The following is a 57671-nucleotide window of genomic DNA, read 5'->3' on the forward strand; positions in this document are numbered from 1 at the left end:
AGAAAACTTTATTAATTAAAAATAAATCTATAATAAATGGAAAAGTGGAGTCTAAGTTTTTTTCTTTAATATTATCAAAATGTACTTCGAACATAATAGGCTTTTTTTATTAAAAGATTTATTCTTCTTCGAAAAAATCATTATCAAGTTCTTTAACTTCATATGTAGTTTTAACCTGAATTCCTACATTATATTGATGCATTAAATCAACGAGTTTAGAACCATCAATTAATATAATAGTATGATGTGCCTCACGAGCTTTTTTAATAGCAGAATCATCAAAAGTAGAAGTAGTTATAAAAACTCCTTTTCTTGTATCTCCACTCATAGCTCCTATAAAATTTCTAATATCTTTCTCTCTAACTTTTGCCTCATCATATCTTTTTGCCTGAGTATAGATTTTTTCTAAACCTAATTTGTCTTCATTTATAATTCCATCTATTCCACCATCATTAGATTTTTTAGTTTCTATAAAGTCACCATATCCCATATTTTTTAATAATATTAAAATTACTTTTTCAAAATAATAGGGATTAATTTCTTTCAATTTGTCTAATAAATTTGTTTTTACTTCTTGTTCGATTGATTTAAAACCAGAATCTATCAAATCTTGTGGAGAAGCATCATCTTTTATCTTTTCTAAATCAATTTTTAGATTCTCTTTTTTAATAGAATTTCGATAATTTATAAAATCAATATCATTTTGTAATTCCTTAAGTGATAAGCTTTGTATTTTTAGTCTTTTTTTACCTTTTTCGGTTATTTGTACAATTCCACGTTTTGGATAAGAAACAAACTTTCCCATTTTTAAATATGATTTTCCCCATAAAATTCTATCTAATAATACATTTGCTCCAGAACTTGTTTTTTGTTCTAGTAATTCTTCAGAAAGATTAGAATAATATTTATCACGAACTTTAAATGCTAGTTCGCTACTTTTTAAAGATTTTTCTTTATTTAAAATATTTAATACAGGGATAAAAGTTTCATGATATTTAGGTAATTCCATCTTTTATGAAGTTTTTTTAAAATAAATAATACAGATACGAGCTTATATTTTATTAATTTGGGGATTTATTCTTTGTTTTTCTTCAATATTATGTGTAATTAATATTGAATTTTTGACTACAAAATAATTGAGATTCTAAAATATAAAAATCAAAAAAACTATTTATATCTCTTAAAATCGATTATAATAGTTTAAATTAAAATTAATAATAATTTTCATTCTATATAAAATGAAAGATTATTAATTAGCAAAAGAAAATAATTAATTTTATAAAAAATTACGGGAATCCGAAATGATTGAATTTTAAAGCTTATCTAAAATCAAACCTTTAATTATTTCAATAATATTTTCACTAGCTCTTTTATTCAAAAATTCTGTATTTAATTGTCTGCTAAAGAAACTACTTATCCAAATTACATTATATTCATGTTCTTTAGCTACATTTAATACATTATGAACAGTTTCTCCTTTTGATCTAGAAGCACAGATAATTATATCACAACCTTTTTTTTCATTTTGTATTTTTTCATTTGCTAATTCACTAAGTGTTTTTAATCCTCTACTTTTAGGATCACCCTCACTTTCAAAACCAATTACAATATTATCAATTTTTATTACTTTATAAATATCGTTAGAATCTTTAAATTTTTCTTTTATTAGTTTAGCCTGAGGAAATTCTATAAATAAATTTTTAAAAACTTTTTTTATTGTTTCAGACTTTCCTTCATTAGCTCTTCCATAGATTGTTATAATTGTTCTTTTCATTAGAATTTTGTTTAGTAGGTTATAATAACCGAATATATGAAAATGTTAAATAGAAAATATTATGGGTGTAAGTTTTTTGAACAATTAGCTAAAGTCATAGATTATAATCTGTTAATAATTTATATTTTTTCCAAAAACAACCAATGAAGAGATACTAGGATAATACTAAAAGTCCACTTTTGTCCACTTTTGGCTGTGTTTGTCTAAATTTGTTCAGTTTTGTCCAAAAATGAATATTGATGGAATGTTGATTTATCTCATATAAAAAGAATGTTTTAAATTTGAAGTTTAATTTCTCATTTATAAAATGTGAATCTTAATAATCCATGCTAAAACATTTTTAAGATGATTCAATTAGAAGAAATAACATCTTTTCCTAAATTTTCAAATCAACTAGAAAATAAACTATTATATTCTAATCATTCTGAAGATATATCAATTTCATATCAATCAACTTATACAATAAAATATGTTATTGATGGATTAAAAAGTTATAATTGGAATCATTGCGATATAGAAGTCAAAAAAAATCAATATTTAATTTTAAATGATGATAATTTAATTACGACGGAAGCAAAAAAAGGAACTAAAGGAATATCTTTATTTCTATCTTCTAAGTTAATTAATGAAATATTTCATTTTAATTCTAAAGAGAATAATTCAATTAAATTTCTTGAGATACTTCAAAAAAGTTCAAATCAAAATATTAATATCTTGCTTAAAGAGATTGCATATTTATATGAAAACAATCAAATATTTTTGATGGAACAAATAGATGATTTATTTATTAAAATCTCTGAATTAATAGTCCAAGAACAAATTTCTATTGACACTAATTTTGCTAATTTAAAAATAGTAAAACACGATACTAAGAGAGAATTATATAAATTAATCATGGATGCAAAAGAGTATTTAAATGACAACTTTAGAGAAAAAATAACTCTTGATATAATTAGTAGAGATATTGGAATTAGTAAATATTATTTACATAGATTATTTAGAGAAATTAATAAAAATACTCCTCTTGATTACTTAACAACAATTCGTTTAGAGCATGCGAAAAATAGACTAAAATCTACAAAAGAAACTATTTTTGAAGTTGCTGTAAATTGTGGTTTTGATAATACAGCATATTTTTCAAATTCATTTAAAAGATATATTGGATACTCGCCAAGTGAATTTCGAAAGTTATTTTAAAATCAGCAAGATTTTACAAAACAAGATTTTTAAATCGAACTATTTTTGGTCATATAAATTATAAAAATGATTACAAAAATAGCGCATATTACAGATTTACATCTTGATGAAGATTTTCCATTTAAAGATAAAATAACAGTAAGAAAAAGGTTGGATTATATTTTAAATGATATCAAAAAGAATAATATTAAACAAATTGTTTGTACTGGAGATATTGGGGAAGGAGAAGGAATTTCTTACTTTTTTAACGAGATGAAAAATATTGATTTTTCTATTACTTTAGGGAATCATGATAAATTTTTAGAAATTTCTAAATACTATAAAAAAGGATTAAATTATCATTCGAAAAAAATATATAGGAGTCAAAATCATAGAAGTTTTAAATTTATTTATTTAGATTCTTCTTCTGGAGCTATTGATGAAAAACAACTTATTTGGTTGAAAGAAGAACTTAAATCAGACAAACCAATTATTATTTTTATTCATCACCCAATTATCAAATTAGATTTAAAAGTAGATGAAATAGGAAAATTAATAAATCGTGATAGACTTATTGAGATTTTAACAGATGTGAAAAATGAAATCATCATTTATTGCGGTCATTATCATCTAGAAAATACTTCATTTCATAAAAACTTAAAACAATTTATCACACCTGCGGTTGCTTTTCAAATAAAAAAAGATTTGAATAAAATTGAAATAGATAAAACAATTTCTGGATATAGAATAATTCAGATTGAAAATACAAATCTTACTTCCGAAATTAATCTACTTGACTATGCAGACTAAAAAACAATCATTAATAGAAAGTTTAGTAAATGTATCTGTAGGATTTTTAATTACAATAATTTCACTAAATCTTATATTTCCTTTTTTGGGAATTGAAAATCATATAGGGAAAAATACTTTATTAACAATCTACCTAACAGTATTAAGTATCTTAAGAAATTATATCTTGAGAAGGTATTTTAATAAAAGACAATGTGAAATTTAGATTATTGAGTGTTTATAAAAAATTTTCCATAAACAAAAAGTTGATGTCTGTTTTATTGTTTTTATAAAGTGAATATTTTAGATTTGTGATTCTAATGCTATGAATACCTTATAAATAAAGTTATGAAAAGAGTTGTGAAATAATTGATTTTAGTTTTTTATAAAATTGAATTAGAATAAAAATAAGAGGTATAGAACAATTCGGAAAAAAGAAAACATTTTAAATCATGAAAAAAATTGCATTTCTACTTTTATTAATGATATTTTTTAATTGTAAGAAAAAATCGGATAATATAATTTTAAATGAAAATATTAAATTAAAACTTATAGAATATATAAATGAAAATCCAATTAAAAAAGATTTTCCATATAAAGTGTCAAAATCGATTTATCAAATTTATATTGATAGAATAAATTTAGATACAATTATAGCCTTTAAATTAACTCCACATTTGGATTTATTTAGCATAATTGAATATCAAACAAAAACTGATACTTCTACAGTGTTTTCACAAGTGAGAAATACAAGATTTTTTTATATGGAAAAATATCCTATAGTTTTATTAGATGCAAAAGATTATAGTAAATTTATATTAAATCATAATAAAGCTAAAAAAGAAGTTCCTGATGAATTTAAATTTAAAAATTATAAATATATAATTCATTTAAGAAGTGATACAAAATTTTATAAACTCACTAAAGATAAGTTAAAAGAAATAGATATTTCAAATTACGTTGATACAATAGTAAAAAATGATAATAAAACTTTTATAAAATAAATATCTGTGAATAATTTAAATGAGAGTTAAACAATTGAAAATTATGTTAGAATTATAATAATAACTAATATGATTTTCTTTATAAAGCAATATGATATTTTAAAAATCAATTGTAAAAACTTTAGAATAATCTTCAGAAAGAAAAACTTTTATTTACAATAAATATCTTAAAATATTTTACAAAAGTAAATTGAATAATTATATTAGCTATTAAATTTTAATAATTTATATTAATATAGTTAAAAGATTGCTTATATGATTAATTTAGTAACTGGAGAATTTGTATTGCATGAAGAAGATATTTTTTACGATGGCCCAATTCCTTTTCGTTGGACGCGAAATATATTTTCCTTTGTAGAGAGGGAAGACACTTACCACAAACATTGGCATTTTAATTACGATCAATATGTGGAGATAGATGAAGCATTAGATAGTTTTTTCTGGCAAAATGATAATGGAAATATTCTAGAAATGCCTTATTTGAGTCTTGGTGACGAGGCTGTTTTAAATGAAGATAAAATTATTTATCGCCATACTAAAGATGGTATTGAAATAGAAGATTACAATGCGAATTTAACTTATCACTACAAGGAAAAAGTAAGTTTATTTTCTTCAACAACTAGACGTCGATTTTTGCTAAGTAAAATCTCACGTTTGCGTTTTGAAATTGTTTTTTCTTATAATCGAGAAGGGAAATTAGAAAAGATAATCGATAGTACGCAGCGAGAATTTTTTGTGACTTATTATGCCAACGGATTGCTAAAATCTGTATTTACTTTTAATCATTATTACAATAAAGAAAAAGATCTTGTTCGCTATAAATATTCAGAAGACAAAAAGCTTTTAAAAGCAATTGATTCTATCGGGCAAGAAACGCAATACGGATATGATGGTGCTTTATTAATTGAAAAAATAAATGCCAATGGCGCAAAACAATTTTGGAAATATGAAGAAAAATCAGAAGATCCAAAATGTATTGAGCGAGGATATGATACAAAAATTTTAAACGAAAAATTCACTTTTGCAAAAGGAAAAACGATTGTAACGGATGCTTTAGGCGCGAAAACTGTGCATACAATTTCAGGTGGTCAGATTATTCAAACGACAGATGCTTTAGGGAATTCAGAATCGTGGGAATTTAACATTGATAATGAAATTATTCGTTATACCGATAAGATGGGATTACATACTTATTATGGGTATGACGACTATGGAAATCAAACTTCGATTCGCTTGCCAAATGGGGCAACAAGTCAGTTTATTTATGAGAATAATCGTTTGACAATGGCTAAAAATCCGAATGATGCAGTTTGGATTTGGGAATATGATGAGAGAGGCTTATTGACTTCTAAAATTGGACCAGATGGAGATGTAAGTAATTTTAAATATAAGGATGATTTATTGATTAAAATTGTGGAATCCAACGGCTCAGAGATTGATTTATCTTATGATAAAAGAGGTCGTGTGGAGAAAATGACGATGGAAAATGGTCGAGAAGTTGCATGGAAATACAATAAAAATGGACAAGTAGAGCAGGTTGCAGGTAGTAAGATAAAATCCTTTTTTCAGTATGATGATTTAGGACGTGTAAAAACTGTAGACACTGAGGATGGAAATCATGTAGATTTTGAATATGATGCGATGGATAATATTGTCAAAGCAAAAGATAAATATCATGATGTTGCATTTTCTTATAGTCCAACAGGAAGAATGCTTAGTCGCTCGGAAAATAATACAGAGATTCAATTTTTATATGATAAAAATGATCAATTACTTTCGATTACAAATGAACATAAAAACATTTATCACTTTAAAAGAGATGAATTAGGGAATTTGATTGAAGAAAGTGGATATGATGGATTAAAACGAGAATATCGCCGAAATGCAGGAGGAAATGTGGAAAAAGTGATTACTCCTGATCATAAAATTACAAATTATAGTTATGATACTTTAGGAAATATCAGCAAGATAATTCATGATGATAAGAGTGAGGAATTATTCACTTATGACAAAAATGGATTACTTATAGAAGCGGCAAATATTCATGGAAATGTTCGTTTGGAGCGAGATGCATTAGGTCGCGTTTTAAAGGAATATCAAAATGATATTTGTATTGAAAGTACCTATGACAGGCAAGGTCAGCGAACAAATATTACTTCGAGTTTGGGAGCAAATATTGAAGTTACGCGTGACAAACAAGGAGATATTGTTCATACAAGTGCTACTCAGCAAGAAAGCAAATGGGAGGTTGGATATTTAAGAAATGAATTAGGATTAGAATTAGAGAGAACTCTACCAGGAGGATTACGCTCACAGTGGTTGTATGATAGTTCAGGACGTCCGAAAAGACATAGTGTGAGTGTTCATGAGAAAATGTCTATCAAAAAATCGTATCACTGGGATGTCAATAATCGATTGACAGCGATAATTGATGAATTGCAAAACAAAGAAGTTTTATTTCATCATGATGCATTTGGGAATTTGGCTTATGGAACTTATGATAGATTTAAACAAATTTATAAGCTACCAGATGAAGTTGGTAATTTGTTTAAAACTCCAGAAAAGAAAGATCGAAAATATGGAGAAGCAGGGCAGCTTTTAAAAGATGAGAAATTCAAGTATAAATATGATGCGATAGGGAATTTAATAGAGAAATCGAATCTATTTGAGAAATGGAAATATCATTGGAATCAGAAAGGAATGCTTGGAGAAGTTGTTCGTCCTGATGGAGCAAAAGTTAGTTTTACATACGATGCTTTAGGAAGAAGATTGACCAAAACTTTTGGAGAAGAAACTACATATTTTGTTTGGAATGGAGATGTTCCGATTCATCAATGGACTTGTAAAACAGAGGAAACTACAAGGAGTATTAATGAAAATGGAGAATTACAACAAGAGATTCCAAAAGATTTGATTACTTGGGTTTTTGAGGAAGGAACATTTGTACCGATTGCGAAGCTTCAAAATGAGCAAAGTTATTCGATTATCACAGATTACTTAGGAACACCGACTGCTGCTTACGATAAAAACGGTCAAAAAGTATGGTCATGTGAATTGGATATTTATGGAAAAGTTCGAAGTATTGAAGGGAAACGTTCTTTTATTCCATTTCGATATCAAGGACAATATCATGATCATGAAACAGGCTTGTATTACAATCGTTTTCGCTATTATTGTACAGATATAGGAACGTTTATTTCTCAGGATCCGATTGGGCTTGCTGGAGGAATGCCGAATATGTATTCTTATGTTTCGGATGTTGGGGCTTATTTAGATCCTTTGGGGTTATTTGAAACATTAACAATTGTTAGAGTGTTTACTGAAAATTCTCAAACAGGTGTACATTATTATGCATATTTTACGAATTCTAAAGGAAAATCAATGTTTACTCATTTATCAGGTGATGATTTAGGAACTAAAATTGTAACAAAGGAGAATACAATGGTTAACTTAGATGAGATAGCAGATGAAAATAAAAGAGTAATTAGAGTTAATAAAAAAGGTAAAAACAAGAAGAAAATGATTGAAAATGCTATAAAATCTATAGTAGAAAGTGGACAGTTTAATCAAAAAGTTTGGGATATGGATGCAGGAATTGATTGTTTTAGATACTTACAAAGATTAATTGAAAAAATTAATCCAAGTGTTCATGTTCATGGAGATGATTTTTATAATAGATTTGATAAATTGCCTAATCAATGTAAATGATGGAGAATGTCATAAAGAGAATAGAAGAAGAATTTAATACAAAAATTATAAAATCTAAAACATTTCATCCATTTAAAAATACATTTGATACAGATGTAAAAGGAAATATAATAGCATTAGAATTAAGAGAAATTACTATTAAAGATTTTGAATTAATTGCTCAGGTATTAAATTCTCTTGAATTTTTATCCTTAATAGATTGTGAAATAAAAAGCTTGAAATCAATAGGAGATTTTAAACAGCTTAAAAAATTATTTATTCATAATTGGGATGAATTAGATTTAAAAATAAAGGATTTAGAAAAATTAATTCAATTAAAAGAATTAAAATTATGTGGTTTAGAGATTGATGATAAAAATGATTTTGAATACATTAAGAAATTAAAAAACTTAGAATATTTAAATCTAAGTTTTAATTATGAACTTTCAACTTTTAAAGGTTTAGAATCTTTAAAAAAGTTAAAAACTTTAATATTGAGTTGTTGTGATATAGAAAGTTTTGAAGATGTAAATATTATGGAAAACTTACATTACTTAAATTTGGATGGAACTCCATATTATGAAAAATCCAAAATTAGAAACTTTGATAAATTTCCAAATCTTGAAAAACTTATTTTATCAGACTGTTCTATTGAAAAAATAAATGGTTTTAGAAATCTCCGAAATCTGAAGGAATTAAATTTAAGTTCTAATGATATTCTGAAAATAGAAAATTTAGAGAATTTTGAAAATCTCGAAATATTAAATTTGACTAGTAATGAAATATCTAAGATAGAAGGTTTAGAAAAATTAAAGAATTTAAAAATACTGAGAATAGAGAGTAATAATCTAACTAAGATTGAAGGCTTAGAATCTTTAGAAAATTTAGAAACTTTAATTTTGAATGATAATAAAATTTCAAAAATTGAAGGATTAAACCAATTAAAGAAATTAAAAACTTTAGAATTACAAGAAAATGAAATATCTAAGATAGAAGGTTTAGAAGAATTGAATAAATTGGAATATTTAGATTTATCAAAAAATAAATTATCAAAAGTAGAAGGCTTAGATTCTTTAGTAGATTTAGAATATTTGAATTTATCTGAAAACAAATTTTCTAAAGTAGAAGGTTTAAAGAATTTAAAAAATCTTAAAAAATTATATTTAATAGGTTTTAATACTAATGATTTTAGTGAGATTAAAAACTTGAAAAAGTTAGAGTTTTTAAATATTGGAGGAAATCAAATAAAAGATTTTAAAGATATTCCTTTTGATAATTTAAAAACATTATTTCTTATAGATAATTCAATAAATGAAGTTTCAGATGAAATGTTAGGACTTGAAAAGCTTATTTTAACTAGAAATAATATAAAACATATAGATATAAATTGGCTAGAAAAGATAAAAGGAAATTGTACAATTTATCTAATAGGAAATCCAATCAAAAAAATAGATGGAAAAATTCCTGATAATGTGAAAATAGTTTTTTAAGAAATAAAAATATAAAAGCTCCAATGTTAATTGGAGCTTTTTGTTATTAAAAATAAATCGTAAAATCTTTAGAATAATCTTCTGGAAGATAAGCTCCAATATTTCTTAAATAATTATCTAAAGTTTTTATAGTTGCAAGTAGTCTCTTAATTGTGATTTCAATTTATTTTAGAATGTGAAATTTTTATCCATCTATATTAATGTTTGTGTAAAGACTAAGTTTGATGAAATAATAAATAACATTTTGAAGAGTGAATTTTTAAAAAATCTTAATACAATAATCATGGCAATAAACTACTGTATTAAGAAAACTAAATTGAACCAACTAACCAAAAAAGATTTCAAAGTGATAACAGATTTTCTTCTGGAAAGAGGACTCATAAATATTGTATGTTAAAATAATACTTTTTTATAAATAAATCTCTTTTATTTATAAAAAACTCCTTGTATTAATAAGAAAATGCGTTTATCTCACTAAATAAAGCAATTAAAAATTGTGAGAAGTATTTATATTGATACAAGAAGTTATTTAAAAATATTTATTTAAAGATTTTATCTATAAACTTTGAATTTAATAATCTAGCAACTGCCATATAGTTTGGTTTAAAAATTATTTGATCGCCAATAGAATATTTTTTCTCACCTTTTTTAGTTCTATTAGAACCTAAATCTACCACTAGCATATCAGAAGTAACACCAACAAATTTAATGTTAGAATCAAGTGCTTCAACATTTTCTTTATCAACATCTAAATGACCAAAATCTAAAATAGCTTTTACAGTAGTTTCACCAATATTTTTTTTATTGATATTAGCTGTATGTCCAATATTTGCATCACTAATAATTCCATCTGGAACCATTTTTTTCTCTTCAAGTTCTATGATATTTGCTCTAAATTCAAAACAATCTGTAGATAAATTTCTAAATTGTTCGTTATTTAATGGACTTATTCCAAAAAAAGCAGCTTCTCCAATTCTGAAATGATTAATATCTTTTGGAATTCCATTTTTTTCTAGTAGTGGAAGTGTTATAGAAGTACCACCAGAAATATATTTTAATTCTTTTTCAAATTTAGCGGATATAAGTTCTTTGTATAAAGTAAGCTGTAAAAGTTTATCATAATTTGGTTCTACACCATACATACACCCCAAATTTGAACCAAGTCCAATAACTTCAATGTTAGATAATTCAAAGACTTTTTCATAAAAGCCCATAATATCTGATCGCTTTACACCTTCTCTCAATTCACCAAGTTCTATCATTATGATAATTTGATGAATTTTATTCGATTTTTTTGCAGCTTCATTTAAAGCTTGAATTGTTCCAAAAGAACTATTTAATGAAATATCAGCATATTGAACAATTTCATTCGCATAAACCTTCGCTGGAGGTTTAATATAAATCGTTCTCATTTTTGGATTAACAGTTTTTAAATTTTTAAGACTTGTTAACCTAGAATCACCAATAGAATTTACTTTTTCAATAACTTCGTCCGTCAAAATTTTCTTTAAGAATTCTATATCCCCAGAAAATACTTTTGTTATCAAGCTCCATTCTATATTTCGCTCAGAAAAAAAATCACCTAATAGTTTAATATTATCTTTAATTTTCTGAGTTTGAATAATTAATTCAGCCATAATTATTTTTTTAACCTCATTTCAAGGTAGGGGTTGGTAAAACCAACTTTTTCATATAAAAATCTTGCGGGGTTTGATGCTTCCACATGAAGAGCAATATCTCCTTTAGTATTTTGAATTACTTCATTCATTATTTTTTTACCAAGTCCTTGTCCTCGATAGTTTTGGTGAGTCGCGATATAAACTAAAATATTTTCAGGAATATATCCTCCCATTCCAGTTTTGTTTATTACAACAGCACCTAGAATATTTTCGTCATTTCTTAAAATTAATGTATACCCTCCAAAAGATTCAAATTCTTTTAATGAATAATCTATTGCTTTTCGAATGTCATTTTTAGGATCACCATATTCCTCAAGGTTTTTAAATAGAAAGTCAATAATTTCTTCTTTTTGAGTATTACTTGGTTTGTTTGAATTGTCGAAAATTTTTGTTTCAATCATAAATTTATGTTTGTTTTTAAAATCTATTCAATATTGAATAAAAAAACTCCTTAATTCAAAAGCTTAATACTAAAAAGTAAATATTTTTTTGAATTAAGAAGTTTGAAGAATTAATTTTAAATTAATTCGTTAGCATAATAAGATGTTATTATGGAATATAATAAATATATAAACAAAGGTAAACTTAATAATTGGTTTATAAAAATCGACCAATTTTATATAAGTTAAATATTAACCAATTTTTTAAAAATAAAGCAATTAAAAAAAATAGATTTAAATGGAAATACACATATAAATGATATTAATAATATTTGTTCTCTAAATTCACTCAAAGTTTTATATTAGATCGTTCAGGTGCTATTGAAAATAAAATTAAAAGATTCTTATTACATTTCTCTTACTTTATAAATATCCTTAAAAAAGAAAGTATAGATTTTTAAAAAAAGTTATTTCATAGAAGCTATAAAATATTAAGGCATTTTATATTTCTCAAAGTCATATTTTGTCAATTTAAAATACTTAGAATTTTCAATTCCTTCACAAGTATCATACTTCCAAAAACTCATTTCTAGTTTTTCTAAAACTTTAATGGAAGCAAGGTTTTCTGTTGCAACTCTACCTATAATTTCCTTTAATTTTAAAGTTTCAAAACCGTATTTTAAAGTTGCCTTGGCAGCTTCTGTTGCAAAACCTTTATTCCAATATTTTTTAAAAAATCTAAATCCAATATCTGTATAATTTTCTTCATTTAATTTTAAACCACACCAGCCGATAAATTCATTATTTTCTTTTAAAATTACTGCCCAACGCCCATATCCATTTTTTAAATATTTTATAATTTTTTAAGTAATTTTCTGCTTCTTCTAAATCTTTAAAGGGAATATCACCTGTATATTTTAAAACTTCTAAATCTTCATTTAAATGAAACATTTTTTCTGCATCAGAAATGGCAAATTCTCTTAAAAATAATCGATTGGTTTCTAATATTTTTTTCATAAAATTAAACTTAAATCATTGTAAAAATAATACCCAAAAAGAAAAGAAATCATGCTTTCTCAAATAAAATTTCTCCAGTTTTATTATTAAAAACCATTTGTTGTACTGTAATTCCCATTTGTACATCAGGATTTTTCAATATAGAAATACAATCTTCTAGATTTTCAGGAGATTTTTGATTTAATAATTCATTTGTTTTGTTATATCTTCCACATGAAGTTTCTTGTAATAAATTATGCGATAAATTCGTGTTTTCTAACTTTTTATAATCGTTTGTTACAATAATGTGATTTTCTTCAGGTTTTCGAATTTCTGCTCTTTTTGGAGTTCGTTCAATTACAATTTTTTCTTCTGAATTTGTTCCTGAAAGAAGTAATAAGCAATCACAAATGATTGTTGTATTTCTCAATAATTCTTCCGCTTCAGAAAAAGAATTACAATTTGTAAGAACATCTCGAAGTAGAAATGTAATTGGTTTTGCAATTTCTGGAGAATCCTTACTTAAAACTGCATTTAATGTTATAGAAAATCGGTTAGCTTTAATTCCAGATAAAACTCCAATAAATCCAACCCAACCAATAGATTTGAATATAGTTTCTCCATTTTTTTGAAACTCAAAAACTCTAGAATGTTTACTTAATAAATCATTTTCTGTATGCCAGTCTAAATTTCTAGCATGAAAAACTGTATCATTATTTTCCACAGCAAAAGCAGTACAACCAAAATAAAACTTTAAAATATCATAATATAAGTTTGCAATTAAAATTTCATTTTCTGTGAATTTTGTAAAACTTGCAATTGAAGAGATTTCTTCTAAATACTCTGAAGAAATAATAGTTTTTTTATAAGAATCAATTTCATCAAATAAAAATTCAGCTCCAGTAAAATCAGCTAAATAACATTCGATTAAATCTTCAATTTCTTGTTTGTATTTTTCTAGAAATAACCATCTTTCATTTGCTGGTAAATCTAGATTTATTATTAAATTTTCTTTTTCCATTTTTTTAATTAAATATCCATTCCAATTTGTTTTGCAATTGCTTCTTCATTTTCAAATTTTAAAACACGCTCAATAGGAACATTTGGATTTTGTTTTTGTAGACTTTCTTTTTTAACGAATTCTGTAATATCATAAATTGAAACAATCCATTCTTCATTGAATTTTTTTAAAATTTCTCCTTTTAAACCTAGCTGAATTGCTTTTCTTTCTAACTTCTCTCCAGTAGGTGAGTGGTCAGGATCCCATTGTAAGCGAACAGTTGAATTTAATAATTTTTCTTTCCAATTTTCTTGTGTTCCAAATATTTTTTCATCATAACTTGATTTTACAGCTTGTAAAAGAATTTCCTCAAAACCTTTTCGTTTCACTTTCAAGGCTAGTATTCGCTCTTGATTAGGTTTGTTAGCCCATCCAGAACGATACATCATCCACATAAAATTAGGCTTAATCCAAGTCATTCTCGAAAAGGAATAATGATTCCCTCCAAACTTTTGATTGGCTACAGCATAATTTGCAATTTTTTTATTGAAAGCTTGATAAACAGTGATAGATTCTTTATCAAACTCTCCAATGATATATTTTCCTTTTTTTGGTAAAATGTTTTGTTGTACTTGATATTTTTCAATTTTCATATTTAATTTTTTTAATAATTGAAAGTACTTTTTCTAAAGCTTCAGTACTGGTTTCTCTGGTTTCATATCCATTAGGATAATCGTTTAAAAAATAAGAATATTCACTTTCAGAAATATTTATGTCAATTATAGGTTGATTAAAATAACTTACTCTATTTATAAAATGTCCAGGAATAAAAGTAGATCCAGAAGTTCCGATAACAAATAACATTGAAGAATTATCAGCAATTTCTGTGACTGTGTGAAATTTATAATATTTTTCATTATAAGTTTCATCAAACCAAAGTACATGAGGTCTTAAATATTCTCCACATTTTGGACATTCTAACAATTTTTCTTCATCTAAAGAAATAGTACTTTCACGTGTTTTATCTTCCATTTTAGGAAAAGAATAAAGTGTGTCAGAACATTCATCTCCACAACGAGCATAATCTAAATCACCATGAACTAAATAAGTTCTTTTTGTTGAATTTCCTGCTTTTTTATGTAAACTATCTACATTTTGCGAAACCAAAGCAAACTGATTACCAAGTAAATCTTCAATTTCTTTTAAAATTAAATGTCCACGATTCGGTTCAGCTTTTCTACAAATAGTTTTACGAAATAAAAACCATTTCCAAACTTCAATCGCATTTAAATTAAACATTCGGAAAGTTCCGATTTCTGGTCCTTTGTAGTTTTCTGAACCAATTTTCCAATAGCCTTCTTTTCCTCTAAAAGTTGGAATTCCACTTTCAACACTTAAACCTGCTCCGACTAAAAACGTAATGTATTTTCCTGAAAGAATTGCTTTTTCAAGTTCTTTTTCAAATTTTTTCCAATTCATTTTATTTTTTTGCTAAAATAAAAAAAAGAGATCACAATTTATGTGATCTCTTTAGCATTTCATAAAAAAATAATATAACGAATCTTGTCTTATAACATTTTCAGTGTGTCTTTAAAAACTTCCGTGTAACACTTAGGATTGTCAATAACTCCAACTCCTGAAATTACTTTTACACGAATATTTTTTTGAATAGATTTTTGTGCGAAATCTTCAAGAATTTCAATAATGTCATGATCCAAATAAACTGTATTTCTAACATCTAATTCTAACGAAGAATTTTCAGGAACTCTATCTAATTCTTTTAAAATTGCACCTTTATTGAAGAAAGTTACTTCTTCTGCTAAAGTCATTTTCATTACGTTATCACTAACATTTTCTTCATGTAAAAAATGTGAGTTTTGGTAAGATTTTAAAAGAACAACTAAAACTCCAACAGCTAATCCTAATCCAATTCCGATTAATAAATCAGCAAATACGATACCTCCAACTGTTACAGCGAATGGTAAAGATTGTTTCCAACCTAATTTATACATGGTAACAAATAAAGCAGGTTTTGCTAATTTATATCCTACAATTAATAATACTGCGGCTAATACAGAAAGAGGAATTTTATTTAATAATGTTGGAATAATTACAACAGAAATTAATAAGAAGAATCCGTGCATGATAGCTGACATTTTACTTCTACCTCCAGATTGGATGTTTGCAGATGAACGAACGATTACCTGTGTAATAGGTAAACCTCCAATTAATCCTGAAATCATATTTCCAGCTCCTTGCGCAAATAACTCTCTATTTGTTGGTGTTACATTTTTATGAGGATCTAATTTATCCGTAGCTTCTACACATAAAAGTGTTTCTAAACTCGCCACTAATGCCATTGTAAAGGCAACTAACCAAATTTCTGAATTTCCAATTGCAGCAAAATTTGGGAAACTAAATTGTCCAATAAATGAATCAAAACTATCTGGAACTGGAACTTCTACTAATTGATTTGCTGCGATTCCAATAGAAGAACCATCTGTGAAAGTAAAGAATAAAATACCTAACACAACAGCAACAATTGGTCCTTGAATAACTGTAAATATTTTACCTTTTTTAGATAAAACACTACTCCATAAAAGTAAAATTGCAAGACCAACTACACCAATTATAACAGAACCCATTTGAATTCCTTCACCAATAGAAGCAAATTCACCATAAGTTTTATAACCAAAGAAGATAGGAATTTGTTTTTTGATAATGATAATACCAATACCAGTTAACATTCCTTTTATCACAGAAGACGGGAAGTAATATCCAATGACACCCGCTTTTAATATCGCAAATAAAATTTGAATTGCTCCAGCAAGAACTACTGCAACCAAGAAGTTTTCAAAACTTCCTAAAGATACAATTGCAGAAAGAACAATAGCTGCAAGTCCAGCTGCTGGACCACTAACTCCAATTTTAGAACCACTTATAGCTCCAACTACAATACCACCAATAATTCCAGAGATTAACCCAGAGAAAAGTGGAGCACCACTAGCCAAAGCAATCCCTAAACACAAAGGTAGGGCAACGAAGAATACTACAATACTTGCAGGTAAATCGCTTTTAAAAGTTGAAAAGATGTTCCTCATATTCTAAAAAAATTTATTTTTCCGAGCAAATATAATAGAAAAAAAACAAAAACAATAGTATTACTATTATTGATTTATGTAAAACTTTTATTTTGTGGCGTTTTACTACAAAATTTTAATTCAAAATTACATTGTCAGAGTGCGTATTTATTGAGGTTGTAAATTATTTAGAAGTAGTTTATTTAAATTCATTAAAATTAATTTTAACAAAAAAATAACAGTCTGATTGTCTGAAAGTGAAGGCTTTTTAAAGAAAAATTTAAAAAATTGGCATAAAAATATATTTCTAATGGAAAATTATAATTAAAAAAAAGCGATGATTGAAAAAAGTGTAAAAGAACTGTTTGAATAAAATTAAAAATAGATTAAAAAATAATTAGTCACCATAAAAATTATATCAATGAATGAACAAATTTTGGAATGAAAAAGAAATTTAATTTAAATAAGAGAATTATTTTAAAAAATGAGGTATGTTTTTAATTGCTAATAATTTATATTTTGTTAAGAAAATATTTTATTTCTTTTGCAATTTGGTGATTATACTGAATAATTAATAGTATCCTTCTTTAAAAGATATAGTTCATTTAAAAATTTAAGAACTAAATTGTTTTTTAATAGAAATAGAAATCGTTTTTTTGTAAATTAGAATTTATTTAACACCAAATTTACAGCTAGAATATGAAATGGGAAAATGCTTTATTGGAATATAAATTATATTTAAAATTAGAAAGAGGTTTATCAAAAAACTCAATTGAAAGTTATGAAAATGATTTATCAAAACTGATTTCTTATATCAATGATAATGAAATTGAAAAAACGCCAATAAATATAGAAGCTGAAACCATTACTACTTTTATTCATGAAATTTCTGAAATTATCAACCCAAGATCACAAGCAAGAATGCTTTCTGCATTTCGAAGTTTTTTTGAGTTTTTAATTTATGAAGAATATCGCTCTAATAATCCAACAGATACCATAGATACGCCGAAAATTGGAAGAAAATTACCAGATACACTTTCAATTGAGGAAATCGATGCAATCATACAAGCGATTGATTTATCACATCCACAAGGAGAACGAAATTTAGTGATAATTGAACTTTTATATAGTTGTGGTTTACGTGTAAGTGAATTGATTACATTGCGTTTATCTGATTTGTTTTTTGAGGAAGGATTTATCCGAGTTGTTGGAAAAGGAGATAAGCAACGTTTTATTCCAATAAATGAAGGAACACAACATTTGATTTTAGAGTATATCAAAAATTCTCGTTCAAAAATTAAAATCAATGATGCTTTTTCAGATACTTTATTTTTAAATAGAAGAGGAAAACAATTGACGAGAAATATGATTTTTATAATCATTAAAGATGCTGCAAAAGCTGCTGGAGTTACGAAGAAAATTAGTCCGCATACTTTCCGTCATTCATTTGCGACACATCTTTTAGAAGGTGGAGCAGATTTGCGTTCAATTCAACAACTTTTAGGACATGAAAGTATTACTACAACAGAAATTTATATGCATTTAGATCAGAAATTCTTGAAAAATGTATTAACAAAATTTCATCCAAGAAGTACTGAGGAAGTGTAGAAACAACATTTTTACCTATTTTATTTTTATCGTATTCACTATTTATTTTTTTAAATTAATAGTAAATATTATTTAATTTTAGCAAAAACCAAATTAAAATATGAATACGATTACAACTGCACAACAATATGTTGATGTTTATAATAAAAGTGTAAAATCTCCTGAAGTGTTTTGGGCAGAAATTGCAGAAGATTTTTATTGGCATCAAAAATGGGATACTGTATTAGAATGGGATTTTCGTAAGCCAGAAATAAAATGGTTTCAAGGAGGGAAATTAAATATCTCAGAAAACTGTTTGGATAGACAATTAGAAAAAAATGCAGATAAAATTGCTTTTTATTGGGAACCAAACAATCCTTTTGAAGAAAGTCGAACACTTACTTACAAAGAACTACATGAAGAAGTTTGTAAATTTTCAAATGTTTTAAAGAAAAATAACATTAAAAAAGGAGATAAAGTTTGTATTTATATGCCAATGCTTCCAGAATTAGCAATTGCAATGTTAGCTTGTGCTAGAATTGGAGCTGTTCATTCCATAGTTTTTGCCGGATTCTCTTCGGAAGCTTTAGCTACAAGAATTAACGATGCAAGTTGTAAAATGTTGATTACAGCAGACGGAAGTTATAGAGGTACAAAGAAAATAGAATTAAAAGAAATTTGTGATGTCGCTTTAGATAAATGTGAAACAATTGATACGATGATTGTATTTAATCGAACTTCTGAAGAAACAAAAATGCAAAATGGAAGAGATGTTTGGTGGCATGAAGAAATGCAAAATATTTCTTCTGATTGTCCTGCAGAATCAATGGATGCTGAAGATATGTTATTTATTCTTTATACATCTGGTTCTACAGGAAAACCAAAAGGAATGGTGCATACAACGGCTGGATATATGATTTATACAAATTATACATTCCGAAATGTTTTTCAATATAAACCAGAAGATATTTATTGGTGTACAGCAGATATTGGTTGGATTACAGGACACTCTTATATTGTGTACGGACCTTTATCAAATGGAGCAACTTCTGTAATGTTTGAAGGAATTCCATCTTTTCCAGATTATGGAAGATTTTGGCAAATTGTGGAAAAATATAAAGTAAATCAATTTTATACAGCACCTACAGCAATTCGTTCCCTTGCAAAGCAACCTGTTTCTTTTATTAATAATCATGATATTTCTTCTTTAAAAGTTTTAGGAACTGTTGGAGAACCAATTAATGAAGAGGCTTGGCATTGGTATGATGAAAACGTTGGAAAAGGAAAATGTCCGATTGTAGATACTTGGTGGCAAACAGAAACAGGAGGAATGATGATTAGTTCTTTGGCTGGAGTTACTTCACAAAAACCAACATATGCAACATTGCCTTTACCTGGAGTACAACCTGTTTTAATTGATGAAAAAGGAAAAGAAATTCACGAAAATCCAGCAGAAGGAAAATTAGCAATAAAATTTCCATGGCCTTCTATAGCAAGAACGATTTATGGAAATCATGAAAGGTATAAAAAAGTATATTTTTCAGCTTATGAGAACTATTATTTTACTGGTGATGGAGCTTATAGAGATGAAAATGGAAATTACAGAATTACAGGACGAGTTGATGATGTAATAATTGTTTCTGGACATAATCTTGGTACTGCACCAATAGAAAATGCGATTAACGAACATAAATTTGTGGTAGAAAGTGCAATTGTTGGGTATCCACATGATATAAAAGGAACAGCGATGTATGCTTTTGTAACGCTTTATGATAAAGAAAATAAAAGTGAAGAATTAAAGAAAGAAATAAATAAAATGATTGCTGAAAAAATTGGAGCAATTGCAAAATGTGATAAAATTCAATTTGTTCGAAGTTTGCCAAAAACAAGATCAGGAAAAATTATGCGTCGTATTTTACGAAAAATTGCATGTAATGAAATGAGCAATCTTGGAGATGTTTCTACATTATTGAATCCAGATGTAGTGGAAGAAATCATTGAAAATAGAATTTAGACTATTTATTTATAAAATAAGACTAAAGAAAGCATTTAATTTATAAAACAACACTAAGAGAACAGAATAAAGCTTAGAAAATACAAGGAAAAATCTATTTTTGGATTTAAGTTAATTTAAGGTTTTAAACAGCTTAGCTGAGGATTTTCAGTTTAATGTTTAGTATTGATTTATTAAAAGTTTTTTTGAAAAAGACCAAATTTTCGCAATTGGTCTTTTTTTTATGGAATTTAAAGAAATTGAATTAATTTTGCTTTCTTTCAAAAATGATGAAATAAGGAAATGAGTTATATTTCAAACAAAACCCTAAACGATTTAGAATTTTCAACTGTTTTAGAACAAATAGCTGAATTTACCCAAACAGATTTGGGAAAAGCTGCTGTTGCTGAAATTAAGCCAATTGAAAATGTTTCTTTATTAAAAGAAGAATTATTTAAAGTAAATGAATATGTTTCTTCTTTTGTAAATGAAAATAGAATTCCGAATCATTACTTTGATGATTTAGCGAAGGAATTTCAATTGCTTGGAATTGAAAACAGTTATTTAGATGCAGAATCGTTTTTAAAAATTGCAAACAATACAAAAACAGTTCAAGAACTGTTGAAATTCTTTAGAAAGTTTAAAGAATACTACCCAACATTAGCAAAAGAAATTGATGCGATTTCTTTTGAAAAAGAAATTATTACAGAAATTGAAAAAGTTGTTACGAATTTTGGAGAAATAGATGAAAAAGCCTCTTTACAATTAAAAACAATTAGAAGAGGAATTGCGGAAGTGAGAGGGAAAATTTCCGTTTCGTTTAACCGTGTGATGAGTAGCTGTATGAGTAATGGATATTTAGATGATATTCGTGAAACAGTAATCGATAATCAGCGAGTTTTAGCTGTTTTGGCAATGTATCGTAAGAAAGTGAAAGGAACATTTTTAGGAAGTTCTAAATCTGGAGGAATTGCTTATATTGCGCCACAAGCTACACAACAATTAAACAGAGAATTACAAAATCTTTTATTTGAAGAACGTCAAGAAATTATTCGAATTTTAAAAGAATTAACGAATACAATTCGACCTTTTCAGCATATTTTAGAAGAACATCAAGATTATTTGACAATGCTAGATACAATTAGTGCAAAAGCTAATTATGCAGTAAAAATCAATGCTTGTTTACCTAAAATTGCATCAGAAAAAAAGATTTATTTACGAGATGCATATCATCCAATTCTTTATGTAAATAATAAAGAGAAAGGAATTGAAACTATTTCGCAAACCTTGGAATTGAATGAAAAACAACAAATTATTGTGATTTCAGGTCCAAATGCTGGAGGGAAAAGTATCACTTTAAAAACAATTGGTTTATTACAAGTCATGTTACAAAGTGCAATTTTAATTCCAGTTCATGAACGAAGTGAAGTTTCTATTTTTGATACAATTTTGACAGATATTGGAGATAATCAGTCGATAGAATATCAGCTTTCAACATATAGTTATCGATTGAAAAACATGCGAAATTTCTTACGTAAATGTAATGATAATACGTTATTTTTAATTGATGAGTTTGGAACAGGTTCTGATCCAGAACTTGGTGGAGCTTTGGCAGAAATTTTCTTAGAGGAATTTTATGAGAAAAATGCTTATGGAATAATCACAACACATTATTCTAATTTAAAAGTTCTTGCTGGAGAATTAGAAAATGTTTCCAATGCAAATATGCAATTTGATGAAAAAACGTTACAGCCGAAATTTAAATTATTTGTTGGACAAGCAGGAAGTTCGTTTACTTTTGAAGTTGCACAGAAAAATGGAATTCCATACTCTTTAATTAATAGAGCAAAAAAGAGAGTGGAGAAAAGTAAAGTTCGTCTGGATAAAACTATTTCAAAGTTGCAAGCAGAACGAATGAAATTACAGAAAACTTCGGATCATTTAGAGCAACAAAAATCAAAAGCAATAGAGCAAACCGATAATCTGACAGATAAGCAGCAAAAAATTCAGCATAAATTGGAAAGTTTCCAAGAATTGTATGATAACAATCAAAAGATGCTGAACATGGGTAGAAAGGTGAATGATATTGCGAATAAATTCTTTCAAACAAAGAATAAAAAGCAAATGATTGCGGAGTTTACGAAATGGATGGCGATTGAACAATCGAAACATATTGCAAAAAATCCTCCTGTTCCGAAGCAAGAAAAGAAAAAAGTAAAACAAGAAAAGAAGGAGCAAGAGAAGAAAATGAAAGTTGTAGAGAAGGAAGTTTTGAAGAAAATTGAAGTTGTTCGAGAAGAAAAGAAAGAACAAGCAAAAGTGGAAGCAAAACGAAAATCTTCTTACATTTTTAAATTAAAAGATACAGTTCGATTGATAGATAGTAGAGCTTGTGGAACTATTGAAAAAATTGAAAAGAATAAAGTGACAATCAATTATGGAATGTTTACAACTTCTGCAAAATTAGATCAGATAGAATTAGTGAATTCTTATAAAGAGAAAAAGAAATAAGAAAAAAGAAAATTCTTTTAAACTCATAAATTAAAGCCAGATTTGCGAATCTGGCTTTTTTGTTTTTATAAAATATTGATTTTTAAGATGAAAAAAATCATCCTGAATATATTATTAACAAAAAAAGTAGGTGAAATATTATAAAAATATTAATTTTGACCAAATTTTTTTTAGGGAATAGTTTATGAAAAATAATAGTGTCAGCAAATTTATACTGTTTGTTTTTTTAATAATTCAAACCAATTTAATTAGTCAGAATTTAGTAATAAATCCAAGCTTTGAAGAAAATCTTAAATGTCCAGATACATTGGGGATATTTGAAAATTCATTAAAAAGTTGGTCAAATCCAACAGAAGGAACAACGGATTATTTCCATAAATGTAGTGAAATGATGAGTATTCCAGAAAATTATAATGGAAATCAAGATTCAAAATTTGGAGATTCTTATGCAGGGATTTTTGTGTATGCACCACATAATTACAGAGAATACATACAAGGTGAATTAGGGCAACAATTAGAAAAAGGAAAAAAATATAAAATTTCGTTTAATATCAGTCTGGCTGAGGTTTCAAAGTTTGCATTGAAAAGGATTGGAGTTTTACTTACAGATCAACATGTGAAGATTCATACTTTTGAAGAAATTACAAAAGATAGTTTGATGCAGAAAATAGGAAGAAATTGGCAATATAAACCAATTCAGAGTAAACGATATTTTAATGATAAAAAGAATTGGCAAGAGTTGACAGTTGAGTTTGAATCAAATGGAATGGAAAATTATATAACAATTGGAAACTTTGAGAATAACTATACGCATAAAGCAATTGTAAGTTCAGATTATACGAAGAAAAATGTGTCTTATTATTATATAGATAATATTTCAGTGGAGGAAATTATTGAAAAAATTAAAGAAGAGAAAAAAGAATTCACTCCAGAAATTGGAAAAGAATATGTTTTTAAGCATGTGTTATTTCATCATGATAAATGGGATTTGGTTGAAAAATCGATTGTTGAATTAAATCAATTATATGATTTTTTGACAAATTTTCCAGAAACGAGAATAGTAATAGAAGGACATACGGATAATACAGGTTCAAATGAACATAATCAAAAACTTTCAATGAATAGAGCAAAAGCAGTTACAGAGTATTTGATTAAAATGGGGATAGAAGCAAAGCGAATTGAATACAATGGATATGGAAGTACGCAACCTGTTTCAGAAAATAAAACTGTAGAAGGAAGAAAGTTAAATAGAAGAGTTACGTATAAAATATTAAAGTAAATTAACCTAAAATGTTAAAAAAATACATTTTATGTGTTAAAATAATTTATAAAATCAGTTTATATTTACCGTATTATAATTTTATTTATATAAAATGTATTTAGGCAATAATAAAATATTTAAGTTTTAGTACATATTTATATTTATTTGTTAATAAATAGTGTTTAAATAAAGTTTTTGTGTAAAAGTTAACATAAAATTAAGATTTATGTTAAAAATAAAATTATTTTATATATTTTTCATCCGATTTTAACCTTTAATTTAAACTCGCATATGAAAAAAATTACTTTTTTATTTTTTTTCATGCTTGCTTCGTTAATGAGTGCGCAAGTAAGTATTGGAAATGGGGAGATTACTACGCAAAATCTTCCAATTAATCCATTTTATGGATACAACTACTCTCAATCAATTTATCTTGCTTCGGAGATAAATGCTTCAGGTGATATTACAGCAGTGAAATATTATGTGAAGCCTGGGACGGCATTAGATGACTCTATTGCATGGGAAGTGTTTATTGGACACACAACTAAATCTTCTTTTGAAAATGATGAAGATTGGATTGCTGTTACGGATGACATGAAAAAGTTTGAAGGTGACATAACATTAGAAAATGATATTGTTACAATTACTTTTACATCTCCATTTACTTATAATGGAACTGATAATTTATTCGTAGCTGTAAATGAAGGAACACCTTCATGGGATTCTAGTGGAGATGATTTTTATACAACTGCAATTTCTGGAGATAGAAGTATCTACGAAAGAAATGATTCAGAAAATCAAGATGAATTAAATCCACCAACTGCAGATGGTACAGTTGCTTATATTCCAAACATTACATTTGAAGGAATTCAGCAAGCTTGTCCTTTTCCAACAGATGTTGTTGTAAGTAATATTACAAATAATTCAGCGGATGTTACTTGGACAACAGGAGGAGCTACAGCTTGGGAAGTATTAGTATTAGAAGCAACTGCTGATGCACCAGAAATGGATGCTACAGGGTTTATGGAAGTTACTGATGCTACATCTTATACAGCAATGACTTTAAATGAAAACACAGAGTATATTGTATATGTAAGAGATAATTGTGGTGGAGAAAAAAGTTCTTGGACTGCTTCAATTGCATTTACAACATTATTTAACTGTCCAGTTTCTACAGATATCGTAATTAACGATATTACATTAACTGAAGCAGAAGCTTCTTGGACAACAGGGGGAGCAACTTCATGGAAAGTTTTAATCCAAGATGCAAGTTTGGATGCGCCTACAGATGATGCTACAGGATTTACTTTAGTTGAAAATACACCTAATTATTTATTTACATCACTTAATCCAGCTGCTGCATATATTGTTTATGTAAAAGATGTTTGTGATGGAGGTTTAGGAGAAAGTTTTTGGGCTGCTTCTGAAGTTTTCAATACACCTTGTGATACTTTTACAGTAGATGCTGATAATAGTTATACTTATGGATTTGAAGATGATCAAGAAAATTGTTGGGAATACACTAATGAAGGAACAGGAAATGATTGGAGTTTTACAACTACAGCTTCATATGTTTCAGAAGGAGAGAAAGCATTAAGATATGGATATAGTTCATCAAATGCGGCAAATGTTTGGGCTTACACTAGAGGATTAAACTTAACTGCTGGAGATGTAATCGAAGTAACATTTGATTATAGAGTAAGAAGTGCTACTTATTCAGAAAAATTAAAAGTAACTGTTGGAACAGAAAAAACAGTTGCTTCACAAGCAACAACATTATGGGATAACAATGGAGGGGATAGCATTGATAATATAGAATTTGAACAAGGAGTAATGACATATACAGTTCCTACTACAGATACTTATTATTTTGCATTTAATTGTTATTCTGATGCAAATAAATGGGATGTTTATATTGATAATGTATCAGTTCATATCGCACCATCTTGTTTAAAGCCTTCTGATGTGACTGTAGATAATGTAACAAATGATACAGCTGATGTTACTTGGACAACAGGAGGAGCAACAGATTGGCAAGTTTTAGTTTTAGAAGCTACGGCAGAAGAACCAACAGGAGATGCAACAGGATTTGAAGATGTTACTGGAACAGCAGAACATACAGTATCAGGATTAAATGAAAATACTGAATATGTTGTTTATGTAAGAGATAATTGTGGTTCAGAACAAAGTTTTTGGGAAGTTTCGGAAACTTTCACAACATTATATAACTGTCCAGTTTCTACAGAAGTTGAAGTTTCAAATATTACAGAAACTACAGCAGATATTTCTTGGACAACAGGAGGAGCTACATCTTGGAAAGTATTAATTCAAGAAGCTAGTTTAGATGCTCCAGCTGCTGATGCAACAGGATTTGATACAGTAGATACAACACCAACTTTTAATGCAACTTCATTAATTTCGGCTACTTCTTATAGTGTTTATATTAAAGATGTTTGTGAAGGTGAATTAGGAGAAAGCTTTTGGACAGAAGCAGTAACATTCTCTACACAATGTGATGCTTTCACTGTAGATATGGATAATGCTTATGGATATAGTTTTGAAGAAGACGAAGCAGAATGTTGGACTTTCACAAATGAAGGTACTGGAAATGATTGGAATTATTATTCACTTGCTGCTTATGTTTCTGACGGATTAAGATCTTTAAGATATAATTATAGTTTCTCTGATGCTGCAAATGCTTGGGCTTATTCTAGAGCTTTAGAGTTAACAGCAGGAGATGTAATTGAAGTAAAATTTGATTATAGAGTAAGAAGTGCGACTTATGGTGAAAAACTAAAAGTAACTATTGGAAATGAAATGTCAGTTGCTGCTCAAACAAATACTTTATGGGATAATAATGGTGCTGATGAATTAGTTAATGTAGAATTTGAAGAAGGTATAGCTTCTTACACAGTTGCAGAATCAGGTACTTATTATGTTGCTTTTAATTGTTATTCTGACGCAGGTCAATGGGATTTATACGTGGATAATGTATCTGTTACTGTTACAGGACAAGAAGAAGTATGTAATGTTCCAACTGGAGTTATAGCTGAAAATATTACAGAAACAACAGCAGATATTTCTTGGACAACAGGAGGAGCAACTTCTTGGGAAGTTATTGTTGTAGAATCTTCTGCTACAATGCCAGAGTCTGGAGAAGTTGTAGATGTTGCAACTTATAATGCAACTGCATTAACTGCAAATACAGAATACAAAGTTTATGTAAGAGATATTTGTGATGCGGATAATGATCTTGTGAGTGAATGGACAGAAATGTATACTTTCATGACATTAGATGAAGCAACTGTAGATTGTAATGTTCCAACTGGAGTTGACGCTTCAAATATCACAGAAACTACAGCAGATATTACTTGGACAACAGGTGGAGCAACTTCTTGGGAAATTATTGTTGTAGAATCTTCTGCTACAATGCCAGAATCAGGAGAGACAGTTGATGCAACAACATATAATGCTACTTCATTAACAGCTAATACTATTTATAATGTTTATGTAAGAGATATTTGTGATGCGGATAATGATATTGTAAGTGAGTGGACAGAAGTTTATTCGTTTACTACTGCAGAAATTGGAATTGCTGAAAATGTAATTGAAGGTTTAAAAGTTTATCCAAATCCATCTAAAGATATTGTGTTTATTACATCTAAAGAAGAAATTACTACTGTTGAGGTTTATAATACTTTAGGACAAGTAGTGATGAAAAATACTGTGAATTCGACTAACTTTAAGTTAGATTTATATAATTTATCTCAAGGTTCTTATACTTTAAAACTTACTACAGATTCAACTGTAGCAAGTCATAGAATCATGAAAAATTAATTATTGAATTATTATTTTTTTGAAGGTTGTCTTTAATTAGACAACCTTTTTTTATTTTTTAAGATTTATCCTTTTGATAATTTGTAACTTAAATAAGAACTATTTTAATTTAAGTTATGAAATTTTTCTACATTTTATTTATCATTTTTTTTTCTTTAAAAACTTTTTCTCAGGAGGTTTCAAAAATTGATTGTCATTTACATTTTTTAGATTTCACACAACAAACTGTAGGTTTTCCTAAAATAGTAGAAGCAATGGATTCTGCAAATGTGGAAAAAGCAATTGTTTTTGGAATGCCAATTGTAAAAATGTGGGCAGAAAATGATGTAATTCAACCAGAGTATTATCTTGATACAGATGCAAGAGCTTATTATTATTCAGCAACAGATTATATTTTAGCAGAACATTTATTAAAACAAAAAAAAGAAATTCAAGATCGATTTTTTCCGTTTATTTCAGGAATAAATCCTTTAGACCAAAATAGTGTAAATCAAATTGAAATATTGCTAAATATTTATCCAAATTTTTGGAAAGGAATAGGTGAAATTATGCTTCGTCATGATGATTTAACAGGATATATTTATGGTGAATTTCCAAGAGCAAATCATCCAGCAATGATGAAAATTTATCAATTGGCTGCAAACCATAATTTACCAATTATTATTCATCATAATATTAGTTCGGTATATAATTCAAAATCTATTTATGTTAATGAATTAAAAGAGGTTTTAAAATTAAATCCAAATACAAAATTTATTTGGGCACATGCAGGAATTTCAAGAAGAATTGAAGTTGAAAATCATGAAGAAATATTAGAAAAGCTTTTAGTTGAATATCCTAATTTGCATGTAGATATTTCTTGGGTGATTTTTGATGAAATTATTTCAGAAAATCTAGAAGATTGGGTGAAGATCATCGAAAAATTTCCAAATCGATTTGTAATTGGTTCTGATGTATTAGGAAATCATAAGAATTATAAAGAGGAAATTGAGAAATTTGATGTTTTATTAAAAAATTTAAGTGAAAAAACAAGAAGAAAAGTAGCAAGAGAAAATATTTTAGAAATAATAAATGAAAAAGATTAATAAAATAATGCTATGAATACACTAAGAAAATATTATTTAAAAACGTATTGCAATAAAAATTCTAAAATTTTAAGAATTAAATCTGATAATAATAAATATTATATATTAGGTCATTTTTTAGATTATTGGAATGATGTAAAGGAGGTTCAGGAAGAAATTATTCCTTTATTGAAGAGTATAATAGAAGAAAATAGTATGGAAGAAGAATTAGAATCAGATATACTAGGTTTTATTTTATTTAAAAAAGAAAAAACTATTTTTTATGGAAATACAGTTGGAGATTTAGACTTAGAAATTTCTACAAATGATTTCAATAAAATAATTTTTAGTTGGATTCAATTATTAGATGAAAGTAGAAATCATACTTTGTAGGATTAAAAATCCCAATTACCGCCAAATATAACTAATTAAGTACTCCATCGAACTTTTAATTCGTGGTATATTAGCTATTCAAAAGAACAAAACCAGTAATTTTAGTTAATTGCTGGTTTTTAATTAATAATTATTCTCTTATTTTTGAATAAAAAAATAAATTATTTGCATTCTTATAATCAGAATAAACATAAAGAAATTGATAGTATATTGGAACCAAAAAGTCTAAGTGAAGAAAGTAAAAAAGAGTCAGAAAAAGAATCAAATCAGGAAAATTCTTTTCGAGAAGTGTTTAAAGAAATTTTATTATTGGTGGAGATTATAACGGAATTTCTTTCAGTTTGAGCATTTTATATAAATCCTTTGAAAATTGGAAAATATACGGTTATAATTTTAAGTTTGATATAGAGATGCTGTTGTAATAACTAAATACAAATTAGTGTGAAAGAAGAAAATTTCCTTTTATAAGATGAAACCGAAGTTCAAGATTATATTTACATAATAGTTTTGGTAAAAGAAAATTTATGAAAATCTTTAGGAGCTTCCTCGTATCTATTCAGATACGAGGTGTGTTTTCAATATCTTTTGGCTCCATGTCTTTTCAAAAGGATGCTAACGCAATCCCTAAGCCAGAAAAAAAATAATATTTTAAGTCAAGCATTATAAAGGTTCATCCTGTACAAGAATATTATATATTTTACCTTCTGAATTTACAAAATACATTTCCTTTCTTGTAAAAAGTTGATCTCTCCATACGCCAGATGCATTTCCTGAAACATCTTTTTGTTTGGTAATACGCTTTGAATAAACTAATATTTTTCCGCCTTGACCATCATCATCTGTCCAATCTGGAGCTCCTTTTTTTTGAATTAATTCTGTTTTTACTTTTCCTTGCCATTGTTCTGTTAATAAGGATTGTGACGATTTACAACTTGTAAATGAAATTACTATTAATAGTAATGCAATTTTTAAATATTTCATAGAATTGTTTAATATAATCAAGGTGCAAATTTATATAAAAATACATATATTAACATGATAATAATACATAAAATAATAAATTAACATGAAAAAATATTTAAATAAGTTTATTTTGGTAATATATTTTAATTAAATGTGTTTAATTTATCTGTTTTTGCTAAAAAAGAGATAAGCAAACAATTAAAACCAATAATTATTTATTATTGTTAGTTTTTTAAATAATTCTTCTTCTATTTTTAAACTAAAAAAAGATGTTATTTTATGGAGAATACATACGTGAATGACTCTAAAATTTAAATTAAACTCAGATTCTTTTAAAAAAGAAGTTCGGGAAATTAAGGGTACTTACTTTGGAGAATGACAAATTTGATAACCAAAATAAAATAGTAAATCTCACTTTAAAAAAGACGATTACTATCTTATTTTAATAAAATTTATAGTTTTTATTAATAATTGAATAATCAGAAATTTTCTTATTGTTAGAAACTGTTAAAAAATGTAAGTAGAATTCTTCATTTTTTTAAAATAATTATGATTTTATAAATTTAACACGATAATCTTCGGTTAATTTAGAGTTTTGAATTGCAAATAGTTATGCTTGCATTATAGATGTTTTGTAACTTTACATTATGATAGAAATAAAATATTAGAGGTTATGAAATATGTATTATTGCTAGTTTCTTTTTTTATGTTTGCTAGTTTCACAAATGCAGATAATGAAAATGAGAACAGAAAAAAAAGCAGTCCTGATAAAGAGGCTGCAAGTGGCTTTGTAAAATGTTACAAAGGAAACGATTTGTTATGGTCATTCCAATTTAGTAGTAGAGAAACACGAGACATTTTTATCACTAGATGTTACGATCAAGGTGGAAGTCCGAGTGTAACTACAACTGGAAGAATTACAACTACAACAACAGCAAAATAATGATTACATATTAAGGAAATGGTCTGATTTTAAATGGTATAATTAGACCATTTTTTATGTTTTTTAACGAAAAAGAGAATTTTAATTATTTCTGCATAATAAACTGTTTTTCTGTAATTTAAATTTAAAATTCAGAACTTTTTTAATAAATATTTTCCATAGTTTTTAGAATTAAAAGAATTTGCATGATAATTAATCGTTAATCCAATTTAAAAATTCGTTTTTCTATAAAATTGTTAATTACTTTGAAAACAATAGGTTGGAAGAAGTTTGAAATTTTAATTGGTTCGGTTATGAAATATGTATTGGTAATTTGTTCTTTTTTTCTCTTCACCAGTTTTAGTGAAAAAGAGAAAAAAATAGAAAATGTTGTAGAACCTTCTAATGTAGGTTTTGTTAATTGTAAAGAGAAAAATAAAAATAATGTTGTTTGGTCAAAAGTTTTCTCTGATAAAACAACAGAAGATTTATTTGTTCGAGAATGCTTGGATCAAGGGAGAGATCCAAAAGTAGTTTATGTTTATTCAAAAAAATAAAAGAAAAAAGCGGAATTTTAAAATGAAATTCCGCTTTTTAATTGTATAAATAATAATTAATTGTTGTTCAAATTAATCTCCATCTGTATCATTAAATGTAACTGTAGTTTTTGTTGCTGCAGCCATATCAATTTTTACAACTAAAAGTAAATCTTTAATCTTTTGAATTAGCGTATTTACTTTGGTATCTCCATTTTCTATTGCAGAATTTAATGAGGAAATCTCATTTGCAGCTGTTTTACAAGCTTCAAATTTTTCATTGATTTCAGAAACTAAATCACTTTCATTCAACACAATTAAATAATCATCAAATCCTTTTTGATTTCCAGAAGAAAAATTTCCATTAAATAATTGCTGTGTTGCTTCCAATTCTTTCAAAATAATTTCCTTAGAATAATCGCTATAGAATGCTTCTGTTTCTGCTAATCCTTGAAACGGCTTTTCTAATTTTGTGATTTTAATTACTTCTAAAGTTGTAATAATATTATTAATTAATTGACCTTGCATACTTGTAACTCCAGTATCATTATTTTGAATGAAATCATTCTGATAAGCAAGCCATTTTTCTTTAATTGTAGCAAAAGTGTTTTTCAATTCTAAAACAACTTCTTTTAAATATAAAATTCTTCTATCCGCATTTTCAGCTATTGTAAAATCATTTAATAAATCAACATTATTTTTATTAAAAATTAAATATTCGATTCCTGTAAATCCAATGATATAAGAACCTAAGCTTTTGATAAAAGCATTATCAATTGTTTCAGTTCCATTAATTTTTTCTTCAATTAAATCTTTATTTGCAGGAGGGAAGTGGATATTATAATATAAAAATGTTGTTCCAATTTGAGAAATATTATACACTTGCATTTGCTTCCAATCAGCAATTGATTTTTTCCATTGATTTTGAATGTTTACCAAGTTTTCTTCTGTTTTTTCATTAGAAAAACTATTAACAGAATTCTCTAAATCATTTAAATCATTTTGAATTGTATTTAAAGAAATTGTAATATTATTTTCAAAAACATTGGTTAGAATTTCTTTTCTTTCTTGCGTTAAAAGTGATTCTTGTGAAGGAGAATCATCCTCGTCATTACAGCTTATAATTGTAAAAGCAAAAATTCCAAGAATTGTAAAAAATATTTTAGAGATATGTGTTATTTTCATTTTATAATGAATTAATAAATTTTAAAACTTGTTCTCTTTCTTCTTCTGTAAAATTCATAAACTTTTGCTTAGAATTTTCAGCTTCTCCACCATGCCATAAAATAGCTTCTTCTACATTTCTTGCACGTCCATCATGTAAAAGATTTGTGTGCTTATTTACAGTTTCAATTAAACCAATTCCCCAAAGTGGTTGCGTACGCCACTCATTTCCAGTTGCATCAAAATCAGGTCTATTATCCGCTAATTCATCTCCCATATCATGTAATAATAAATCTGTATATGGACGAATTGTTTGATTTGCTAATGCTTCAATCGAATGGTTTCCTGTTTGAAATTTAGCAATATGACAAGCTGTACAATTTGCAGTTTTAAATAATTCCTTTCCAGCTAAAACATCCTGATCTTCCCAATTTCTTCTTGCAGGAACAGCTAAAGTACTTGCATAAATTACAGTTGAAACTAAATCGTCATTTGGTATTTCAGGAGTTCCTCCGTTTGGAATTTCATCACAATCTACTCCAGGAGGGCAATTTTCATTTGGAAATAAATAAGAGGTAATTCCCATATCTCCATTATAAGCTCCTGCAACTTGTTGTAATAAACTAGGTTGGTTCGATTTCCATCCAAAACGACCAAGTTTCATACTTTGACTTTCAATATCCCAAACGCTATTTGCTTTTCCTGAAACTCCGTCTCCATCAGCATCTGTTAGATCAACATTTGCTAAAATAGTAGCTTCTGGAATTGCTTCTAAAAGTCCAAGTCCAATCATTTGATTTCCAACTCTTGGAGACATCATTACATTATCTGAAATTTCTCCATATAATAAGTTGGTTAATGTATAATTAGGTTTTCTTAATGTAACACTTTTTCCATCAGGATACGTTACTACTTTGTTTTCATATGTAATTTCAATTCCACCTTCAGTTTCTAAATGGAAAGTGGATTGATCTTGTAATTGTCCTCCATAATTTGGTTCAGCTAAAGGACCTCCATGTGCATCAACACCAGGAACACTTAATCGAATTAATAATCCATGATTTAACTCTCCATTATGCAAAGGAGATCTTCCACGTCCATCTTTAAAATGACATGTAGAACAAGATCTTGCATTAAATAAAGGACCAACTCCATCTCTTGCAGTTGTTGAAGCAGGAGCAATTACCCAATTTTGATTAAATAATGAATTTCCAACGAAAAAATCCGTATCTAAATCTGAATTTAAATTTTGAGCAATTTTACCAAAAGCATTTACAGAAGTATCAAATACTGTTGTAGCACCTCCAGAAAGTTCTTCTCCTTGTTCAGCAGTATATTTAGGAGAGTTAGAATCATCATCTGAGCAACTTAAAAATGAAAGTATAGTAGTTAGTAGTAGTAGTTTTCCAGTTTTAAAATAGTGTTGCATAATTATTTGTCTAAAGTTTGGTTTGTTTGTTGAAATAAATAGGAAAAAGCCGTAACAGTAGTACGGCTTTTTTCTAGCAAATTTCTATATAAATATAATTATTCTTTAAAAGCATTTTGTACAGCTGTCAATTGATCACCTAAAGCTTTTAATTTATCAATTGCTAATTGAACTTTTGCATTTTCAGTAGGAGCTTCACTTGAAATTGCATAATCAAATGGCTCTGGTAATGCTGCAATTGCAGCATCAGTTTCTGAAATTAAAGTTTGAATTTCAGCAGCTAAAGTAGGCTTCAGTTGGTTGATTAAATTATATAATGAACCACCATTAATTGATTCATAACTTCCATAATAAACATTTTTAATTCCTTGATAATTTAATTTAATGTCATTATGTGTATTATCACTAAAGCAAGAATGTTCTTCCTCTTGATCATGTTGAGATAAAGCATTTGACATTCTTTCTCCAGCTAATTCTGATTTAGAAAGCTCTGCAATTGCTCCAGTTATATTATCGATTGCTGTATCTTTGTCCATTGAAATAAAAGTAGTTCTATAAGCTCCACCTTCTTTCCATTCATCTAACATTAATTGTAAATGATCAATGATTAAATCTGCACAAATTTCTAAATATTGTCTTCTTCTTTGCTCCACATCACCTGTTCCTACAAAATCAGTATAAGGCCTTTGTCCAGGAATTTTTGCTGATGGTGCGGTGCTATCACTTCCCCATAATAAATATTCTATTGCATGATAACCGATACTAATATTTTTTTCATTACCAGCTTCATTTAAACCTTCTAAATAAGATTTACTTAAATTATCCGTTGTTGCAATGATATTATCAATATAACTCTCATCTAATGGCCAAGCATTTAACAATCCTTCTGGCCCATCAGCATCATCAATTGGTCCTTCTGCGAAACGAAAAGCTTCTGTTTGTCCATAAGGATCACGAGAATCTAACCAAGCTTGTTTAGCTGTTTCCATAGTTGCAGCTGATGGGTTTGCTGTAAAAGCTTCAATTGCAACTTTTAATTCTTTTGCTTTTGTATGTGAATCAAGATAATTTGTATAAACTACATTAGCATAATTAACAATTACTTGGTCTTTTGTAACTGTTGTTGAGTTGTTATCATCGTCTGATGAACATCCAATTACTGCTGTCATTAACATTGCAGCTAGAGATACGCGAATAATATTTTTTTTCATGAAATGTTTTTATTAAGACTAATTCTAAATTTGAAGCAAATGTAAAATGAATCTAAATAAAAAGCAATATTTATTTAGAATAATTTAAAATAAAGAAAAATAAAAATGGGAAATCGATGAAGATTTCCCATTTTTTTAAGATTAAAGTATTTTTAACTTTTTGTAAATCAATTATTTGAAATAGCTAAAAGTTTCTCCTGATTCAATTTTTTGAAGTGATTTATAAATTAATTTAATCACATTTTCTACATCTTCTTTGCGAACCATCTCAACAGTTGTGTGCATATAACGTAATGCTAAAGAGATTAAAGCAGAAGGAACTCCACCATTACTATAAGCAAAAGCATCTGTATCTGTTCCTGTAAATCTAGAAGAAGCTAATCTTTGGAAAGGAATTTCATTTTCTTCCGCAGTTTCAATAATTAACTCACGTAAATTATTTTGAACAGCTGGTGCATAAGAAATCACTGGTCCATCTCCACTTTTTGTTTCTCCTTCTGTTTTCTTATCAATCATTGGAGTAGTAGTATCATGACAAACATCTGTTACAATCGCTACATTTGGTTTGATTGTTTCTGTAATCATCTCAGCTCCACGTAAACCAATTTCTTCTTGTACAGAATTTGTAATATATAATCCAAAAGGAAGTTTTATATTGTTCTCTTTTAATAAACGAGCAACTTCCGCAATCATAAATCCTCCAATTCTATTATCTAAAGCTCTACAAACAAAGTTTTTCTCATTTAAAACAAAGAATTCATCTGGATAAGTGATTACACAACCTACATGAATTCCTAAAGCTTCCACTTCTTCTTTTGATGTACATCCAACATCAACAAAAATATTATCTAATTTTGGAGCTTCTTCTTTTCCACCTTTTCTTGTATGAATTGCTGGCCAACCGAAAATTCCTTTTACAATTCCTTTTTTAGTATGAATATTTACTCTTTTTGATGGCGCAATTTGATGATCACTTCCTCCATTTCTAATTACATAAATTAATCCTTCTGGAGTAATATAATTTACATACCAAGAAATTTCATCAGAATGTCCTTCGATAACAACTTTAAAATCTGCTTCAGGATTGATAACTCCAACAGCAGTTCCGTAAGTATCCGTAATAAAAGTATCAACATAAGGCTCTAAATATTCCATCCAAATTTTTTGCCCTTCACTTTCATATCCTGTAGGAGAAGCGTTATTTAAATATTTCTCTAAAAACGCGATTGATTTTTCATTCAATATTGATTCTGTACTCATATTTTGTCTTGTCGTTTTTTACAAAAGTAAGGAATGTTTTTTGGAATTTTAGATTAAATCTTTTCCATTAAATTATAATTTCTTTAGCGCAAAATCACAATACTTTTTTCTAGCTTTAAGTAGCTAAATAGAGAATGTGTGAATATGAAGAAATCATTAGAGAGTTTAGTAGCTTTTTCTAAAAGTATAAGCGAATTACAAAATAACGATGAATTTTTAAAAGCTTTTTCCGAAGATACTGGATATTCTATCCATAATATTAAAAAAAGAGAAATTCAATCTTCTGCTGCTTTTATGAATTATAAAATTGAAGAAATCCAAAAAAAAGTTGCTTCTGATAAAAAGTTTTATTTCAAAGAAAATAAACACATCCACAAAGTTTTTTGTTTACTTCCAGGAAATGCCGCTCTTTACGCTTTTTGTGCAAAAGTTTTGGTGCCTTCCATTATTTGTGATGTTTCTTTGCATATTTCTTTTCCGTCAAGATTACGAAAATCTAAAGATTTTTTAGTGCCGATTTTCCAAAAACATTTACCAAATATTGAAATTATTGAAGCTAAAAATAAAACGGAAATGTTTCATCATGTCATTAATGAATCGGATATTGATACTGTAATCGTTTTCGCTTCTGATGTTTGGATTAGTGAATATATTGGTGAATTTATTGAAACGAAAAAGCGTTTAATTTTTGAAGGACCTGGAAATGATCCTTGTGTCGTTTTTGAAAATTATGATCAAAAAGGTGTAAAAGATATTGTCCAAGCTTGTTTAAACAATTATGGACAATCTTGTTCGAGTTTGAAAAGAGTTTATGTGAAAGAAGATATTCATGATGCATTTGTTTATGAATTAATTAATCAAATTGATAAGCATTTAAAAGAACACCCAAATGCAAATAATTCTATTTTTTCTCCAATTGTTTTTGATAAAATAAATTATCAAATCACCGAAGCAAAAGGAAAAGGAGCAAAGGTTGTTTATGGTGATGCAGCCATTGAAAATTCTAAATTTAATCCGACAATTCTTTTAAGTCCAAATCATACAACTTTAGTCTTGGAAGAAAATTTTTATCCTGTGATTCCTGTCGTAAAGTTTAAAGATGAAAAACATGTAGAAACGTTGATTTTTGAATCTAATTATGGTTTAAATTGTTCTATTTATGGTGATTATTCAAAAGATTTTTTAGAATTGATGAAAAATAATCATAAAAGTGTTTTTAAAGATTCTACGATTGTTAATGATGAAAATCATCATGAAATTACAAAACTTGGAGGTTATAGAAGATCAGGTTATATTTTAGAAGACGGAATTAAAAAACATGGTTCTTTCTATCTTGAAGACTTAATTTTTAGAGATAAATAGTTTCTATCCAAAAAGAAAATAAAGCAAATTCCAATTGTATAAAGTAATAAATCTGACCAAAGAAAACCTTGTCCTAGAATTAAACTACCAATTCTTGTTTGACGAATTTCTACAATCCATGTTGCTTTATATAATTGGAATAATTCTATAAAAAAACAAAAGAATAAACTTCCTAAAAAAGCAGTTTTTAAAGATTTTTCAACAAGTATAAAACGTATTCCAAAATAAATTAATACAGCATAAAGTGCATCACCAAAATAAGTAATTACAAACATAGGCATAAAAGACATTCTAGAAGAAAGTCCAAGAAAAATAGTGAAAACTGCTAAAATGAAATAAAAAATTCTATTTCTAATTTGTATTTTCATAGCTTAATATTTAAATAAAAATTTCCCTTCCTTAATCAAATAAAGAAGGGAAAAAGTTTTTAATTCTGTTGTTGCAAAGCATAAATCGCAAAAGTTCCTAACCAATGTGAACCTTCATAAGAATCACCAGTTAAATTCGGAAGCGAATAATTGATATGTTCATTTGTTAAAGTATTTAAATGCTCAAATTTTGGTGAAGTTTTCGCAATTTGGTAAAAACACCAAGCTCGACTGAAATTTAATCCATCTAAATGAACTAAATGTCCATCCGTTCTATCTGTTACAATTCCTGGTTTTAAATCAAAATTTGGATTACTTAATTCTGGTAGAAAATTATTTACCCAAGTTAAAAACTCTTGTTGCGGTAAAATTTTCGCCATTAAATTTGCTTCTTCCAAACAAGGAGAAAGAAAATCAGTTCCACTTGGTTCCCAACCAATCGGGCAATTTTCATCATTCAAATAAAAATCTTTAGCTCTTTTTTCAATTACTTTTTTCAGACTTTCATTGTTTGTAGTTTTTGCATAATCATAAGTTAAACTTAAACCGAAAGCCGTATTCGAATGTGTACCAACACGAACGGGATAATTTAATTTTGGTAAAAATTCCTCATACCTTTTTGCAATAATTTCTTCTAAGGGTTTTAAGTTTTTAGAAAGCTCTTTACCTAAAGGATCATTCCAAGTTTGCAATTCTTCTGCAAGTTTTAAAAGCCAAGCCCAACCATAAGTTCTTTCATAAGATTTGTTATATGGTTTGTTGAAATAAGCAACTTCAGCGGTAATATTTTCCGGACTAATTCTTTCTTTTAATTTTTGCTTAATTTCCTCTTTATTTTCTATTTCAGGAAATGTTTTTAAAAGTGAAACTAACGACCAATGCCCATGAACAGCAGAATGCCAATCAAAACAACCATAAAAAGCAGGATGTAATTCTTTAGGACTTTGAATATCTTCTGAGCTATTTACAACTTGACTTGGTTTGTTCGGATATTCCGTTTCAATACAATGTAGTGGAAGTTCTGATAAACGAATTGCTTCCTCTAAAGTTAACTTTGGAACTTTTACCTTTTTTTGAATTTTCTTTTCTATTGTATTTTCTGTTTCGATTTTTACATCTTTTGGTGGATTTTGATCACAACTTAAAATAATTGTAGTAAAAATCACTAAAATTGCTATGTTTTGTACTTTCATTTGGGTCAAATTTTCCGAAAAATAAGCAAATTATTTGAAAAAAAAACTCTCACAAATGGAGAGGTTCAAACAGTAATGAATCTAAATATCATCGTCGAATTAAACTAAAATGTCCTTTTTTAGTAATTGTTTTTTCATTTAGATTTTTAATTTCAAGTATAAACCAATAATCAGTTGAAGGAAGTTCTGTTCCATTTTTTGTTCCATTCCAACCATCAGAATTTTGATTCAAAACTTCAATAATTTTTCCATATCGATCAAAAATTGTGATTGTAATATTTTTTATGTTTTCTGCACCATGTAAATGCCAAGTATCATGAATTCCATCATTATTTGGAGTAAAATAGGATGGGAAATTAAGGAACGTAATCTCTTTTCTAATTTCTCCACAACCATGAATATCTTGAATAATTAAATCGAAAACACCATCTGGACAATTCTCAAAAATCCCAGTTGTGTTCCAAGAAATTCCTTCATCAATCGAAAATTGATATTCTCCTATTCCTAAAGTCGAAATATCAATTATTAAAGTATTTTCTTCTTCATTTTGTAAATATCCGATTTGTTGTATTGTATTTTCTGAAATTTCAGCTAATTCTGATAAAGAAATATCTACAGTATGTGTAGCGAAACATTCTAGATTTGAAATATAATTTATTGCTTCTACAGTATAAACTCCTTCTGAATTGATTTCTAGGAATTCATTTTCTGTTTCATAAATTGTTCCATTAGGAAGTGTCCATTTATACATGTAATTTCCATTTGGATTGTCAATTGTAAGAATGTTTTCTTCTAAATTTTTACAAAAAGTAAAATTTTCTGCAATTTCAAAAGAAGGAGTTTCTTCAACAATAATTTCAAAAGAAGTAATTTTTTTACATAGATTTTCATTTTCAATAGAAACCCAAATTAAAGTGTTTCCACTTTCTAATTCTGTAAAGTTTTCAATTTTATTTTCTTGATTATTTACATCATTTTCAGTGAAATAATAATTAAAGACTAGATTTTCTTCTGAAGTGATTTCTTCATTTTTTTCTTCCAAATTAAAAATTCCAATTCCATTCATTCCACAAGTAAAAAGAGGTGAGATAGTTTCATTTATTTCAGGATTAGAAGCAACTTTTAAAATAATTTCTTTAATAGAAGAACATTGTGATTCTAGGTTTTTTGCTTTGATAAAAATACTTGTTTCTGGATTATTTGTGATTGTAATCGGATTTACAATATTTGGAAAATCATTTTCTGCGTCTGTTTGAGAGAAGAAATAGTTTACTTCTAAATTAGAGAAATTGCTTTCAGAAATAAAAATAGAAGTTAATTCTTGTAACGAAATATTTTCTATAATTCCGTCTGAATTATCTTCACAAAAAGTATAAGTTTCTATATTATTAAAATTTGGAATTGGCTCAACAATTAATTCAATAGAAAAAGAAATCGCACAATTTTGATCAGCTAAATTATTTATTATCGTAGCATAAATTGTTTTTGAACTTGAAATATAATTTTCAGGAGATTCAATAGCATTATTTTGCAATTCAGCATCTTCTAAATTTTCATGAAAAGTAACAGAAATTCCGTTTTGTTGATTTGTAAATTCAGGAATATAACTTTCAAGATTAAATAGAGAAAATCCATCAAAATCATCATCACAAACTACGATAGAATTAAATTCAAAATTCGGTTTTGGCAAAGGTTCTACAACTAAAGTCAAAGTAGAAATATCAAAACAACCTGTTGTAACATTTTCAACTCGAACATAAATTTCTTGTGAATTTACCGTGTAATTTATATAATTTTCTTCTAAAGATTCAATGTTGTTTTCTGCATTTTCTTCGGTTAAATGAAAACTAACAATCGTTCCCAATTGACCATTTAAAATTTGATTTTCTGTAGATTCTAAATCGAAAAAAGCAAAACCATCATAATCATCATCACAAACTTTGATAGGTGGAAGTAAAGTCGCATTTGGTTTTTGTTCAATTAAAATTTCAAAGCTAGAAATGATAAAACAATTATTTTCATTTTCTAGGCGAATCCAAATTGTTTGCGTGTTGGGAATTGTGTTTAAAAAAGGCGTTTCTAAATCGATATTTAATTCTTTATTAGTTGCATTTTCTTCGGTTAAATACATAGAAACTTCCAAATTTGGATACATTTCCAAAATGCTTTCTTTTTTTGAGTTTAAATTGAAAAAAGCAAAACCATCTTGATCTTCTTCACATAAAATTTCATCAGAGATAATAATGTTTTCAGGAATTTCTGTGATAATTAATTCTAAAGGTTTTATAATAAAACAACTTGTATTTTGATTTTCAATTCGTGTAAATATTATTTGAGAAACGGAAAAATAAGATTCATCGATAGAAATTGGAAGTTCATTATTTTCTGCATTTTGAAAAGTAATATGATAAGAAATTTCATATTCTTCTTGCAAATTATAAAGTTCTGAAACTTCATTTAAATCAAAATGTGCATTTCCATCATAATCATCATCACAAGCAGAAAATTGCTCGATATTTTCTACATCTGGAAGTGGATTTACAACCAAATCTAAAATCACATAAGAAAAACAACCATTTTCATTTGTTACAACCGCATAAACAGCTTGCGTTCCTTGCGTTAAATTTGTATATGGATTTAATTTATCGATAATTGGTCCTTCATAAGAATTTTCATGGTATGTTACAATTCCTGTTGTTCCATTCAAAATTTCCGCATCTTTTTCATACAAATAAAAAGAATTTACAAATCCATTTGTTTCATCACCATCCAATGCATTATCACAAATTTCATAAGAACTAGGTTGTTGTAAAATTGGTGTTTCTTCTACAAACAATTCAATTGGTTTTATAAAAGGACATTCATTTTCATTCTCCATTCGAATCCAAATTGTCTGTGGATTTAGATTGTTTACAAAATTTTCGGGATTGGAAATCCAGCCACTATTTTGTGAATTTCCTTGAATTGCAGCATTTTCTGTAAAATAATATTTAAAATTTCCAATAGCATTTGATTCTAAAATTGTTAAATCAAAAATTGAAAAACCATTTGGATTTTCATCATCGCAAATAGACAAAGAATCAGGAAGTAACATTTCAGGTGAAGATTCAGCAATTAATTCTAATGAAACAACAGTAAAACAACCAGAAATTAAATTTTCAACACGAGCAAAAATAATTTGTGAATTTGCATCAATGTTTATATAATTTTCTGGATTTTGAATATGATTATTTGGGTTTGGATTTATTTCATTTGCATCATTGAATTCTACAAAATATTTTATTTCAAAATCACCTAAAGCAGTATAAATTTCTGTGTTTTTTAAAGTTAAATTGAAAGAGGTAAATCCATCATTATTTACATCACATGAATAAAGAGGTATTGGTGTATTTGCAGAAATTGTATTAATAAAAATCTGGAAACTAAATCTTTTGATACAACCATTTTGAAAAATAGCTTCTACAAAAATTTCTTGATTGTTTATTCCAATAAAATTCTCTGGAGAATCAATGATTTCTGTAAAATTTTCATCAGTAAAATATTGAATATTTGTTTGATTTGAGTCCGAAATTATTTCATTTTGAATTGTTAAATCAATGTTTTGATTACTGCAATTTTCTATATTTTCAAGAGTATTTATAGATTCGGAATTAATGATTAATAAAACTGAAGTTGTTGAAAAACAGCCTTCCGAATTTTCCAATTTCACAAAAATTTCTTGCCCTTGAAATCCTTGATAATTAGATAAATTATTTATAGAATTAGCGAAATTTTGATCTTCAAAATAAGTGATGAAAATTTCTGGATTTTGTGTGAATTGAAAACTTAATTCAGATAAATTAAAATATCCAGTTTCATCATAGGTATTACATGTTGAAAACTCAGATACTGAATTAAAATCTACATTGTTATTCAAAGAAAACTCGATTTCCATTGTATTTTCACAACCGTTAGAATCTGTCGCTAAAACATATACAATTTGATTTGTTGTGATTGTATAATTTCCTGTGATTTCATTTGTAAAACTTGCATCTGAAAAATATTGAATTGACACAGAAGCATCGTTTGTAATTTGAGAATTCAGCGAATTTAAATCGAAAATTTCTTGATTATTTCCATCGTTATCACAAAGAGAAATCGGTGAAATTGGATTTAAATTTAATGTAGGATTTAAAGAAAATTCAATTTCCATTGTGTTTTCACATCCATTAGAATCTGTTGCTAAAACATATACAATTTGATTTCCTGAAATCGAATAATTTCCTGAAATTTCATTTGTAAAACTTGCATCTGAAAAATACTGAATTGAAACAGAAGCGTCATTTGTAATTTGAGAATTAAGCGAATTTAAATCGAAATTTTCTTGATTATTTCCATCGTTATCGCAAAGAGAAATTGGAGCGATTGGATTTAAATTTAATGTAGGATTTAAAGAAAATTCAATTTGCATTGTGTTTTCACATCCATTAGAATCTGTTGTTAAAACATATACAATTTGATTTGTTGTGATTGTATAATTTCCTGGGATTTCATTTGTAAAAGAAATATCCGAAAAATATTGAATTGAAACAGAAGCGTCATTTGTAATTTGAGAATTCAGCGAATTTAAATCGAAAACTTCTTGATTGTTTCCATCGTTATCACAAAGAGAAATTGGAGAAATTGGATTTAAGTTTAATGTAGGATTTAAAGAAAATTCAATTTGCATTGTGTTTTCACATCCATTAGAATCTGTTGCTAAAACATATACAATTTGATTTGCTGTAATTATATAATTTCCTGTGATTTCATTTAAAAAAGAAATATCAGAAAAATATTGAATCGACACAGAAGCATCGTTTGTGATTTGAGAGTTCAATGAATTTAAATCGAAAATTTCTTGATTATTTCCATCATTATCGCATAGAGAAATTGGCGAAATTGGATTTAAATTTAATGTAGGATTTAAAGAAAATTCAATTTGCATTGTGTTTTCACATCCATTAGAATCTGTCGCTAAAACATATACAATTTGATTTCCAGTTATTGTATAATTTCCTGGGATTTCATTTGTAAAACTTGCATCTGAAAAATATTGAATCGACACAGAAGCATCATTTGTGATTTGAGAATTCAGTGAATTTAAATCGAAGTTTTCTTGATTATTTCCATCGTTATCACAAAGAGAAATTGGGGCAATTGGATTTAAGTTTAACTCAGAATTTAAAGAAAATTCAATCTCCATTGTGTTCTCACATCCATTAGAATCTGTTGCTAAAACATATACAATTTGATTTGTTGTGATTGTATAATCTCCTGTGATTTCATTTAAAAAAGAAATATCCGAAAAATACTGAATCGAAACAGAAGCATCATTTGTAATTTGAGAATTCAGCGAATTTAAATCGAAGTTTTCTTGATTATTTCCATCATTATCACAAAGAAAAATCGGTGAAATTGGATTTAAGTTTAACTCAGAATTTAAAGAAAACTCGATTTCCATTGTATTTTCACAACCGTTAGAATCTGTCGCTAAAACATATACAATTTGATTTTCTGAAATCGAATAGTTTCCTGAAATTTCATTTGTAAAACTTGCATCCGAAAAATATTGAATTGAAACAGAAGCATCATTTGTAATTTGAGAATTCAGTGAATTTAAATCGAAAACTTCTAGATTATTTCCATCGTTATCACAAAGAGAAATCGGTGAAATTGGATTTAGATTTAATATAGGATTTAAAGAAAATTCAATCTCCATCGTGTTTTCACATCCATTAGAATCTGTCGCTAAAACATAAACAGTTTGATTTGTTGTAATCGAATAATTTCCTGTGATTTCATTTGTAAAACTTGCATCCGAAAAATATTGAATTGAAACAGAAGTATCATTTGTAATTTGAGAATTCAGCGAATTTAAATTGAAGTTTTCTTGATTATTTCCATCATTATCACAAAGAGAAATTGGGGCAATTGGATTTAAGTTTAACTCAGAATTTAAAGAAAATTCAATCTCCATCGTGTTTTCACATCCATTAGAATCTGTTGCTAAAACATATACAATTTGATTTGTTGTGATTGTATAATTTCCTGTGAATTCATTTAAAAAAGAAATATCAGAAAAATATTGAATTGAAACAGAAGTATCATTTGTAATTTGAGAATTCAGTGAATTTAAATTGAAGTTTTCTTGATTATTTCCATCATTATCACAAAGAGAAATTGGGGCAATTGGATTTAAGTTTAACTCAGAATTTAAAGAAAATTCAATTTGCATTGTATTTTCACATCCATTAGAATCTGTTGCTAAAACATATACAATTTGATTTGTTGTGATTGTATAATTTCCTGTGATTTCATTTGTAAAACTTGCGTCAGAAAAATATTGAATCGACACAGAAGCATCATTTGTAATTTGAGAATTCAGTGAATTTAAATCGAAAGCTTCTTGATTATTTCCATCGTTATCACATAGGTAAATAGGCAAAATTGGATTTAAATATAACTCAGAATTTAAAGAAAATTCAATTTGCATTGTGTTTTCACATCCATTAGAATCTGTTGCTAAAACATATACAATTTGATTTGCTGTAATTATATAATTTCCTAAAATCTCATTTGTAAAACTTGCATCAGAAAAATATTGAATCGAAACAGAAGCGTCATTTGTAATTTGAGAATTCAGCGAATTTAAATCGAAAACTTCTTGATTATTTCCATCATTATCACAAAGAGAAATTGGAGCGATTGGATTTAAATTTAATATAGAATTTAAAGAAAATTCAATTTCCATTGTGTTTTCACAACCATTAGAATCTGTCGCTAAAACATATACAATTTGATTTGTTGTAATCAAATAATTTCCAGGAATTTCAATTATAAAACTTGAATTAAAAAAATACTGAATCGACACAGAAGCATCGTTTGTAATTTGAGAATTCAGTGAATTTAAATCGAAAATTTCTTGATTATTTCCATCATTATCACAAAGAGAAATGGGAGCGATTTGATTTAAGTTTAATTCAGAATTTAAAGAAAATTCAATTTCTGAAGTGTTTTCACATCCATTAGAATCTGTTGCTAAAACATACACAATTTGATTTGTTGTGATTGTATAATTTCCTGTGATTTCATTTGTAAAACTTGCATCTGAAAAATATTGAATTGAAACAGAAGCGTCATTTGTAATTTGAGAATTCAATGAGTCTAAATCGAAAACTTCTTGATTGTTTCCATCGTTATCACAAAGAGAAATTGGGGCAATTGGATTTAAGTTTAACTCAGAATTTAAAGAAAATTCAATCTCCATTGTATTTTCACAACCGTTAGAATCCGTTGCTAAAACATACACAATTTGATTTGTTGTAATCGAATAATTTCCTAAAATCTCATTTGTAAAGCTTGCATCCGAAAAATACTGAATCGACACAGAATTATCGTTTGTGATTTGAGAATTCAATGAATTTAAATCGAAGTTTTCTTGATTATTTCCATCATTATCACACAGAGAAATCGGCGTAATTGGATTTAAGTTTAATTCAGAATTTAAAGAAAACTCGATTTCCATTGTATTTTCACAACCGTTAGAATCTGTTGCTAAAACATATACAATTTGATTTGTTGTAATCAAATAATTCCCAGAAATTTCATTTGTAAAACTTGAATTAGAAAAATATTGAATTGAAACAGAAGCGTCATTTGTAATTTGAGAATTCAACGAATTAATATCGAAAATTTCTTGATTGTTTCCATCATTATCACATAGAGAAATTGGTGAAATTGGATTTAAATTAGGAATTTCATGAACAGCTAATATCAAAAGAAGTGTTGAATGACAGCCATATTGATTTTCTACTTTTATAAAAACATTTGTATTATTTGAAGCTACATAAGTCGTCAAATTAGAAATTTCAGAAGTAAGATTTATATCTTCATAAAAAGATAAAATGAAAGTACCAGCGGTGATGTTGGTTAAATTAAAAGTTTCCACACCATCTCCATCATCATCACAAGCATGAACAGTAACAGAGCCATTTATTGTTGGCGGAGGAATAACATTTAAATAGAAATAACCTGTTGCTTCACAAACATATTCATTGATAATTTTCATATAAATAATTTGAGAATGTGTTCCAACAAAAGCAGTTGGATTCGTAATTTCATTTGTTAAAGCAGCATCCGTATAATATTTAATGATTGGATTTGGATCTATGGTAACAGCATTATTTACTGTTAAATCGAAAGTTGCTGTTCCACTTCCGTTTTCTTCACATTCAATTAAATTTACTGGAATTGAAATTGTATTATTATTGATTACTTCTAGAGAAAGTGTGTAAACAGCCCAAAGATTTGGATTAGTTATATCATGAATTCGAATATAAATAATTGCATTTCCAGAAGTATATAAATCAGGTAATTCATTCGTTTGATTTATGGCATCTGTGTTTGTAGGATAATAATCATAATGATAATTTGGATTTGTCTCTACAAGAGATTGAAAAATTCCTAGATTAAAAGTATAAATTCCATCATATGGAATATCATCGCAAATTCCATAATTAAAATCTGCTGTATTTGTAATTGTAGGAGTGAAGTTTACAATTTTATTTTCTAGATTAAGTTTTGGTGCATTAAAATAATTAATGTTTTGATTTTTATCCAGTTTTATAACTGGATTTTGTGTGACAATTTCTTTTTGAGAAACATAACTTTCAACTTGAATTTGTGCAAAGAGATGTTGAAATATACATAGGAAAAAGTATCCAAAGATATATTTTGTTTTCATAATTTTTTAGAAAAACTCTTTCCAAGAAGACTGAAAAGAGTTTGTATTTTTAATTAGTAAATAGACAGTTTTTTAATTGTAGATTTTTTATCAGAAAAGATTTTTATAAAGTAAATTCCTTTACTAAAGTTTGAAATATCAATCTTTTTAGTGTCATTTATTTTGTCTTTTAAAACAATTTTTCCAGTTTGATTATAAATAACTATTTCATCTAAGTTTAATTCACTTTTTATAGAAATAAAATGAGTTGCTGGATTTGGATATATAGAAATTTGAGAATCAAAAAGTTCTTCATTAACTTCCAAAGTAGCAGAAACATGAAGAATTTTTGTGCAAGAATTTTCATTTCCAAAAGAATCAATAATTGTAAACGAAATAGAATGGTAACCTAAAGGAAGAATTGTTCCTGGACTTGGATTTTGTAAAATTGTATAATCTTCACAAGCATTTAAAATAGAAATAGTAGAAGTAAGGTTTTCTAAAGAATAAAATCCTGATTGAGCCAAAACAGTTTTAGTTGAACCACAAACTAAAAGTGGCGGAATTGTATCAATTAATTCTATATCGAAAGAAAAAGAGCTTTCATTTCCAGAAGAATCAGAAAAAGTAATGGTGATATTCGTGTTTTCAAAAATTTCTGTTCCTGCTTCTATATTTTGTGAAATGATAATTTCAGAATCACAATTATCAAAAGCTTCAAAGTCATAAGTTGTAAAATCTGGAATGATATAACTACAATTTTCTTCTAAATCAATCAATTGATTTTCTATTGGATTGCTAAAAATAGGTGCTTCTGTATCTTGGATAATTACAGTTTGAGTTGTGGAAGAAATATTTCCGCTTGTATCTTCAAAAGTCCAAATAACTTCATGTATTCCTGGTGTTGTGAAAGTTAAATTTTCTGTATTTGGTAGAGTGATGATTAAATTAGAACAAAGATCTGTTGCATTTGGAACTTCAGAAATTGTAAATTCACATTCAGCATAAATAATTGGAATTTCTGGTGGAATTGGAGGTTCTGTATCTGAAAGAATGATGGTTTGGTTTGCAGAAGAAATGTTTCCACTTGAATCTTCAAAAATCCAAGTAACATGATTTGTTCCAGATTGTAAAACTTGTGAATTTTCCATTGTTCCAATAATAATTCCATCACAATTATCCGTTGTAGTAACTTCAGGAATTGAATTACATTCTACTGAAATAGTTTCCAAAACAGGAATTTCAGGTTTCGTTGTGTCTTGTAAAATAATTTGTTGAATTGCTTGTGAACTATTTCCACTTTCATCTGTGAAATTCCAAGTTATTGTATAATTTCCGACTTCAGAAAAGTTTGGATTATCAGTTGTTGTTCCTATTATTTCACCAGAACAAGAATCTATTGTTGTTGGACTTGAAATTGAATAATCTTCACCGCATTCTAAGTAAATAATTTCCAAACCAGGAACTTCAGGTTTCATTGTATCTTGTAAAATAATTTGTTGAATTGCTTGTGAATTATTTCCATTTTCATCTGTAAAATTCCATGTAATTGTATAGTTTCCTACTTCAGAAAAGTTTGGGTTATCAGTTGTTGTTCCTATTATTTCACCAGAACAAAGATCTATTGTTGTTGGACTTAAAATTGAATAATCTTCACCGCATTCTAAGTAAATAGTTTCTAAAACAGGAATTTCAGGTTCCATTGTATCTTGTAAAATAATTTGTTGAATTGCTTGCGAGCTATTTCCACTTTCATCTGTGAAACTCCAAGTAATCGTATAATTTCCGATTTCAGAAAAATTAATATTATCTGTTGTTATACCTGTTATTTCACCAAAACAAGAATCAGTAGTTGTTGGATTTAAAATAGAAAAATCTTCACCGCATTCTAAGTAAATAGTTTCTAAAGTTGGCGTTTCAGGATTTGTAATATCTTCTAAAATTAGTTGAATTTCGATTCTATCAGAAGTACAATCTTCAAGTGAATTGGTGATTTCAACAAAATAATTTTGATTTTCTAAAACATGATTTTGATCTAAAGAAGTTGTTGTGCTTTCATTTAAAAACCATTGAATCGTTTCATTTTCTGCTAAAGTAAGTTCTAAGTCATTTAAAATAGTATTTGGACAAACTGTTATGTTTTCAGGTAAAATAGAAGATATTTCACAATTATTTCCTTCACAATCATTTTTTATTGCAAGTTCAGAATTACAATTTTCTAAATTTTCAGAAAGAGTAACAGAACCAATAAAATTTTCATTGTTTATTATATGACAGATTCCTGTACAATCTTCTAAATCATCATTATCTGTAAGACTAATATCAAAATCTAAACTCTGAATATTTTCCAATCCATTCAGATTCGTTAATCCATTCAAATTCCATAAAGTAAGGCGTGTTTCTACAGTTGTTAAGGATGAAAGAGCCGAAATATCAGATAAATTAGCACTTAAATAAATATAAATTCTACCAACAGAAGTTAAATTATTAATCCCATTTAAAGAAACAGCATTTGTTGCACTTAATTGTAATTCATGTGTAATAGATGTTAAAGATTCAAAACCTGTTAAATCTTGAATTAAATAGTTTTGAACAATAAATAAATTCTCCGTAATAGTTTCCAGATTATGAAGACCATGGAAATTAGGTAAAGCATCATTATTATAAAAGTATACATTTCCTAATTTTGTTATGTTTTCAAGAGAAGCAATACTATTTAAAGCTATATTATTTTTAATTCTCAAGTTTTTTCCTATTATAGATAAATTATCAAGTCCTATTAGATTTTCTAAAGAATTATTTGCTTCAATCTCAATACTATCTTCAATTTCCGTAAGACTTGATAGATGTTCAATAGTTTCTAAATTATCATTTCCAATAATTCTGAAATCTGATTTAACAAAAGTAATGTTTTCCAAACCTTCTAAAGTTTGAAGTGCATTATTCTTATATACAGTTAAAAAACCATTTGCGATATCAAGTTGGTTTAAACCAACTAAATTTACCAAAGCATGATTTTTAGAAATATTAATAGAACCTCCAACTTCCGTAAGATTAGCAAAAGAATCTAAAGTACTCAAAATAGGATTATCAATAACATTAAAATGTTTTTTGATAGAAGTAATATTTTGAATTCCAGATATATTTTCCAAAATTTCATTTGATTGAATTATCAAATCTCCATTAACAACTGTCAAACCTTCAAGACCTTCCAAAGAAGTCAAAGAGCTATTTCCTCTTATTTCTACATGATTATCTACATGTTTTAAATTGGAAAGTGCATAAATATTCGTAAGATTATCATTATTTTCAATAATTAAATCATGAAAAGTAATATAAGTTGTAGGAGGATTTCCAATGATTTCAAGATTGTTTAATCCTTCCAAATTTATTAAAGAATCATTATTATCTATTTCTAATTTACTTTTTATATGTGTTAAATTTTGTAAACCATTTAAATTACTTAGAATTGGATTATCTCTAATAGAAACAACAGATTTAACAACGTTCGAAATATTTGAAATTCCATCGATATTTTCTAAGAGTTCATTTTCAGTTAAATAAATACTTCCCAAAGAAGTTGTTACAGAAGATAATTCGTCAATATTTGTAATAAAATCATTATTGTGAAGCTGTAATTGACCTTCAATTTCTGTTAGATTTTGTAAACCATTTAGAGAAGTTACAGAAGTGTGTCTAAGATGAAAAGAATTAACACCTGTAAGATTTTCCAAATCTTGTAAACTCGTTAGATTAGGAGTTTTTACAATACTAATTCTATAAATATAAGTCAGATTTGAAAGTCCAGCTAAGTTTGTGATAGAATCGCTAATTGTAGAATCATTTCCGATTTTTAAATAATTATAATTTAAGCTTGTACAGTTTGGATAATCAATGATAAAATTATCAATATCTTCTTGAGTTAGTAGTTCAATCGTTCCATTTGGACATTGTCCAAAAGATGTAAGTTGAAAAAGATTTACTAAAAGAAAAAATAAAATATATTTTTTTTGCATGACTAAAGAGTTGTTTTCTTTTAATTGATTCACACAAATATATTTGGAATGTAAAAGGTATTTATCCCTGTTTTTTGGGGTATTTTAAATCTTTTAATATTTATTTTGTAATCTGATTATCAGTAATTTAGTAAATTTATACGTTGTTTAGTTCTAAAATTTGTTATTATGAAAACTTTAATTAGAATTTACTGGTTAGTTTTCATTTTTATTATTTCTATTTCATGTGATAATAATGATGATGAAAGCATAATTACAACTCCACCAAACTTACCAGGAATCTTTTCTACAACTTCTTATGTAACTGGATATCTTGATACGGATAATTATAATAATTTAACTTGTTTTTACTTACAATCGGATACAACGAAATCACCTTTTAATCATCTAATTTTATTTGCAGCAAATATTGCTTATGATGCAACGACTGAGAAAGCAACAATTTATGTAAAGCCAGAACTTCAAGAGATTTTGGATAATACGGATGATTTAAATTATATAAAATCTAAAGGAATTAAAATCTCTGTTGCATTTCTTGGACATCATGAAAATGCAGGTTGGTCTTGTTTTTCTAGCCCTGAAGAAGCAGAAGATTTCGCAGATCAATTACAAGAATTTGTGACAAAATATAATTTAGATGGAATTTCTATCGATGATGAATATAGTGGTTGTAGTAGAATTTATGATGATTCTGTTGTACAAGTTTCTTATTTTATTAAGCAAAAAATGCCTGATAAACTTTTAACTTTTGCTATGACTTTAAATGATTACGATCTAAAAGGGAGCTATGAAGGACAAACCATGGCAGATATTTTAGATTATGCTTTTGATGCAACTTATGTAGAAGGAGATGCAAATTCAACACGTGAAAATATTCAATATTATATGGAGCCTCCTTATAATTTTCCTGCATCAAAACTTTCTGTTGGGTTGGATGCTTCGCTTTCTCCAGGAGGTTCTGCTGGTGGAGTAGAAGTAGCTAAAGAATTGAAGAGATTAGGTGCGCAAGGACCTGTGTTTTTTGGGAAAGCTTCTTATGCTCCTGATTATACAGAGCCTATTTTGGAAGCCTATATTGATGAAGATGTTGGAGTAAAACCTAACTGTATTATTTTAAATTAGTTTAATAGTCTTTTATTTAATAAAGTTGTTTAAAAATTTAATTGACCTATTTTTTTAATCGTAAAAATCAAGAAATTTGAAAAAAATAGACGAGAAACTGTTTAAGCGGTAGCGAGTTTTTTGAGTCTTTTTCAAATTTTAGAGATTTTAGATTTAAAAAATAAAGTCTTGATTTTTTTGATTCGTTTTTTTATCAAGAAAAAAATGAATAATGCAAAATATTAAAATTCAGCAGAGTTTTTTAAATAACTTCAATTTTATATTTAGAGAAATTCTATACCTTTTTAAAATATCAGATAACAAAGCAAAACTGAAAAATGTAAAACAGTATCTTTGTTTCTTAAAACTATAAAATGAAAGAAACAATAATTTTAATTGCTGGAATTTTCGGAGCATTATCCGTGATTTTCGGTGCTTTTGGAGCACATGCTTTAAAGAAAGTAATGTCTGTAGAATCTTTACAAAGTTTTGAAACTGGCGTAAAATATCAAATGTATCATACTATTGTATTAGTAATTTGTGGCTTCTTTTTTTCTTTTGAAGATCCTATGGAAAAATACATTGTTTGGAGTTTTATTCTTGGAATTATTCTATTTTCTGGAAGTATTTACGGTTTAACCTTATCTTCCATTAAAGGAAAAAAACTTCGTTTTCTTGGTCCAATCACGCCACTTGGTGGATTATGTTTTATCATCGGTTGGCTTTTACTTGCTTTTTATGGCTATTCTTTAGCTTAAGGATAAAAAATCAAAACCCTTCTATTTTCTAGAAGGGTTTTTTGTTAGAACTACTTGTTTTTAACTGATTCGATTATTTTACTTAATACTTGTTCGGTGTTTTCGAATATTAAGTTATTTTCTAATCGTATAGTTCTGATTCCAATTTGTTTTAATAACTTTTCTTTAATTGTTTCTTTCTCTTTAGAAGTTACATTTTGTTGTGTTCCTAAAATTTCAATAGCAATTTGTTTTTCTGGACAATAAAAATCAAGAATTACATTAAAAATGCTGTGTTTTCGTCTGAATTTGTAATCTGCTAATTGTTTTTTTTGTAATAATTTCCAAAGAAAATTTTCCGCAGAAGTGCAATTTTGTAATAGCTCTTTTAATTCCGCTTTTCTTAAAAGGGGTTTCTTTTTCATAAGGGAGAATAAATTTAAAAACTATCCTTAAACTTAAAATAAAGAATAAGGATAGTCAGGTTAAAATAAAGGCTAAATGAAGAAATTAGCTTAAAACGATCTTTCCAAGCGATTCCAATAGTTGTGGACGATCTTCTAAAGAGATTTTTGCTATTGCAAAGAATTCGCTCATCCAATCATCGATTTTTTCGAATGCTTGATTTTTAAGTTTTGTTGCGTCTTGGGATTCTCCTTTTCTTTATAATATAATTCACGTGCATTTTCTACCTCAACAATTAACAAGGTTGTCATATTTAAATCTTCTACAGTTATTTGCAAGGCAGCAAGCTTCGTTTGTATTTGAGTATCATTAATAGCAGTAGTATAAAACTGTTTTAGAAGTTCTAACCATTTGATATAAACTCTTGAAATTGCACTTGAGAGTCCCAGTTTTTCTAGAGTTATTGGATCTTTTCTAAAAACTACTTTTGCTTTTTTTCTATGTAAAGCATAAATCGTGTGTAATGTGTTTTTCTTTTGTTCGAAATTGGTATAAGCTTCAGATGTTTCTATATCTTCTTGTTGATTGAAACGAAAAGCTTGCTCTGTTTCTTCTAAAATCGACTTTCCTTCTTGAATCTTTTCACTATTATAACCTAATTCTGCTAAAGAGGTTGCAATTTGTTCTTGAGTAAGTGCATTATTTAGTGCCAATTTATATTGTACTAAAGTTTCTGCCTGTGTTTGTCTTGATCTTAAGCTCATTTTTTAAATTTTATTATTATTTAAACAATTTTAGATAAGTTATTTATCTCTTTTTCCAGTGTTTTTCAATTTTTATAGTCTGCATTTACATAAAACAGGTCTACATTTGCATAAAACAGGTCTGCATTTGCATAAAACAAGTCTGCATTTGTATAAAACAGGTCTGCATTTACATAAAACAGGTCTACATTTGCATAAAACAGGTCTGCATTTGCATAAAACAAGTCTGCATTTGTATAAAACAGGTCTGCATTTGCATAAAATAGGTCTACATTTGCATAAAACAGGTCTGCATTTGCATAAAACAAGTCTGCATTTGTATAAAACAAGTCTGCATTTGTATAAAACAGGTCTGCATTTGCATAAAATAGTTTTATTTGTATTTCAAACTTCTAAAAGAATATTCTATTTCTTAAAATTATTGTTGATTTGTCAATTTTTTTATTACTCTTTCATTATTAGCGATTTAAATATAGTGAAAAAATGTTATGATTTGGTGGTTTTTCATTTTTTTTTGATTAAATAATTTCCCTCCTTATGTAAGGAGGGGTAAGGGGTGGTTAGAATTTATTATAATTCTTCTAATGTATTTAATATTATTTCTAAAACTTCAGTTGTATATTCAAAAACTAACTTATTTTCAAATCTGACTGTTGTTATTCCTATTTCTTTTAAAATATTATCTCTTTCCTTATCTTGAATTAAGCCATCAAGTGTATAATGAAAATTACCATCTAATTCTATGACAAGTTTTTTCAATGGACAATAAAAATCAACTATATAATTGAAAATACTATGTTGTCTTCGGAATTTATATCCATTTAATTGTCTTCCTTTTAAATGTTTCCATAGATGAGCTTCAGCAGGTGTAGCATTATTTCTTAGCTTTTTTCGGTGTTCAATTAATTCTTTTTTATTATGAATAATTAACTTTTTCATTTGATTTTTGTTTAAATATAATATTTTTTAACCACCCCCAACCCCTCCTTTTTTTAGGAGGGGAGTTTTTATTTAGTTTGAATGTTTTAATTTTACATTTAGATAATAAAACAGTATAAATTGAAAGATAATCCAACCCCACTAAACCAAATTTTCTTCGGACCTCCAGGAACAGGAAAAACATACAAAACTATTACGGAGGCGATACGAATTATTGAACCATCTTTTTTTAAAGAAGAAAAGTTTGAAAATGATAGAGAATCTTTGAAGCAACGATTTGATCATTATGTTTCAGAAGGAAATATTGTATTTACAACTTTTCATCAAAGTATGGATTATACTGATTTTATGGAAGGAATAAAACCTTCTGTAGATGATAATGGAAATATTATTTATGAAGTAAAAGATGGGATATTTAAATCGATTTGTAACCAAGCAAAAGAAATTAAATCTTCTGAGAAATTAAACCATTGGGAACAACGAAAGTTTTATAAAATGTCTTTAGGAGGAAAACCAAATCCGGAGATTCATGAATGGTGTTTGGAGAATAATTATATCGCACTAGGTTATGGTGGGAAAAATGATTTGTCATCGCTACTTGGTTTGGATGCTCGAAAGACAAAAGAGAAGTTTTATGAATTAAATCAAGATTTAGAAGACGAATCAAATTATCATTGGAAAGCAACGGAACTTTTTTTAGGAATGGAAGAAGGTGATGTTGTTGTGGTTTCTAAAGGAAATCATATTATTGATGCGATTGGAATTGTTGATGGAGATTATGAATATAAAACGGATGAAGAGATTCGCTATTTTCATTATCGAAAAGTAAAGTGGATTGCAAAAGATTTAGATGTTAG

At 27.3% G+C, this 57671-nt stretch carries 40 protein-coding genes and 1 pseudogene (1 of these 41 cut by a window edge); 19 read left to right on the forward strand and 22 right to left on the reverse strand.

Annotated features, from left to right (window positions below):
- Window positions 1-118 precede the first annotated feature (118 nt).
- Together I1A51_RS09855 and I1A51_RS09860 are read right to left on the reverse strand one after the other, a co-directional pair.
- Window positions 119-1009 (reverse strand): restriction endonuclease, encoded by an 891-nt coding sequence (locus tag I1A51_RS09855; protein ID WP_196893441.1) that lies wholly within the window; start codon window positions 1007-1009, stop codon window positions 119-121.
- Window positions 1010-1312: 303 nt separating this feature from the next.
- The gene (locus I1A51_RS09860) at window positions 1313-1774 is read right to left on the reverse strand and encodes a hypothetical protein (protein WP_196893443.1); all 462 of its coding nucleotides are present in this window, start codon (window positions 1772-1774) and stop codon (window positions 1313-1315) included.
- Window positions 1775-2119: 345 nt separating this feature from the next.
- Between I1A51_RS09860 and I1A51_RS09865 the strand changes: the two genes are divergently transcribed.
- The 6 genes from I1A51_RS09865 to I1A51_RS09885 all read left to right on the forward strand — a co-directional run bounded on the left by I1A51_RS09865 (window position 2120) and on the right by I1A51_RS09885 (window position 9920).
- The gene (locus tag I1A51_RS09865) at window positions 2120-2971 is read left to right on the forward strand and encodes a helix-turn-helix transcriptional regulator (protein WP_196893445.1); all 852 of its coding nucleotides are present in this window, start codon (window positions 2120-2122) and stop codon (window positions 2969-2971) included.
- 66 nt (window positions 2972-3037) lie between these two features.
- The gene (locus I1A51_RS09870; RefSeq protein ID WP_196893447.1) at window positions 3038-3760 is read left to right on the forward strand and encodes a metallophosphoesterase family protein; all 723 of its coding nucleotides are present in this window, start codon (window positions 3038-3040) and stop codon (window positions 3758-3760) included.
- Window positions 3750-3965 carry a DUF7220 family protein gene (locus I1A51_RS17775; protein ID WP_449500864.1) on the forward strand — a complete coding sequence of 72 codons (216 nt, stop codon included), beginning with the start codon at window positions 3750-3752 and terminating at the stop codon, window positions 3963-3965. The genes I1A51_RS09870 and I1A51_RS17775 overlap by 11 nt, the downstream gene beginning before the upstream one ends.
- 226 nt (window positions 3966-4191) lie before the next feature.
- Window positions 4192-4743: a hypothetical protein gene (locus tag I1A51_RS09875; protein WP_196893449.1), complete on the forward strand. Its 552-nt coding sequence runs from the start codon at window positions 4192-4194 to the stop codon at window positions 4741-4743.
- Window positions 4744-4998: 255 nt separating this feature from the next.
- Entirely contained in the window at window positions 4999-8451 is a 3453-nt protein-coding gene (locus tag I1A51_RS09880) for an RHS repeat-associated core domain-containing protein (protein ID WP_196893451.1), read from the forward strand.
- A complete protein-coding gene (locus I1A51_RS09885) occupies window positions 8451-9920 on the forward strand; it encodes a leucine-rich repeat domain-containing protein (RefSeq protein ID WP_196893453.1) in 1470 nt (489 codons plus the stop codon). Before I1A51_RS09880 ends, I1A51_RS09885 begins: the two co-directional genes overlap by 1 nt.
- Window positions 9921-10459: 539 nt before the next feature.
- Here the strand turns inward: I1A51_RS09885 and I1A51_RS09890 are convergent.
- The 8 genes and pseudogenes from I1A51_RS09890 to I1A51_RS09920 form a co-directional block, all read right to left on the reverse strand.
- The gene (locus I1A51_RS09890) at window positions 10460-11557 is read right to left on the reverse strand and encodes an alanine racemase (protein WP_196893455.1); all 1098 of its coding nucleotides are present in this window, start codon (window positions 11555-11557) and stop codon (window positions 10460-10462) included.
- 2 nt (window positions 11558-11559) lie between these two features.
- Window positions 11560-12000, reverse strand: coding sequence for a GNAT family N-acetyltransferase (locus I1A51_RS09895; protein WP_196893457.1), 441 nt, complete (start codon window positions 11998-12000; stop codon window positions 11560-11562).
- Between the two features lie 623 nt (window positions 12001-12623).
- Window positions 12624-12839 (reverse strand): annotated as a pseudogene (locus I1A51_RS17730) (GNAT family N-acetyltransferase); the annotation flags it as partial.
- Window positions 12781-12996, reverse strand: coding sequence for a GNAT family N-acetyltransferase (locus tag I1A51_RS17735; protein WP_317192844.1), 216 nt, complete (start codon window positions 12994-12996; stop codon window positions 12781-12783). The gene I1A51_RS17735 and the pseudogene I1A51_RS17730, both read right to left, overlap by 59 nt.
- Before the next feature lie 49 nt (window positions 12997-13045).
- A complete protein-coding gene (locus I1A51_RS09905; protein WP_196893459.1) occupies window positions 13046-13996 on the reverse strand; it encodes a C45 family peptidase in 951 nt (316 codons plus the stop codon).
- A gap of 8 nt (window positions 13997-14004) precedes the next feature.
- On the reverse strand, window positions 14005-14628 hold the full coding sequence (locus I1A51_RS09910; protein ID WP_196893461.1) for a DUF4291 domain-containing protein: 624 nt from the start codon (window positions 14626-14628) through the stop codon (window positions 14005-14007).
- Window positions 14618-15454, reverse strand: coding sequence for an SIR2 family NAD-dependent protein deacylase (locus I1A51_RS09915; RefSeq protein WP_196893463.1), 837 nt, complete (start codon window positions 15452-15454; stop codon window positions 14618-14620). Before I1A51_RS09915 ends, I1A51_RS09910 begins: the two co-directional genes overlap by 11 nt.
- Before the next feature lie 89 nt (window positions 15455-15543).
- On the reverse strand, window positions 15544-17067 hold the full coding sequence (locus tag I1A51_RS09920) for a SulP family inorganic anion transporter (RefSeq protein WP_196893941.1): 1524 nt from the start codon (window positions 17065-17067) through the stop codon (window positions 15544-15546).
- Between the two features lie 687 nt (window positions 17068-17754).
- Between I1A51_RS09920 and xerD the strand changes: the two genes are divergently transcribed.
- The 7 genes from xerD (at window position 17755) to I1A51_RS09955 (ending at window position 29701) form a co-directional block, all read left to right on the forward strand.
- On the forward strand, window positions 17755-18663 hold the full coding sequence (gene xerD, locus I1A51_RS09925; RefSeq protein WP_196893465.1) for a site-specific tyrosine recombinase XerD: 909 nt from the start codon (window positions 17755-17757) through the stop codon (window positions 18661-18663).
- Window positions 18664-18763: 100 nt separating this feature from the next.
- Window positions 18764-20656: an acetate--CoA ligase gene (gene acs / locus I1A51_RS09930; RefSeq protein ID WP_196893466.1), complete on the forward strand. Its 1893-nt coding sequence runs from the start codon at window positions 18764-18766 to the stop codon at window positions 20654-20656.
- 282 nt (window positions 20657-20938) lie between these two features.
- Complete coding sequence (locus I1A51_RS09935) at window positions 20939-23146, forward strand: endonuclease MutS2 (protein WP_196893467.1); 2208 nt, start codon at window positions 20939-20941, stop codon at window positions 23144-23146.
- Between the two features lie 307 nt (window positions 23147-23453).
- Window positions 23454-24425: an OmpA family protein gene (locus I1A51_RS09940; RefSeq protein ID WP_196893468.1), complete on the forward strand. Its 972-nt coding sequence runs from the start codon at window positions 23454-23456 to the stop codon at window positions 24423-24425.
- A 273-nt stretch (window positions 24426-24698) separates the two neighbouring features.
- Window positions 24699-28244, forward strand: coding sequence for a fibronectin type III domain-containing protein (locus I1A51_RS09945; RefSeq protein WP_196893469.1), 3546 nt, complete (start codon window positions 24699-24701; stop codon window positions 28242-28244).
- A 116-nt stretch (window positions 28245-28360) separates the two neighbouring features.
- Window positions 28361-29329 (forward strand): amidohydrolase family protein, encoded by a 969-nt coding sequence (locus I1A51_RS09950; protein ID WP_196893470.1) that lies wholly within the window; start codon window positions 28361-28363, stop codon window positions 29327-29329.
- Between the two features lie 12 nt (window positions 29330-29341).
- Window positions 29342-29701 carry a hypothetical protein gene (locus tag I1A51_RS09955; RefSeq protein WP_196893471.1) on the forward strand — a complete coding sequence of 120 codons (360 nt, stop codon included), beginning with the start codon at window positions 29342-29344 and terminating at the stop codon, window positions 29699-29701.
- Between the two features lie 660 nt (window positions 29702-30361).
- Here the strand turns inward: I1A51_RS09955 and I1A51_RS09960 are convergent.
- Window positions 30362-30682 (reverse strand): hypothetical protein, encoded by a 321-nt coding sequence (locus I1A51_RS09960; RefSeq protein ID WP_196893472.1) that lies wholly within the window; start codon window positions 30680-30682, stop codon window positions 30362-30364.
- Window positions 30683-31337: 655 nt separating this feature from the next.
- Here I1A51_RS09960 and I1A51_RS09965 point away from each other — a divergent pair.
- Both I1A51_RS09965 and I1A51_RS09970 read left to right on the forward strand, forming a co-directional pair.
- Window positions 31338-31607 carry a hypothetical protein gene (locus I1A51_RS09965; protein ID WP_196893473.1) on the forward strand — a complete coding sequence of 90 codons (270 nt, stop codon included), beginning with the start codon at window positions 31338-31340 and terminating at the stop codon, window positions 31605-31607.
- A gap of 245 nt (window positions 31608-31852) precedes the next feature.
- Window positions 31853-32143: a hypothetical protein gene (locus tag I1A51_RS09970; protein WP_196893474.1), complete on the forward strand. Its 291-nt coding sequence runs from the start codon at window positions 31853-31855 to the stop codon at window positions 32141-32143.
- A gap of 72 nt (window positions 32144-32215) precedes the next feature.
- Here I1A51_RS09970 and I1A51_RS09975 read toward each other — a convergent pair whose 3' ends face one another.
- The 4 genes from I1A51_RS09975 to I1A51_RS09990 all read right to left on the reverse strand — a co-directional run bounded on the left by I1A51_RS09975 (window position 32216) and on the right by I1A51_RS09990 (window position 37186).
- On the reverse strand, window positions 32216-33307 hold the full coding sequence (locus I1A51_RS09975) for an imelysin family protein (RefSeq protein ID WP_196893476.1): 1092 nt from the start codon (window positions 33305-33307) through the stop codon (window positions 32216-32218).
- Window position 33308: 1 nt separating this feature from the next.
- Window positions 33309-34715 carry a di-heme oxidoreductase family protein gene (locus I1A51_RS09980; protein ID WP_196893478.1) on the reverse strand — a complete coding sequence of 469 codons (1407 nt, stop codon included), beginning with the start codon at window positions 34713-34715 and terminating at the stop codon, window positions 33309-33311.
- Window positions 34716-34813: 98 nt separating this feature from the next.
- On the reverse strand, window positions 34814-35926 hold the full coding sequence (locus I1A51_RS09985; RefSeq protein ID WP_196893480.1) for an imelysin family protein: 1113 nt from the start codon (window positions 35924-35926) through the stop codon (window positions 34814-34816).
- A 171-nt stretch (window positions 35927-36097) separates the two neighbouring features.
- Window positions 36098-37186: a M42 family metallopeptidase gene (locus I1A51_RS09990; RefSeq protein WP_196893482.1), complete on the reverse strand. Its 1089-nt coding sequence runs from the start codon at window positions 37184-37186 to the stop codon at window positions 36098-36100.
- Between the two features lie 144 nt (window positions 37187-37330).
- Here I1A51_RS09990 and I1A51_RS09995 point away from each other — a divergent pair, with 144 nt between their 5' ends.
- Window positions 37331-38548 (forward strand): aldehyde dehydrogenase family protein, encoded by a 1218-nt coding sequence (locus tag I1A51_RS09995; protein WP_196893484.1) that lies wholly within the window; start codon window positions 37331-37333, stop codon window positions 38546-38548.
- On the opposite strand, the gene I1A51_RS10000 is transcribed toward I1A51_RS09995, so the two are convergent.
- The 4 genes from I1A51_RS10000 to I1A51_RS17740 all read right to left on the reverse strand — a co-directional run bounded on the left by I1A51_RS10000 (window position 38515) and on the right by I1A51_RS17740 (window position 52901).
- On the reverse strand, window positions 38515-38916 hold the full coding sequence (locus I1A51_RS10000) for a ribosomal maturation YjgA family protein (RefSeq protein WP_196893486.1): 402 nt from the start codon (window positions 38914-38916) through the stop codon (window positions 38515-38517). The two genes, I1A51_RS09995 and I1A51_RS10000, sit on opposite strands and share 34 nt — an antisense overlap.
- Window positions 38917-38975: 59 nt before the next feature.
- Complete coding sequence (locus I1A51_RS10005) at window positions 38976-40109, reverse strand: DUF2891 domain-containing protein (protein ID WP_196893488.1); 1134 nt, start codon at window positions 40107-40109, stop codon at window positions 38976-38978.
- Window positions 40110-40197: 88 nt separating this feature from the next.
- Entirely contained in the window at window positions 40198-48873 is an 8676-nt protein-coding gene (locus tag I1A51_RS10010) for a T9SS type B sorting domain-containing protein (RefSeq protein WP_196893490.1), read from the reverse strand.
- Window positions 48874-48926: 53 nt separating this feature from the next.
- Window positions 48927-52901: a T9SS type A sorting domain-containing protein gene (locus I1A51_RS17740; RefSeq protein ID WP_196893492.1), complete on the reverse strand. Its 3975-nt coding sequence runs from the start codon at window positions 52899-52901 to the stop codon at window positions 48927-48929.
- A gap of 135 nt (window positions 52902-53036) precedes the next feature.
- Between I1A51_RS17740 and I1A51_RS10020 the strand changes: the two genes are divergently transcribed.
- A complete protein-coding gene (locus tag I1A51_RS10020; RefSeq protein ID WP_196893494.1) occupies window positions 53037-53990 on the forward strand; it encodes a glycosyl hydrolase family 18 protein in 954 nt (317 codons plus the stop codon).
- Window positions 53991-54343: 353 nt separating this feature from the next.
- The gene (locus I1A51_RS10025; RefSeq protein ID WP_196893496.1) at window positions 54344-54727 is read left to right on the forward strand and encodes a DUF423 domain-containing protein; all 384 of its coding nucleotides are present in this window, start codon (window positions 54344-54346) and stop codon (window positions 54725-54727) included.
- 50 nt (window positions 54728-54777) lie between these two features.
- On the opposite strand, the gene I1A51_RS10030 is transcribed toward I1A51_RS10025, so the two are convergent.
- The 3 genes from I1A51_RS10030 to I1A51_RS10040 all read right to left on the reverse strand — a co-directional run bounded on the left by I1A51_RS10030 (window position 54778) and on the right by I1A51_RS10040 (window position 56814).
- Window positions 54778-55131 carry an endonuclease domain-containing protein gene (locus I1A51_RS10030; RefSeq protein ID WP_196893498.1) on the reverse strand — a complete coding sequence of 118 codons (354 nt, stop codon included), beginning with the start codon at window positions 55129-55131 and terminating at the stop codon, window positions 54778-54780.
- Window positions 55132-55299: 168 nt separating this feature from the next.
- Window positions 55300-55875 (reverse strand): hypothetical protein, encoded by a 576-nt coding sequence (locus I1A51_RS10035; RefSeq protein ID WP_231374011.1) that lies wholly within the window; start codon window positions 55873-55875, stop codon window positions 55300-55302.
- A 570-nt stretch (window positions 55876-56445) separates the two neighbouring features.
- Complete coding sequence (locus I1A51_RS10040; RefSeq protein WP_196893500.1) at window positions 56446-56814, reverse strand: endonuclease domain-containing protein; 369 nt, start codon at window positions 56812-56814, stop codon at window positions 56446-56448.
- A gap of 120 nt (window positions 56815-56934) precedes the next feature.
- Between I1A51_RS10040 and I1A51_RS10045 the strand changes: the two genes are divergently transcribed.
- Window positions 56935-57671: the 5' portion of an AAA family ATPase gene (locus tag I1A51_RS10045; protein WP_196893502.1), read on the forward strand. Its footprint extends 784 nt past the window's final position; only the first 737 of its 1521 coding nucleotides appear in the window; the start codon lies at window positions 56935-56937; its stop codon lies off the right edge, out of view.

This window comes from Aureivirga marina (assembly GCF_015767265.1).
Classification (GTDB): Bacteria; Bacteroidota; Bacteroidia; order Flavobacteriales; family Flavobacteriaceae; genus Aureivirga; species Aureivirga marina.

What these genes read in the sequence shown, in the direction of transcription:
- I1A51_RS09865 (WP_196893445.1), top strand. Translation starts at nt 2,120, where the DNA reads ATGATTCAATTAGAAGAAATAACATCTTTTCCTAAATTTTCAAATCAA.
- I1A51_RS17735 (WP_317192844.1), bottom strand. Translation starts at nt 12,996, where the DNA reads ATGAAAAAAATATTAGAAACCAATCGATTATTTTTAAGAGAATTTGCC.
- I1A51_RS09995 (WP_196893484.1), top strand. Translation starts at nt 37,331, where the DNA reads ATGAAGAAATCATTAGAGAGTTTAGTAGCTTTTTCTAAAAGTATAAGC.
- acs (WP_196893466.1), top strand. Translation starts at nt 18,764, where the DNA reads ATGAATACGATTACAACTGCACAACAATATGTTGATGTTTATAATAAA.
- I1A51_RS10020 (WP_196893494.1), top strand. Translation starts at nt 53,037, where the DNA reads ATGAAAACTTTAATTAGAATTTACTGGTTAGTTTTCATTTTTATTATT.
- I1A51_RS09950 (WP_196893470.1), top strand. Translation starts at nt 28,361, where the DNA reads ATGAAATTTTTCTACATTTTATTTATCATTTTTTTTTCTTTAAAAACT.
- I1A51_RS09885 (WP_196893453.1), top strand. Translation starts at nt 8,451, where the DNA reads ATGGAGAATGTCATAAAGAGAATAGAAGAAGAATTTAATACAAAAATT.
- I1A51_RS10005 (WP_196893488.1), bottom strand. Translation starts at nt 40,109, where the DNA reads ATGAAAGTACAAAACATAGCAATTTTAGTGATTTTTACTACAATTATT.
- I1A51_RS09905 (WP_196893459.1), bottom strand. Translation starts at nt 13,996, where the DNA reads ATGGAAAAAGAAAATTTAATAATAAATCTAGATTTACCAGCAAATGAA.
- I1A51_RS09960 (WP_196893472.1), bottom strand. Translation starts at nt 30,682, where the DNA reads ATGAAATATTTAAAAATTGCATTACTATTAATAGTAATTTCATTTACA.
- I1A51_RS09990 (WP_196893482.1), bottom strand. Translation starts at nt 37,186, where the DNA reads ATGAGTACAGAATCAATATTGAATGAAAAATCAATCGCGTTTTTAGAG.
- I1A51_RS09895 (WP_196893457.1), bottom strand. Translation starts at nt 12,000, where the DNA reads ATGATTGAAACAAAAATTTTCGACAATTCAAACAAACCAAGTAATACT.
- I1A51_RS10025 (WP_196893496.1), top strand. Translation starts at nt 54,344, where the DNA reads ATGAAAGAAACAATAATTTTAATTGCTGGAATTTTCGGAGCATTATCC.
- I1A51_RS10040 (WP_196893500.1), bottom strand. Translation starts at nt 56,814, where the DNA reads ATGAAAAAGTTAATTATTCATAATAAAAAAGAATTAATTGAACACCGA.
- I1A51_RS09910 (WP_196893461.1), bottom strand. Translation starts at nt 14,628, where the DNA reads ATGAAAATTGAAAAATATCAAGTACAACAAAACATTTTACCAAAAAAA.
- I1A51_RS09860 (WP_196893443.1), bottom strand. Translation starts at nt 1,774, where the DNA reads ATGAAAAGAACAATTATAACAATCTATGGAAGAGCTAATGAAGGAAAG.
- I1A51_RS09965 (WP_196893473.1), top strand. Translation starts at nt 31,338, where the DNA reads ATGAAATATGTATTATTGCTAGTTTCTTTTTTTATGTTTGCTAGTTTC.
- I1A51_RS09915 (WP_196893463.1), bottom strand. Translation starts at nt 15,454, where the DNA reads ATGAATTGGAAAAAATTTGAAAAAGAACTTGAAAAAGCAATTCTTTCA.
- I1A51_RS10030 (WP_196893498.1), bottom strand. Translation starts at nt 55,131, where the DNA reads ATGAAAAAGAAACCCCTTTTAAGAAAAGCGGAATTAAAAGAGCTATTA.
- I1A51_RS09955 (WP_196893471.1), top strand. Translation starts at nt 29,342, where the DNA reads ATGAATACACTAAGAAAATATTATTTAAAAACGTATTGCAATAAAAAT.
- xerD (WP_196893465.1), top strand. Translation starts at nt 17,755, where the DNA reads ATGAAATGGGAAAATGCTTTATTGGAATATAAATTATATTTAAAATTA.
- I1A51_RS09880 (WP_196893451.1), top strand. Translation starts at nt 4,999, where the DNA reads ATGATTAATTTAGTAACTGGAGAATTTGTATTGCATGAAGAAGATATT.
- I1A51_RS09870 (WP_196893447.1), top strand. Translation starts at nt 3,038, where the DNA reads ATGATTACAAAAATAGCGCATATTACAGATTTACATCTTGATGAAGAT.
- I1A51_RS09875 (WP_196893449.1), top strand. Translation starts at nt 4,192, where the DNA reads ATGAAAAAAATTGCATTTCTACTTTTATTAATGATATTTTTTAATTGT.
- I1A51_RS10010 (WP_196893490.1), bottom strand. Translation starts at nt 48,873, where the DNA reads ATGAAAACAAAATATATCTTTGGATACTTTTTCCTATGTATATTTCAA.
- I1A51_RS09985 (WP_196893480.1), bottom strand. Translation starts at nt 35,926, where the DNA reads ATGAAAAAAAATATTATTCGCGTATCTCTAGCTGCAATGTTAATGACA.
- I1A51_RS09855 (WP_196893441.1), bottom strand. Translation starts at nt 1,009, where the DNA reads ATGGAATTACCTAAATATCATGAAACTTTTATCCCTGTATTAAATATT.
- I1A51_RS17775 (WP_449500864.1), top strand. Translation starts at nt 3,750, where the DNA reads ATGCAGACTAAAAAACAATCATTAATAGAAAGTTTAGTAAATGTATCT.
- I1A51_RS09975 (WP_196893476.1), bottom strand. Translation starts at nt 33,307, where the DNA reads ATGAAAATAACACATATCTCTAAAATATTTTTTACAATTCTTGGAATT.
- I1A51_RS10035 (WP_231374011.1), bottom strand. Translation starts at nt 55,875, where the DNA reads ATGAGCTTAAGATCAAGACAAACACAGGCAGAAACTTTAGTACAATAT.
- I1A51_RS09945 (WP_196893469.1), top strand. Translation starts at nt 24,699, where the DNA reads ATGAAAAAAATTACTTTTTTATTTTTTTTCATGCTTGCTTCGTTAATG.
- I1A51_RS09980 (WP_196893478.1), bottom strand. Translation starts at nt 34,715, where the DNA reads ATGCAACACTATTTTAAAACTGGAAAACTACTACTACTAACTACTATA.
- I1A51_RS09890 (WP_196893455.1), bottom strand. Translation starts at nt 11,557, where the DNA reads ATGGCTGAATTAATTATTCAAACTCAGAAAATTAAAGATAATATTAAA.
- I1A51_RS09935 (WP_196893467.1), top strand. Translation starts at nt 20,939, where the DNA reads ATGAGTTATATTTCAAACAAAACCCTAAACGATTTAGAATTTTCAACT.
- I1A51_RS10000 (WP_196893486.1), bottom strand. Translation starts at nt 38,916, where the DNA reads ATGAAAATACAAATTAGAAATAGAATTTTTTATTTCATTTTAGCAGTT.